Source organism: Glycomyces sp. NPDC048151, assembly GCF_043202775.1.
Classification (GTDB): domain Bacteria; phylum Actinomycetota; class Actinomycetes; order Mycobacteriales; family Micromonosporaceae; genus Glycomyces.
The window spans coordinates 171,724-229,394 of the sequence record NZ_JBIDBB010000005.1 but is presented as its reverse complement, the minus strand read 5'-3'; the positions used below and the strand labels follow the sequence as shown (position 1 = coordinate 229,394).

Here is a 57,671-nt window from a genome sequence, read left to right as displayed (position 1 = left end):
CCGTGGCTCAACCTAACAGAAATGTTTTCGAAAACATAGACCCTTGTCCACTCCTCGATCGAAAGCGCGATTGACGGCAGGGGCGACCCGGTTGCATACTCGATATGGCCTACTGCGTATGCTTCGCGGCAGCACCTCCGTCCACCCTCCGAGAGAACCGGTGATGTCCCAATGTCTGTGCTGCACTTGAAAGGCGTGAGCCGCACCCACGGCTCGGGCGAGAACCTCGTCCACGCCCTCGTCGACGCCGAGCTCACCATCGACGCCGGTGAACTCGTCGCCATCATGGGCCCCTCCGGGTCCGGCAAGTCGACCCTCCTCAACCTCGCCGGAGGCCTCGACGCCCCCACCACAGGCGAAGTCCTCGTCGAAGGCACCGTCCTCGCATCGTTGAACAAGAAGCAACTCGCCGGACTCCGCAGGCGCAGCGTCGGCTACGTCTTCCAGGACTACAACCTCGTCCCGTCCCTGACCGCCGCCGAGAACGCCGCCCTGCCTTTGGAACTCGACGGGCTCTCCGCAGGCAAGGCCCGCAAGCTCGCCCTCGCCGCCCTCGAAGAAGTCGGCCTCGACACCAAACAGGCCGACCGCTTCCCCGACGAGATCTCCGGCGGCCAAGCCCAACGCGTCGCCATCGCCCGCGCCCTCATCGGCGAACGACGCCTCGTCCTCGCCGACGAACCCACCGGCGCCCTCGACTCCCACACCGGCGAAGAAGTCCTCAAACTCCTGCGCCGCCGCTGCGACGCCGGAGCCGCCGGACTCCTCGTCACCCACGACGCAAGACACGCAGGATGGGCCGACCGGGTCGTCTACCTCCAAGACGGACGCATCGTCGACACCGCCGTCAAGGCCGGGGCCGAAACGCTTCTCGAAGGGGCGCAGTGATGCTCGCAAGCCATCGACTCGCCTTCAGGATCGCGCGCCGCGAAGCCCTGCGCTACAAGGGACGGTCGGCCCTGTCGATCACCCTCCTGGGCCTCCCGCTCCTCGGCGTCGCCATCGGCGCCACCGCGTACGACACGTCCGTGCTGGACGAGGAGGAGACCGCGGAGCAGTACCTCGGCTCGAACGACGCGTACATCGAGGTCGTGCTCCCCGGCATCCCGATCGAGCAGATGAACTGGGACTCCCAGTGGATCTCGTACGACGTGCCCGGCGACCAGGGCTTCGACGAGATCCCCGAGACGCCCGTGGGCGAAGCCGACATCCTCGCCGCGCTCCCGGCCGGATCGAGCCTCGCGCCCTACAGCCACCAGTCCAATGTCGGCGCGTCGCTCCAGGCCGAGAGCGCCGACGGGCTCGCGCAGCTGCGGGGCTACGGCTACGACCTGGGCAACGGCCTGTACACGGCGGCGGGACTCGAATACCTCGAAGGCGATGCGCCGCAGGAAGGCGAGACCGTCGTCAACGAAGCCGCGGCCGACCTGCTCGGCATCGGCGTCGGCGACGACCTGGTGCTGGACGGCGGCGAGACCATGCCGGTCAGCGGCGTCGTCGAGATCCCCTGGAACCTCAACGAGCCCCTCGCGATCGCGACGTCGTTCGAGTCCGAGACCTACGGCTGGCTCCTGGACACCCCCGACACGCTCACCATCGACCAGGCGCTCGCGCTCAACGAGATGGGCGTGACCGTCTGGGCCGGATCGCTGCTCGACCAGCCGGGCTCATCCGGGTACGTCGAGTCCTCGATGGCGGCCGACAGCGCCGAGCTCATGATCTACGGGCTCATCGTGGTCGCCGTCGTCATGGAGGTCGTGCTCCTGGCGGGACCGGCGTTCGCGATCAGCGCCCGCCGCCGCACCCGCGAGTTCGCGCTCATGAGCGCCAACGGCGCGACGCCCGCCCAGGTCCGCAGGGTCGTGCTCGCGGGCGGCGTCCTCTTCGGCCTCATCGCCGCGTTCGTCGCCATCGCGATCGGCGTCGGCCTCGTCGCCGCCGCGATGCCGTGGCTGGAGCAGCTCATCGGCCACCGCAGCGCCGGGCTGCGCGTCATGCCCGCCATGCAGGCCTCGCTCGTCGGCGTCGCGATCGCCACCGGCCTGCTCTCGGCGCTCGCCGCCGCGATCAGCGCCTCCCGCGTCAACGTCATCGCGGCACTCATGGGGCGCACGCCGATGCACGGCAACTCGAAGCGGTGGATGATCACCGGCCTCGCCATGGTCGCGGCGGGCATCGCCGCGGGCATCGGCGGCGTCGCCTTGTGGAGCCTGCCGCTCATGGCGACCGCGATCGTCCTGGCCCAGCTCGGCCTGGTCACCTGCACCCCGGCGCTCCTCGCGCTCACCGCGAAGCTCGGCCGCTGGCTGCCGCTCGCACCCCGCCTGGCGCTGCGCGAAGCGGGCCGCAACCGCGGCTCGGCCGCCCCCGCCATCGCCGCCGTCCTCGGCGTCGTCGCGGGCGGCATGGCGTTCTCGATGATCGTCACCGCCGAATCCGTCCGGTACTCGCAGGAGCTGGACCGGGAACTCCCCCAAGGGACCATGACGCTCTCGATCGTCAACAACGGCGGCAGCGACGCCGCCGCCGACCTCGACTGGGACGCGGCCCTCGCCGAGGTCGAGCCGCAGCTCGACTCGCGGCTGAACGACCTCGAACTGACCTACGTCCCCGAGTACTCGGGCTGGGGCGGGTGCGGCGACGTCACGCCGCAGGAGGGCCAGGACGTCGACTGCACCTGGGCCGCCGTCCGCCCCGAGGAGAACCAGTGCTCCTACTGGAGCGCCGACACCTCGACCGACGAGGCGACGGAGGCCGCCATCGAGGCCGCGCGGAAGGACCCGCGCTGCGACGAGGCCGTGGACCCGCAGTGGGCCTACACCGGCGACCTCGCTGGGAGCACCGACCCCGAGGTCGTCGCCGCCTACACCGATCTCGAAGGCGCCGAACTCGACAAGGCGGTCGCCGTGCTCGAGCAGGGCGGCGTCATCGTCGCCGACCCGTGGGCCGTCACCGACGCCGGCACGGTCTCCCTCGAACAGCAGATCACGATCTGGGACGAGGAAGGCGGCTCGTCCGAAACGCAGGACACGCTCCTCGAACTACCCGCCGTGGCCGTCGAGAAGGGCCAGCTCGGCGTCAACGGGATGCTCATCGGCCCCGGCGCGGCCGAGGCGATGGGCCTGGAGCACTCCCCCTGGCACCGGCTGTACCTGGTGTCGAGCTCGACCGAGCCCGAAGCCGCCGACGTGGAGGCGCTGAGCGCCGCCCTCAACCGCGAGATCGCCGACGGCGACGCGTTCGCGACCTTCGAGGTCGTCGACTACACCGACCCGTTCATGACCTACTTCGTCATCGGCGTGACCGGGCTCTGCGCACTGATCGCACTGGGGGCCACCGCGGTGTCGACGGGCCTGATCGTGGCCGAGCAGCGGCGCGACATGTCCACGCTCGGCGCGATCGGCGCGGCACCCAGCCTGCGCAAGCGGTTCGCGATGTGGCAGACGGTGGTGATCGCGGTGTTCGGCACCGGGCTCGGCACCCTCGCCGGATTCATCGGCTACGCGCTCATCCGCGAGACGCTGAACCGCCCCTTGCAGCTCCAGTACCCGTTCCCGTCGCTGTACGGATGGGAGCTGCCGTGGGCGAGCTTCGCGATCATGCTCCTCGCGGTACCGCTCACCGCCGCGATCGGCGCGGTCCTCTTCACCAAGGCGACGCTCCCGAGCGAACGCCGGATCGCTTAGGGATCAAGAAGACAGGGGCCCGGCCGCGTTCGCGGCCGGGCCCTCCTGCGCGTCTCCCGCCCCGCGGCGGGAGGCTCCAGTACGATCCCCGCATTTACCCCATAGTGGATGGTAGTGGTCATGATCGGCGCATTGATTCCCGCGACCCAGCGGCGCGAGCTCTCCGAGCTGCACGACCGCATCGACCTCGGCGACGGCGACCGCGCCGCCAAGCGCTCCGGGTACTGGGCGATGCTGGTCCTCGCCGGGGTCATCGCCACCGCCGGAGTCATCGGCGACTCGACCGCCACCGTCATCGGCGCGATGATCGTCGCCCCGCTCTCCACGCCGATCCTGGCCGTGGGCCTCGGCATCGTCACCGGCAGCGCCGCGCTCGTCGGGCGCTCGCTGGCCTACGTGCTCGCGAGCGTGGCCGCGGTGGTGGCCATCGGCATCCTGGTCGCGCTGATCATGCCCAACCCGACGAGCGTGCTCACGAACTCGCAGGTCGTCGGCCGCGTCTCGCCGACCCTCACCGACCTCGTCGCGGCAGTCGCCACCGGGTTCGCCGGATCGATCGCGCTCACCCGCAGGGACGTCGGCGACGTCCTGCCCGGCGTCGCCATCGCCATCTCCCTCGTGCCGCCGCTCGGCGTCGTCGGGGTGTGCCTCGGCTCCCGCGAACCGGAACTCGCGCTCGGCGCGCTGGTCCTGTTCGCCTCCAACATGGTCGTGCTCATCATCGCGGCGGTCGTGGTGCTCATGGCCGCCGGGTACGCGCGCGAGTCCTCCGAGTCGGCGGGCGCGCGCTGGCGGGGCCGCGCCTACGCCGCGCTCGCGGTCGTGCTGGTCGCGGTCGGCGTCCCGATGACGCTCAACACCATGACCTCCCTGTGGGCCGACCAGGTCCAAGCCCTCGCCGCCGCGTGGGTCAGCGACATCCCCGAAGCCGAGGTCAGCGAGGTGACCTGGAGCGGGCACGGTTTGATCGTCGAGGTCCGCAGCCCGGAGGACCTCCCCGACGTGGCCGTCTTGCAGGACGCGGTGGACCAGGCGCTGCCCACCGACCCTGACGTGACGGTGGTGCACACGGTCGGCGAACGCCTCAGCGAGTGACGGCGGCGGTCTCGGACTCGACGGCGGTGCGGGCGACGACCTCGACGACGAGCGCGAGCACGGCGACGACGATCGCGACCGTGATGACGCCGGAGACGCCCGGGTACCGCCACAGGACGATCCACAGCAGACCCGCGAACACCAGGGCGAATTCGATCCCGCGCCGGTAGCGCTGGACGAAGCCGCCGACCGCGCCGAAGGTGAGGCCCGCGCCCGCGAGGCCCCGGGCGGCGGCGTCGCGACCCCGGACGCCGAGCCTGCGGACAGCGCGCGCGGCCGTGCCGGGGCCGAGGATCCAGCAGGCCAGGGCGACGATGAGCGCGAGCACGGTGATGGTCTGCGCGCCGCTCTTGAGGAAGCGGGTGACGGTGTCGTAGACGTTCCCGGCGGCGGCTGTCGAGTGCACCGCGTCGCCGAGACCGGCGAGGTAGGCGCCGCGGCCGACGACGAGCGCGGCGGACAGGAGCAGCATCCCGCCCGCGAGGCAGAGCGCGCCGATGAGCAGGCCGCGCCGGCGGTTCGGGGCGATCGCGATCCCGGCGGCGAGGAGCGCGAGGCCCGCGATCGGCAGGATCCACGCGGCCGCGTCGAGGAGCGTGGCTGCGGTCTGGAGCTTCGGGAACGCCTCCGATTTGGCGATCGTGAAGGACACGGACATCGCCGGGATGCGTTCGGCGAGACCGAAGCCGCCGTCCACGAGGCGTTCCTTGACCCGTTCGAGGACGGGCGCGAGGTCGAGGACGAGGTCTTCGCCTTGGATCTGGAGCGTGGTGCCGGTGCCTTCGAGGAGGGCGACAAGCGCGGTGTGCGCGCCGCGCGTCGCGTCGCGCCACAGCTCGGTGAACTGGTCGGAGTAGACGACCGTGTGGACCTGCTTGTCGATGAACGAGTCGATGCCGGAGGCGAGGGGCCCGGAGAGGCGGCTGAGCGCGTCAGGCGCGCCCCTGGTCTCCAGGGTGTCGAGGGCCTCGGCGACCAGGGCCTTCGTGTCGACGGCCTCGTCGATGGCGGCGCCCACGCGGTACTCGACTGCCGCGCGCACCTCCTCGTCGGTGTACAGGGGCTGCATGGTCTCGACGAAGCGGTCGGTGTTGAGCACCTCGTTGCGCGCGAAGACGGTGACGGACGCGAGGACCAGGACGACAGCGGCGAGCACGAGCAGCGTCACCGCGCCGGCCCAGCGGGCGGCGCGGCCGCCCCGGCCGGTCCTGACGACCTGTGCGCGAAGGCGCTCGAGTTCGGCGCGCTCGGACTCGTTCAAGGCTGCGTCGGACATGGTCGACCCTCCTCAGTGCACTGTTGCTCCCAGAGCCTAAGTCGTCAGCGGCGGCGCTTCGGCGTGTTCGCGTCGATAAGGGCGCCGACCCAGACCGTGCGGGGGTCGGCGTCGATGAGCGTGTACTTCACCAGGAGCGTGAGCGGGATGGCGAGGATCGCGCCGATGCCGCCGAGGAGCCAGGCCCAGGCGATCACCGACACGAACGCCACTGTGGCCGAGAGGTCGACGCTGTCGCCGACCACCTTGGGCTGTATCAGGACTTGGAGCACCACGTTGACGGCGCAGTAGATGACGACGACCCACAGGAAGGTCGCGAGGCCGCCGTCGAGGAGGGCGAGGAGCGCGGGCGGGACGAGCCCGATGACGAAGCCGATGTTCGGGATGTAGTTCGTGATGAACGCGAGCAGCGCCCACAGGAGCGGGAGCGGGACGCCGAGCAGCCACAGCGCGACGCCGTCGAGCACCGCGACCGCGAAGCCGAAGACCGTGGCGACCAGGAGGTAGCGGCGGGTGCCGGAGGCGAACGTCCGCAGGCCGCGCGCGAGTCCGGGGCGGGTGCGGGCGACGGCGTCGAGGCGGGAGCCGAAGCCGCCCGCGTCCAGGGCCATGAACAGCAGCACGCCGAGGATGAGGAACAGGGCGGCCGCGACGGAGGTGACGGAGCCCAGGAGCGCGGTCACGGCGTTCACGAGGGTGCCGAAGTCGAGTTTGGAGGCCAGCGCGGCGCCTTCGCCGCCGCCGACGCCCGCCGCAGCGAGGCGTTCCTCCAGGTTGTCGCGGAGGGCGGCGGCCTCGTCGCCGTAGTCGAGGGCGAGCGCCGAGAGCTGGGCGACGGCGATGGTGAGGACGAGGGCGAACGCGAGGACGATGGCGACGAGCACGGCCTGCGCGGCGAGGGTCCCGGCCCAGCGGGGCCAGCCGCGTGCGATGAGGAAGCGCCGGGCGGGACTGGCGACGACGACCAGGACGAGGGCGAGCATGAGCGGCGCGATGATCCAGGCGGCGAGCTTGACGCCTGCGGCTACGACGACGATCGCCGCGAGGGCGAGCATCGCCCTGCCGGAGCCGCCCGCGCGCTCCTCCCCCATGTCGCCTCCTGTGGGCCGGTGGGAACGATTATGGGTTCGGCGGGGGCCGCAGCGCAGCTACACGCCGGTCTTGCCGAGTTCGGGGACGGGCGCGAAGTCGTGGAGTCCGGCTCGGGCGGTCTCGCGGCAGCGCAGGACGACGGGGATGACGAGGACGCCGATGGCGACGGCGAGGAACGCCGGGGAGGCCTTGAGGCCGGTGGCCTCCAAGAGCAGTTGGGCGATGAGGGGCGCGAGGCCGCCGACGAGCGCGGCGGCGAGGTTGTAGCCGAGGGCGAGGCCGGTCATGCGGCCCATGGCGGCGAACTGCTCGGGGATCATCGCGGCGGCGACGGCGCTGACGCCTGCGGCGAGGACGGCGAGCGCGATCGATCCGGCGACCGCCGCGGGTTCGGAGCCGCTGCCGGAGAACAGGAACAGCGGGATCGAGCCGAGCGCGGTGGCGGCGGCGAGGGCGGTCATGACGGGGCGGCGTCCGAGCAGGTCGGAGAGCCAGCCGAAGAGGGGCGAGACGATCACGATGCCGAGGGCCGCGACGGTGGCGATGTCGAGGAGCCGCGCTTCGCCGATGTCGGTGACGCCGTCCAGGTAGGTCGGGAGGTAGGTGACGCCGACGTAGTAGGTGACCGAGCCGAGGGCGGAGATCGCGAAGGTGCGCCACACGGCGGAGCCCTGGCCGACGACGACGCGGGTGGCGGGGCTGGTCTTCACGGTGTCCTTGATGCGGTGGTAGGCCTCGGTCTCGGGCAGGAAGAAGCGGAGGACGAACAGGACGATGCCGAGGACGGCTCCGGTGAGGACGGGGATGCGCCAGGCCCAGTCCTGCATGGCGGGGGTGCCGAAGGCGTGGGTGCAGGCGGCGGTGACTCCGGCGGCGGCGAGCGCGCCGAGGCCGCTGGCTCCGGCGGTGACGGAGGCGGCGAGGCCGCGGTGGCCGTCGGAGACGCTTTCGACGACGTAGGTGAGCGAGCCGGTGTACTCGCCGCCGACGGAGAGGGAGGTGAAGCAGCGGACGGTGATGAGGAGGCCTCCGGCGAGGGCTCCGGCGGTGGCGGCGGTGGGCAGGAGCGCGGTGGCGAACATGACGAGGGTCATGAGGGTGACGGAGACGAGGAGGGCGAAGCGGCGGCCGTAGCGGTCGCCGATCCAGCCGAAGACGAGCGCGCCGACCGGGCGCAGGAGGTAGGCGGCGGCGAAGGTGCCGAGGGCCCACAGGACGGACTGCTCGGCGTCGCCGAAGAACACGACGCTGAGGATCGGCGTCATGTACAGGTACAGGTTGAAGTCGTACCACTCCAGGACGGTGCCGAACGCCGCGACCGCCACGGGCCGGTTGAGCTTCGCCATCGCTCGAAGGTAAGGGCTCGGGGGGTCGCGGCGGACGGCTTCGGGCGAACCGGCTTCAGTCTTGGAGCGGGGCGAACATGTTCCGGAACTGCTCGTCGGTGTACTCGGAGGCCATGGACATGGCGGTGTCGGAGATGAAGAACGAGATGGTGTTGAACGTGCCGTCGAGCGTGTTCGGGCACGGGTTCCCGATCTCGCGGGCGTAGTCCTCGACGAGTTCGCCGGTCTGGAGCGCGTAGGCCTTGATGGTGAAGCGGTGGGCGAAGAACGTGGCCCAGTAGGTGCTGCCGTCGGGCCGCTGGTACTGGCAGGACTCCTGGAACTCGCCGACTTCGGCGTCGACGCAGACGACGAGCGCGGTCTCGGCGGCGGTGGTCGCGAGCCAGGAGTCGGGGAAGCCGCGACCCTCGGATCCCCAGGTGCCGGCGAGCTGCATGGGGTGGGGGCCGGGCCCGCCGGGGTCGGGGGCTGCGGGGTAGGCGGCGGGGTTCGCGCAGTAGGTGCCGGAGGCGAGGACGCCGTCGGCGGCTTCGCCCGCGCGCTCGTGGTCGGGGTAGCGGGTGAGGAACTCGCGGAAGAGGACGCCGCCGCTGTCGGCGTCGGCTTCGGCGTACTCCTCGGCGCAGGCGAGCAGGCGGAGCGGCACTTCGGCGGCGGCGGCCGCGATCGGCGCGGCGATCTCCTCCGCGTCCCAGGTCTGGGCGGCGATCCAGTCGTCGACGAGGTAGCCGGTGCAAGGCGGGGCTTCGGCGAGGCCGGTCATGAAGCCTTCGACCGTGGTCCGGACGGCGCCGGACTGGCCGGGGTGGTCGGCGAGGGTGGTCGTGAACTGCGTGAACGCGTCTTCGACGGCGGTAAGGTCGGGGTTGGCGTCAAGGAGGGCGGCTTCGAGGAGGAACTCGGCGCGTTTGGGGCCTGCGCCGTCCCAGCGCGCGCCGGGGTGGTCGAGGTAGGTCGCCATGGTCTCGGCGGCTTCGGTGGGCGGGGCGTCGAGGGCGGCGAGGAGGAGGTCGCAGGCGTCGTGCGCTTCCTCGCCGCGGAGGACGGCGGGGCCGTTGGCGACCCGGTGGACGGCGTCGAGCTGGTCGAGCGCGGCGGTGGCGTCCTCGCAGTCGCCCGCGGCGTGGGCGGTCTCGGCGTCGTGGGCGATCCACCACGCGTCGAGGCGGAACCAGGCGACGGTGAGCAGGACGAGGGCGGCGGCGGTGACGGCGAAGACGCGGGGGCGGCGGGCCGGGTCGGGCTCGACCAGGTCGACGAACGGGACGATGCGGGTGCGGCGGGTGAGCCACCAGGCGTGGACGACCATGGCCAGGCCCCAGGCGGGGAGCAGGTACCGCCACAGCGGGTTCTCGGTCTGGACGGCGGCCGACCACACCAGGAACCCGGTGCCGCACAAGGCGAGCGCCGCGAGGATCGGGCGGCGCATCGCGAGGTAGCCGAGGCCGAGCATGGTGGCGTTCCCGGCGATGGCGACGACCGGGTCGGCCGCCGGGCGGGGTCTCGCGGGGCGCGCGGGCGGGGCGGGCGGCGCGGTCGTCGGCTGGGGTTCCATGGCGGCACTCCTCGGGGCGTCGGGACCGTCCCAGTGGAGCACCGGTCCCTCGGGACCGGTCCCGGCCCGTGGGCCGGATCGCCCGTTTCAGACCCCTTGCGGCGCCTGCCGTGGCACGATCCGACCTGGACAGGAAACCGGACATTCCCGTACGGGATCCGGACCACCGAAGAGGAACGGGAGATCCATGAAGGCGAAATCCAGAGCACTGGCAGTCGGAGCCGCGGCTACGGCGGTCGCCGCGGGGGCGGCCGTGGTCATCGCGGCCAGGTCCAGGCGGACCGCGGTCATCGGCAGGGTCCGCTTGACCAAATTCGACCGCTGGTTCGACACGCTCGACACCGAGGGGAACGACTACATCACCGAGGCGAACCTGAACGACGCGGCCGCCCGCGTCCTGGGCGCGCGCGGCGTCCCGGTCGAGAGCCCGATGGGCCTGGAGCTGCGCGAGGCCACGCAGCGGCTGTGGACCGAGTTCATCCTGCCGAAGGCCGACCCCGAGGAAGGGCGCGTCAACCGCAGGCAGCTGCGGGCCGCCCTCGCCGAGCACATGCTGGCCGACCAGATCGTGGCGGCGGCGAAGCTCGCCTCGATCGCGGACGCGTACTTCGCGATCGCCGACGCGGACGGCGACGGACTCATCAGCTCCGGCGAGTTCGTGCAGCTCCTGCGCAACTGGAACGGCGTGGACTACCAGGAGAGCCACCGCGTGTTCGAGTACCTCGACGCCGACCACGACAACCGGATCTCGCCGGACGAGTGGCGCAGCGCGATCTTCGCGTTCTTCCTCGGCAGCGACCGCAACCACCCGGCGAACGACCTCATGGGGAAGGTCGGCAGCCCGATACTGTCCCCGGCGGACTTCTGACGGGAACACCTCCTGAAGGCCCCGGGGCGCTGCCCCGGGGCCTCATCTGTCCGCGTAGAGCGCCTCGAGTTCGCCGCGCAGGAGCGGGTCCGGTTCGGCCTCGACGAGCTTGAGGAGCCGGTCGGCCTCGGCGAGGGTCATGGCGTGCTCCCAGCGCCGCCGGAACAGGTACGCGTCGAGGGCGCGGTGCCTGCGGCAGAAGTGGTCGAGGTTCTTCATCAGCTGGGCGCGCATGATCCGCTGCGCCACAACGGGGTTGGGGTCGGCGAGCGGGTGGATCTGATGGTAGTTGACGGCTGCGGTGTCGATGGTGAAGCGGACGCCGAGGCGGTGGAGGCGGTAGCTGAGGTCGGTGTCCTCCAGGCCCCAGCCGGTGAAGGTCTCGTCGAAGCCCCCGGCCTTCGCGACGGCCTCGCGGGAGACGGCGAGGTTCGCGGTGGTGGCGAGGGCCCAGCCGAAGCGGAAGCCGTCGAGGCCGGTGCCGTACTGCTCGACGATCGCGTGGTAGTTGTCGGGTTCGTCGCCGAGTTCGACCCGTTTGAGCGCAGCCTCGGGGTCGGCGGCGAGCGCGTCGGGTTCGAGGAAGCGGATCGGTTCGCGCAGGGCCGCTGAGGATCCGGCGCGCATGGTGAGCCGGATGAGGTCGTCTTCGCCGATGGGGAGGACGCCGGGCCGCCACCAGGTGAGGGCGCGGCGCTTCCAGCCGATGACCCCGTGGGAGTCGTCCGGTGCGGCGGCGACGTGGGCGGCGACGAAGCCGGGGGCGGCCATGCGGTCGTCGTCTATGAAGACGACCAGGTCGCCTTGGGCACGTTCGAGGGCGGCGTTGCGGGCGGCCGCGCGGCCGCGGTTCTCCTGGGTGACGAGGGTGATCGCGAGCCGGTCGCGGAGCGGGTCGACGAGGTCGGCGACGCCGCCTCGCGTGCCGTCGTCGCAGACGACGACTTCGAAGCGCCGGTAGGTCTGCGCGAGCAGGGAGGCGAGCGTGAGCGCGAGGTATTCGCGCTTGTCGCAGGTCGCCATGACCAGGCTGACGTCGGGTTCCGTTACCATCCGAGCCTCCATCGGGTCTCGCCGTCGAGGTCCACCATCTCGTGCAGGTCGCCGGCGACCGCGGTGGGGGGCGGGGCCGGGTCGGTGCGGGGGCGCGCGACCACCGGCACGGGTCCTTTGGGGGCCATCATGAGTCCGACCTGCCTGGACACGGTCGTGCCGGGGACCGGGTCGATGCGGTACCGGCCGAGGACGGCGGCGAGGACGGCCTTCATCTCGGTGTCGGCGAACGCGGCGCCGATGCACGCGTGCGGTCCGGCCCCGTACGGCAGGTACTCGTACAGGCTGGGGCGCAGGGTCTCCCAGCGGGCGGGCCGGAACCGGAGGGGTTCGGGGAAGACCGCCGGGTCGCGGTGGGTGGCGTACTTGCTGGTGACGACCTGGCACCAGGCGGGGATCTCGTGGCCGCCGATCGCGGTGGGCTCCACGGCGATCCGCGCGGTGTTGGGGCCGGGCGGCAGGAGCCGCAGGACCTCTTTGAGGGTGTGGTCGAGGCTCTGGGGGAAGTCGGGTCCGGCCGGGGTGCCGGGGTTCCGTTCGGGGATCTGCGCGAGGAGCTTGTCGAGTTCGGCCGGGTGCTGGGAGAGCAGCAGGAGCGTCCACGCGAGGGTGTTGGAGGAGGTCTCGTGCCCGGCGACGAGGAGGGTGGTGAGCTGGCCGACGAGCTGGTCGTCGTCGAAGCGCTCGCCGTCCTCGCCCCGGGCGTCCATGAGGGACTGGAGGAGGTCGGGGGCGCCGGTTCCGGCGCGGCGGGTGTCGATGATGTCGGCGAGCGCGTCGTCGAGCCTGCGGATGACGGTGAGCAGCCGCCGGTACGGGGTGCCGGGGAGGTCGAACGGGAAGTACCGGATCGAGGAGGCGAAGTAGCGCAGGGCGAGCATGTCCTGGACCATGCGTCCGATGTGGTCGGCGCGCTCGGCGATGTCGACGCCGAAGAAGCACAGGCACGCGATTCGCAGGGTGAGGCGGCGCATCCGGTCGGTCAGGTCGAAGGGCTCGCCGGGCGTCCACGAGTCGACCTCCTCTGCAGCGAGGCGGGCGATGAGTTCGCCGTGCGCGAGGGCGGCCTGGGGTTTGAAGGACGGGGTGGCGACGCGGCGGGCCCGGCGGTGCTCGGGGCCGTTCATGTTGAGCAGGCCGATGCCGCGCCGGGCCTCGCGGATGCCTTGGGGGATGGCGTATTCGAGCACGGTGTGGAACGTGTCGCCTCGGGTGAGGACGGTGCGGTTGTGCTCGGGCCCGAACGCGAAGACCTGGCGCCGGTCGCCGTGGACGAGCCCGGCGACCGGGCCGTACCCGTGGTAGAGGCGCGCGGTGTAGCCGACAGGGTCGACGGCGTACTCGTGGGCGTTGCGCCGCCGCCCGAGCCAGCGGTGCGGGGCGGGACCCGGGACGCTCACTCGGTGCACCAATCCGGGTACGGGCGTTCGATGTCGGCGGCCGCGCCGCGTTCGAACGCGGCGGCGGCGAGGCGGCCCGCGCTGCCGCGCAGGGCGTCCACAGTGCTCATCGGCAGGTAGCGGCGGAACAGTCCGGGGAACGCGGTGGCGAACGCGGCCTCGGCGTACGGCCCGGGTGCGCCGACGGGCTCGGGCTGGACGAGGCCGAGAGCGAAGTGGACGGTCCAGTACTCGAAGAGCGTCAGCTCGCTGACCTGGTGCTGGAGCGACGCGCCGACCTCGGCGAGGTCGGCGCGGAAGCGATCGGCGAGGTCGGCCTTCCGGAAGCCTTCGGGGAGGCGGGTGTCGCCGAACTCGCCGAGCCAGGTGTAGGCGTCGTGGGACTCGCCGCAGTAGAACCACTCGGCGTGGACCCGCATCCAGGACGCGTACGGCAGGCGGGTGAGGCCGGTTCCGGCTGCAGGCGTGTCGAAGTCCGGTTCGGCACCGGAGGGCGCGACGCACGGCGAGAGGCGCGGGCCCTGGAAGCCGTTGGCGGTCAAGCTGAGCCGGTCGTCGTGCTCCAGGAGGTTCGGCACGGTGACGAGGTTGTCGATGCCGCTGCCGCGCAGGAATGCGACGAGCGCGAGGTCGTCCGCGCCGCCGGTGTCCTCAAGGGACGCGAACGCGAGTGCGGCCTCGCGCGGCAGGACCAGGCCCTGCGAGGGCGTGTACATGTCGACCGCGCGCGCCCAGCCCCAGCCGCGCCGGGCCGCGACCCGCACGAGGGTCGCGCTGCGCGAACCCCACTCGCAGAACAGGCTGATCGCGGTCTCCGGGCGGGCGCGGACCGCCTTGCGCACCAGGGCCGCGAACTCGTCGCACGGCACCACGTCGTCCTGCAGCACCAGGTGGTGCGTGGCGTCCTCCCCCACTGCGGCCCAGGCGCGCAGGGCGTTGCCGAGGTTCCCGGTGCCGGGCCCGGAGCCGTCCACGACGACCGACGGGTTGAGCTCGGGCAGCGACTCGGCGAGCTTGCGCGCCCGGTCCTCGCGGGCCGGGTGCGTCATGATCGCCGTCGACAGGATCACCTCAGGCATCGGAACCTCCCACACGGTGCAGCGCGACCGAGCGTTCGACGAGTTCGAGCATCGCACCCGCGCCGTCGGCCGAGCGCAGGACCGAGGCGAACGCGGCGTGCGCGTCCCGGTCGGCCCCGAGCGCGGCCTTGATCGCCTGCGTGACGGTCTCGCTCGGATCATCTTCGGCCACAACGGCCCCGAGGCCGAGACCGGCGACCCGGGCGGCGTTCCCGCGCTGCTCGGCGGACTGCGGCGTGAACACCAGCGGGGTCGCGCACAGCAGCCCCTCGATCATCGACGAGTGCCCGCCGTGGACGACGGCGGCGGCGCTGCGGGACATCAGGTCGACCGCGTCGTGCCGGAACGCCGCGACCTCGACCTCCGCGTCACCGGCTGCGGCGCGGACCTTGTCGGCGAGCACTTCGCTCTCGGGCCCTTCGACACCGAGGGTCACCGCGAGCCGCACGCCGAGGCCGCTCGCGGCCGCGACGACGCGCAGCAGGTCCTCATCCCCCGCGCCCGAGCCGCCGAGCGTGATGTTCAGGACCGGCTCGCGCTCGGCGCGGACCGGCTGCGCGAGCAGCTCGCGCGGCACGAGCGGCCCGATGTGGCGGATCTCGGAGGTCAGGCTCGTCATGAGCCCGGCGGTCTCCGCAGGGACGTCCGAGAGCGGGTCGAGCAGCGGCAGGTCCGGCACGAGCACCGCGTCGCCCAGGGGCCTGCGGTGCTCGGGCGCGACGCCGACCGCCTCCAGGGTCGCCAGGATCTCCGGCAGCACCGCGTGCATCGGGTGCTTGAACAGGCGCAGGTTGTGGCAGGTGAAGCTCGGCAGTCCGCGCATAGAAGCCGCCACCGAGGCGGTGTTCCGCATGTCGCTGACCACCGCGTCCGGCGCGAACTCGTCGATCGCCCGCAGCTCGTCGCGCAGGGACGTGCGCACGTAGATGGGGCTGGCCAGCCGCGTGCGGGCGAACGCGCGCAGGCTCGCCACGTCGTTCATGCCGCGCCAGGCCGGGGCGGGCCCGATCTCGTCGATGCCGATCCACTGCAGCCCGGCGTGGTCCACGAGATGCCGGACCTCCTCGTGGACGGCGACGGCGACGGTGTGCCCGGCGTCGGCGAAGCGCCGCGCCGCCGTGCGCATCCGCGTCACGTGGCCGAGGCTGGAACGGCTGAAGGCGACGAACAGCACCCTCAGCGGGCGGGATTGGGTCATGCGTCTACTTTCTCCAGAGCGAGCGCGCTGGGGGCGCGCAGTGCGACAGTGAGACTCGCGAGGGCGAACGCGCCCAGGGCCGCCAGCGCCCAACGTGGACCGACGATCTCGGTGAGGGCGCCGCACAGCAGCGTACCGAGCGGCACCGAGCCCCAGACGATCATGCGGCCCACCGCGTTCACGCGGCCCTGGAGGCGCTGCGGCGTCACCGTCTGGCGCACCGAGATGCCCACGACCAGGAAGCACGTGTGGACGGTGTTCCAGCACAGGAGCGCCGCGGCGGCGAGCGGCCACGACGGCGCGGCGGCGTACGCGAGCAGCAGGGCCAGGTCGAGGCCGGTCATCCAGCGGGCGGCCGGGATCGGCGGGACGCCCTTGAAGCGGCGGGCCGCGATCGCTCCGAGCAGCGCGCCGACGCCGGAGGCGGCGACGATCCACGCGACCCGGTAGTCGTCGCCGGGCAGGCCGAGCGCGCGCGAGGCGAACACGACGAGCATCCCGTAGACGGCCCCGGCGCTCACGCCGACGCCGACGTTCACCGCCGTGTAGGTGCGCAGGAGCGGATGGGCCGCAAGGTATTTGAGGCCCGCCCAGACCGCGCCCGGCTCGGGCCTGGAGCTGGTCTCCTGCGGGCCGGTCCGGATGGCGGCGATGAGGACCGCCGAGACGAGGTAGCAGGCGGCGAGGAGCCCGAACGTGGGGCCGAGCCGGAGCGAGTCGAGCAGGAAGTACCCGACCGGCGCGGCGACGGCGGTGAGCACCGTGGTGGTCATCCACAGGTAGGAGTTGGCGCGGAAGACCCCGTCGGTCCCGGCCAGGGCCGGGACGAGGGCGGCGCTGGCGACGTCGAACCACACGTACGCGGTCGCGGAGGCGAAGCCGATGGCGCACAGCACGAGCGGGTCCGCGCCGCCTCGGGCGGCCAGGATCGGGACGGACAGGAGGACGGCGGCGTTGGCGACCTCCGTCCAGGCCATGACGCGCACCGGGGAGGAGCGGTCGACGGCCGCACCCGCGACGAGTCCGAAGAGGAGGAACGGGAGCACGTTGGCGGCCGAGGCGAGCGCGGTGAGGAGGGCCGACCCGCTCTCCTGGTAGACGTAGAGCGGCAGCAGGACCCAGGAGGTCGCGTACGCCACTGTGGAGGCGAACTTGCTGCCGATGAGGAGGCCCAGGCCGCCGGTCCTGGCCTGCGGGGCCTGCGTCGCGGTCACTCGGTCAGCTCGTCCTTCCGACCCGTCGCTCCACTTGCGCCGGTCGCGGCAGGCGCGTCCCGGACTCGGCGAGGGCGGTCCCGATGTCGATGATGCGGTCGACGGTGCGGTGCAGGGCCTCCATGCCCTCGGTGTCGGAGAGGACGCCCTGCTCGCCTCCGGAGTGGAGGGTCACGGGGAAGCCGCTGCCGACGATGATGAAGCGGTTCAACAGGAGGTTGTGCAGGAGCTGGGCGTGCACGTCGAGGTGGCCGTAGCGGCGGCCGACGACGACGGCCGCGCCGATGGTGTTGGTGAGCGGCCGCTCGAAGCGCAGGTGGCCGACTCCGGCGCGCTCGACGAAGGTCTGCATGAGCGAGGAGAGCCCGAAGCCGTGGACGGGCGCGGCGAGGAAGACCGCGTCGGCGGCGATCATGTCGCCGACGATCCCGGCCACGTCGTCGTCCACGGGGCACGGGTCGGGCCGGGAGTTGCAGCGCCCGCAGTCGCAGCGGACGACGCGCTTCTCGGCGAGGTCGACTTCGTGGGTCTCGCAGCCCCTCGCGCGGGCGCGTTCGGTGATGGCCTGGACGGCGAGCCAGGTGGAGCCGCGCGAGCGTTCGGAGCCGTTGATCGTCAGGACCCTCATGCGCGCGCCTCCGCGCGCTGATCGCTCACTGCGGCGGCGAATCCGGCGAAGAGGCCGATGCCGGACTCGGTGAGGATCGACTCGGGGTGGAACTGGACGCCTTCGACGAGGTGGCGGCGGTGGCGCAGGCCCATGATGTAGCCGTCGTCGGCGGCGCGGGCGGTGACCTCGAGGTCTTCGGGAAGGGAGTTCTCGACGACGATGAGCGAGTGGTACCTGGTGGCGCTGAAGGGCTCCGGCGCTCCGGCGAAGACGCCGCGTCCGTCGTGGACGATCGGGCTGGTCTTGCCGTGCATGAGGTGGCGGGCGGGGCGGACCTTCGCGCCGAAGGCGACGCCGATGGCCTGGTGGCCGAGGCAGACGCCGAGGACGGGCTTGACGCCCGCGAGGGCGCGGACCATCTCGACGTGCCCGGAGTCCTCGGGCGTGCCGGGTCCGGGGCCGAGGAGGACGAAGTCGCCGTCGTGGGCGAGGGCCCCGGCGGGGTCGATGTCGCCGGAGCGGATCACGTCGGTGTCGATCTCGAGGACCCGCAGATACTGGTAGATGATGTGCGCGAAGCTGTCGTACGCGTCGATGAGCAAGGCCTTCAACGTGTTTCGCCCTTCGGTGCGGAGTCGGTGGCCGCGTCGTGGCCGACGACGGCGTGGATCGAGGAGCCGAGCTTCGCGAGGGTCTCGCGCCACTCGCCTTCGGGCGAGGAGTCGGCGACGACCCCGGCGGAGGCCCGGGCCGTGTAGGCGTCGCCGGTGGCGACGATGGTGCGGATGCTCAGGGCGAGGTTGGTGAACCCGCCGAAGCCGACGACGCCGAACGCGCCCGCGTACATGCCCCGGCGGCTCGTCTCGGTGGCCTCGATGATCTCCATGGCGCGCAGTTTCGGCGCGCCGGTCATGGTCCCGGCCGGGAAGGTCGCGCGGATGACGTCGTAGGCGTCGAAGCCCTCGGCGAGGTCGGCGGTGACGGTCGAGACCAGGTGCAGCACATGGGAGTACGTCTCGACGTTCATGAGGTCGTCGACCTCGACGGAGCCGGGTTCGGCGACGCGGCCGAGGTCGTTGCGGCACAGGTCGACGAGCATGATGTGCTCGGCGATCTCCTTCTCGTCGCCGCGCAGCCGCGCGGCGCGGGCCTCGTCCTCGGCGAGGCTCCCTCCGCGCCGGGCCGTCCCGGCGATGGGGCGCATGGTCAGCCGTGACGCCTCGATGCGGACGTGGAGCTCGGGGCTGGCACTCAGGAGCGTGAGGTCGTCGAAGGGCACGAACCCCATGTACGGCGACGGGTTGTTGGCGCGCATGCGCAGGTAGACGTCGAGGTCGGACCGCTTGCCGCGCATGCGGACCTCGTGGCCGATCTGCACCTGGTAGATGTCCCCGGCGCGGATGCGGCCCAGGGAGCGCTCGACGCGCTCGCCGTAGGACTCGGGGGTGATCGTCAGTTCGGGCTCGACGTCGCCGAGGGGCGGTTCGGGGACCGCGGCCGGAGCCTCCGGCCCGGCGGCGAGGGCGGCCGCGATACGGCGGTGCACGGCGGCCGGGTCGGCGTCGTTCCACTCAGGGCAGTCGGCGACGGTGAGCTGCGCGGCGCCGCGCACGAGGTCGATCTCGATGACGGACCGGTAGATCCGGAACACCGCGTCGGGGACGCGGTCGTGCGCCTCGATGAGGCGCGGAAGGGTCTCGATGTAGGTCACGGCGTCGTAGCTGAGGAGGGCGACGAACCCGAAGCCGAAACGCTCCGCGTCGAGCCCGGCGACGTCGAGGCCGCTTTCCAAGTGCCGCAGCGCCTCCCAGAGGCCGGTGCGGTCGTGGAGGCGGAAGTACCGCTCGCCCTCGGGCCGGGCGCCGGGGAAGCCGCTCATGCGTTCGAGCGCCCACGCGAGCCACGGCCCGCGGCCGTCGAGTTCGAGGACGCCGTCGCGCACGACGACGTCGAGCAGCGGGGTCGCGCCGATCATGGCGCGGGTCTTGTCGGCGGCGGGCCCGGCGAGGGACTCGAAGAGGAAGACGTTCTGTTCGCCTTCGGCCGCCCGCAGCCGGATGAACGACGCGAAGGGGTCGGCCGCCTCGCATTCGAAGTGCCGCAATTCGATCTTGGGACGGTCAGCCGCTGCGCTCATCTGAGGGGCCCTTTCATGGGGGTGGCGCACAGGTTAGCACCGGAATGCGCAATGCAGGGGGTAGCGCTCCCATGCCATTGTGTCGATTGGGTTCCGATGTATGCAATGTGGTCGCTGATGCGAATGCCGGTCCGTCTCCGGAAGTGCCGCACGGTCCAGATCTCCGTGCTCAGCGGCATGATCATCCACTGTCGCCCATCGAAATGTGACAGTGACCATAGTCCCATTCAGCGGGACAACCGAGCGCGGAGCGCACATCACGCCAGACGACTTGTGAGTCGATTCCGATCACAATGGATTCATCGAGTCACGGTATTCGCAGGTCGTGCACTCGAGCCACTGTGGAATCGCTTTCCGGGGCGTGCTTGACAGGGACCCTCGCGTCTCATACGATCGTCACCGGTCCGACACGACGTGTCACCTCCCGGCATCCGATACCCCCATAGCCGACCCGCGCGGAAGCGGGCCGGACCTCCTCCCCCTGCGTTCTTCTCGCTATCACAGTAGGGATACGACTGTGCCTGAAAAGAAGGTGCTCTTCGTCTATTCGCGCGGCGGTGCACCACTCGAGTACGCCTTTCCGAAAATCGCGGCCAAAGGCGAACTGCACGTACTCGCGCTCAAGCCGCCACCGCAGCACACCGAGCCACTGTGGATTCCCCACTGCGCATCGGTCACGCCGCACTGGGAGGACGAGCGCACCGGCGACGACCTCGTCGACCTCATCGTGGACGAGGCCGAGCGGATCGGCGCGGACGCGATCCTGACCCTCTCGGAGTACGCGGTCATCGCCGTCGCCGAGGCCGCCGAGCGGCTCGGCTTGCGCGGCGCCGGACCGGGCGCCGTCAACTCCCGCGACAAGCGCCGGATGCGGCAGGTCTGGGAGGACGCCGGGGTCCCCGTCCCGCGGTTCCGCCCGGTCGACTCGGCCGAGGACCTGCGCAGGGCCTTCCGCGAGCTGACCGCCCCGATGCTGCTCAAGCACGCGTGGGGCGCCGGGGCCATCGGACAGCTCGTCCTGGAGACCGAGGCCGACGTCGAACCGGCGTGGGCCAAGGCGAACGAGGCCATGATCCAGGCCCGCGAGCGCGGCTACACCGAGATGCAGGTGGCGAACGCCGACGCGCACTTCCTCGTCGAGGAGGTCATCGAGTCGAGCACCGAGTCCTGGTGGGACGCCGGGAGCGGCTACGGCGACTACCTGAGCGTCGAGGGCATCGTCGCGGGCGGCGTGTACCACCCGGTGTGCATCACCTCGCGCATCCCGACGATCCCGCCGTTCACGGAGCTGAGCAACCTCGCGCCGTGCGCGCTTCCCGAAGCGGCGCAACGGGAAATCGAGCGCGTGGCGCGCGAGGCGGTGGACGCGCTGGGGCTCGACTACTGCGGCACGCACACCGAGCTGAAGCTCTGCGCTGATGGAAGGCTCTCCGTCCTGGAGTCGGCCGCGCGGCTCGGCGGGGTCATGGTCGCCGCCGAGATCGAGCACTGCTTCGGCGTCGACATCGTCGGGATGCTCACCGACGCGCTGCTGGGCGAGCCGATCGACCCGCCCGAGCGGATGCTCACCGAGCTGGACGCCACGGGCGCGGCGGGGTCGCTGTCGCTCATCGCGACCGACTCGGCCGGGCGGCCGTGGGACGACCACCCCGTCTGGGACGAGTCCCTAGTGGACTGGACTGGCATCGTCGACCCGGGCACCACGGTCACCGCCGTCCCGGGTCTGTGCATCCCGGCCGGGACCCCCATGCCCGCCTACGACCTCACGAGCGGCGCGCTCGGCTACGGCGGCATCTTCATGCTCCGGGCCGCCTCCGCCGACGCCCTCGTGGCGGACTCCTACCACGTGCTCGACAACCTCGAATCCCTGCTCGCCAAGGGCCACGAATCGCGAAGGACCGACTCATGATCGTCTGCGGCCTGAAACTCACGCACGACGGCGCGGTCGCGCTCGTCGACGGCGACCGGCTCGTCTTCAGCGTCGAGATGGAGAAGATCGGCAACGGCCCCAGGCACGGCCAGGTCGCCGACCTCGCCGTCGTCGCCGAGCTGCTCGCCGACTTCGGCTACACCCCCGACATGGTCGACCGCTGGGTCGTGGACGGCTGGGACGGCGCGAAGTACGGGCAGGTGAGCCTCGAAGCCGACGGCGAGCCCGTCCTCCTCCACCTCGCGCCCTACCGCGAGACCGAGGCCGTGCCGGACCTGTTCGAGCCCGGCTTCGACGGGACCCTCCCGATCGCGGGCAAGGCGCGGCCGTACACCAGCCACGTCCACGTCGCCGGGCACGTCGCCAGCGCGTACGGCCTGAGCCCGTTCGGGCAGCGCCGGGAGCCGGCGCTGGTGCTGGTGTGGGACGGCGGGAGCTTCCCGCGGCTGTACCACGTCGAACCCGACGGGACCGTTGCGAACGGCGGCGCGCTGTTCCCGCTCACGGGGCACACGTACGCGGTCGCGGCGCACCACTTCGGGCCGTTCCACTGGGACGAGAAGCCCGCGTCGGTGAACGAGGACCTGTCGGTGGCGGGCAAGCTCATGGCGTACATCGCGCTCGGCACGCCGAAAGAGGACGTGATCGCGGTGCTGCGGGAGAAGTACGAGGAGAACTTCACCGGGGATTCGGCGGTGGCCGTGGGGTACCGGCACGCGATCGGCGGGTTCGGGTCCACTTCGGAGCCGGTGCTGGACTACCTGCACCACTACTTCCGGGAAGTGAAGCGGATCGTGCGGGGCGCCTCGGATGCGGACGTGCTGGCGAGCGTGCACGTGTTCCTGGAGCGGCTGCTCACGGAGCACTTGCGGGCGAAGGTGCGCGAGTGGAGGGGCGCGGGCCCGTGGCCGCTGTGCTTCGTGGGCGGGTGCGCGCTGAACATCAAGTGGAACTCGCGGCTGCGGGCGCTCGAGGAGTTCTCGGACGTGTGGGTGCCGCCGTTTCCCAACGACTCCGGTTCGGCGATCGGCGCCGCCGCCCTGGGCCGGAGCAATCCGGCCGCGCCGGTCGCATGGGACGTCCGGCTCGGGCCCGCGCTCAAGCCGACGCCCGAGGTTCCGGCCGGGTGGAGCGGTGCCGCGGTGGACGCCGCCGAGCTCGGCCGGATCCTCCACCGCACGGGCGAGCCGTGCGTGGTCCTGGACGGCCGGGCGGAGCTGGGGCCGCGGGCGCTCGGCGGCCGGTCGATCATCGCCCCGGCGACCTCGCCGAAGATGAAGGACCGCCTGAACGACGTGAAGGACCGCGAGCCGTACCGGCCGGTCGCCCCGATCTGCCTGGAGGAGCACGCTCCTGGCGTGTTCTCTCCGGGGAACCCGGACCCGTACATGCTGTTCGACCACGCGGTCCGTCCTGAGTGGAAGGCCCGGATCCCGGCGATCGTGCACCTCGACGGGACCGCGCGGCTGCAGACCGTGGGCGAGGGGGACGGCGCGGTGCGCCGGATCCTCGAGTCGTACTACGAGGTGAGCGGCATCCCGGTGCTGTGCAACACGAGCGCGAACCTCAAGGGCAGCGGGTTCTTCCCCGACGTCGCCTCCGCCGCGGCCTGGGGCCGCGTCGACCTCGTCTGGAGCGACGGCACCCTCTACCGCCGCAACAGCGCCTGACCCACCACCCCGAACTGGAGCGAGCATGACCTACATCCTCGGCGTCAACCTCAGCCACGACCGCTCGGCCGCCATCGTCAAGGACGGCGTCGTCCTCGCCGCGGTCGAGGAGGAGCGGCTCGACCGCATCAAGCACTCGGAGGGGTTCCTGATCCAGGGCCACTTCGAGCGGCTGACGAAGCTCATCCCCATCAAGTCGATCGCGTACTGCCTGGACGCGGCCGGGATCGGCGTCGACGAGGTCGACCTCATCGTCGGCAACCGGCCGCTCGGCGACCGCACGGTGCCGCGCATCCTGCGGGACCTGCCGTTGAAGGACAAGAGCAAGGTGCGGGCGTTCCCGTTCCCGTCGCACCACCTGGCGCACGCGGCGACGGCGTTCTATACCTCGCCGTTCGAGAGCGCGGCGGTGCTCATCGTCGACCAGGCGGGCAGCCGCTCGGCGGAGGGCATGGTGGAGAAGCACACCCTGTTCACCGGTGACGGCGTCGAGATCACCCGGGTGGCGTCCACTGAGTACCCGGTGGACTACTCCGACATGAGCCTCGGGCTGTTCTACGACTTCTTCACCGCGAAGCTCGGGTTCACGACGCGGTACGGGACGCCGGACTTCGGGGTGTTCGAGTGCGGCGGCTACCCGGAGGCGGGGAAGACGATGGGGCTCGCGCCGTACGGCGAGCCCAGGCCCGACTGGGGGCGGTGGCTCACCTTCGACGGGTTCGACATCACCGTCTCCCAGGAAGGGCTGGAGCAGATCTGGAAGAACATCCTCGCCGACGAAGGCGCGGAGTTCGAGTCGCTGACCGAGCGACGATGGGACTGCCGGTTCGCGAAGGACGTGGCCCGCAAGGTCCAGGACGAGCTGGAGGAGGCGATGCTGCACCTGGCCGGTGAGGCGCACCGGCGCACCGGGGCGACGCGGCTGTGCCTCGGCGGCGGCGTCATGCTCAACTCGGTGGCCAACCACCGGGTGCTCGCCGAGGGCCCGTTCGAGGAGGTCTTCATCCCGGCCCCCGCCGGGGACTCGGGCGTGGCGATCGGCGCGGCGCTGTACGGCTGGCACCAGATCCTGGAGGGCGGCAAGGAAAGACGCGGCGAGATGACCACGGCCGCCTACGGACGGCGGTACTCCGAGGAGCGGGTCCTCGAAGCGCTGCAGGAGTACGAGGGCGTCCTGGAGTGGCGGAAGGCGCCGATCGCCGACGTCGCCGGACTCTTGGCGGAGCACCGGATCGTCGCGTGGGTCGACGGCGGCTCCGAGATGGGCCCGCGCGCGCTCGGCCACCGGTCGATCCTCGCCGACCCGCGCCACCCGCAGGTGCGCGACTACCTCAACAACACGGTGAAGCACCGCGAGCCGTTCCGGCCCTACGCGCCCTCGGTGCTCGCCGAGGCCGTCGAGGACTGGTTCGACTTCCGGGGCGAGAGCCCGTTCATGCTGCTCGTGCCTTCGGTCCGGGAGGACCGCCGGAAGGACCTGCCCGCGATCACCCATGTGGACGGCACGGCCCGCGTCCAGACTGTCGCCGCCGGGCGCGACCCGAGGTACCACGAGCTCATCTCCCGGTTCGGCGAGCTCACGGGCGTGCCGATCGTCCTCAACACGTCGTTCAACGACAACGGGGAGCCGATCGTCGAGACGCCGGAGGACGCGCTGAGGACGTTCGCGCGCACCGAGATCGACCACCTCTACATCGAGGGGTACCTCGTGGGCAAGCCCGGACGCGAACTGCCCGCCGACCACCCCGCGCGGGCGTAGCCGTGTTCGCCGACGCGCCGATGCCCCGCATCGAGGCGTTCCGCAACTGGTACGAGCGCGCGGGGGTCAGGTCCGAGCACCGCAAGATGATCGACACGGAAGACGACATCCACAAGGCGTTCTTCCCCGAGCACCTGGTGCCGCACCTCGACCACCCGCTGGTCGACCAGGGCGACCCCGTGCTGCGCCGCTACCTGACGGCGCAGCACGCCTACCAGTGGCTGCGGTTCACCATGCACTTCGAGGTCGCGGTGGTCGTGCGCGCCTCGCAGAAGATCGCGGACGGCTCCAGCGGCCTGCACCTGCACGAGACCACCCGCATGGACGCGTACAAGATCGTCGTCGACGAGGGCTACCACTCGCTGTACAGCCTCGACGTGCAGCACCAGCTGGTGAACCGCTCCGGGATCCCGGCGCTGGACTACGACTTCGGTCCGTTCATCGCAGGGCTCGACGCGGTCGGCGAGGAGTTCCCGCAGCACCGCAGGCTGGTCGAACTGCTCCAGGTGGTCGTGTTCGAGACGCTCGTGACCTCGATCCTCTCCGACATCCCTCCAGACGAGAGCGTCGTCCAGATCATGCGCGAGACGGTGCGGGAGCACGCGATCGACGAGGGCCGCCACCACGCGTTCTTCTCGGCGTTCTTCAAGCACCTGTGGAGCCAGCTCGAACCGCCGCTGCGGCAGCGGGTCGCGCACTACCTGCCGCCGCTGGTGCTGCGGTCCCTGCGCCCGGCCACCGACCCGGCCCGGGACGCGCTCCTGTCGACCGGGCTGAGCGAGACGCAGGTGAAGGACGTCCTCGCCGACTCCTTCTCCAGCGACCGGGTACTGGCCGGCATCCGCCACTCGGCCGCGAAGACCCTGCGGCTGTTCGACGAAGTGGGCGTCCTCGACCAGCCCGGCGCTCGGGACGCGTTCACCGAGCAAGGACTCATCCTGCCCTGACCAGAATGGAGCGACGATGGACCTGCTGCTGATCATGGGGACCGGGCACGAGCTGTTCCGCGAGTACCTGCTGGCCTCCGCGGCCGAGGACGGGCCGCCGCTGTGGGCGCTCGACCCGGCCGAGCCGACCTGGCAGGCGAAGTACCTTGCGGGGCATACGGTGTGCGACGTGTTCGACCCTGCAGCGGCGCTCGCTGCCGTGCGCGAGGTCGCCGCCGAACACCGCGTACTCGGCGTGTTCTGCTGGCACGAGGCCGCCATCCAGGCCGCCTCCGAGGCCGCCGCCGAACTCGGCCTCCCCGGGCCCGACCCGGCGGCGGTCCGGGCCGTGCGCGACAAGTCCGCCACCCGCGACGCCCTCACCGAAGCCGGGATCCCGCAGCCCCGCTTCCGGGTCCTGCGACCCGGAGAAGACGGCACCGGGGCCGCCGCCGAGATCGGCTTCCCCCTCGTGGTCAAGCCGATCGCGCTCGGCGCGAGCCAAGGCGTGATCAAAGTGGACAAACCCGGGGACCTGGACACGGCCGTCGCCGCCGCGTGCCGCACCCAGCAGGCCGGCATGCGCAACGACGGCACGCTCCTCCTCGAGCAGTACCTCACCGGCCCCGAGATCAGCGTCGACGCCGCCGTCATCGACGGCGAGTACCTGCCGTATGCCTTGGCGCGCAAGCAGATCGGCCCCGAACCGTACTTCGAGGAGATGGGCCACACCGTCGACCCGCACGACCCGCTCCTGGACGACCCCGAGCTGACCGCCATGCTCGCCGCCGCCCACGACGCCGTCGGCTGGCGGCACGGCAGCACCCACACCGAAGTCAAACTCACCCCCGAAGGCCCCGTCCTCATCGAGATCAACGGCCGCCTCGGCGGCGACCTCATCCCCTACCTCGGCCAGCTGGCCAACGGCATCGACTCCGGCCGCGTGGGCACCCGGCTCGCCCTCGGCGAACGGCCGGACCTCGCCCACGGGCAGGACCGCCACGCCGCCATCCGCTTCCTCGTCCCGCCCGTCAGCGCCACCGTCGACAAGATCGCCCTCCCGCCCTCGCGCCCCGGCGAACTCGAGACCATCACCCTGGGCCGACCCGGCGACGAACTCCTCATGCCCCCTGACGGCTACATCGCCCGCTACGGCTGCCTCATCGCCATGGGCGCCAACGCGAACGAATGCCAGGCCGTCCTCGACCGCGCCGAAGCCGACACCGTCTTCGAGTGCACGCCCCGGCAGGTCGCATGAGCAGCGACACCGAGACCGAGACGGACGGCGTCTGGTCCACCCTCCGCCGCCTCCCGCCCTCCGTCATCACCCTCCTCGTCGGCATCGCCCTCAGCCGCACCGGCACCTTCATCGCCGTCTTCCTCACCCTCTACCTCACCGACATCGGCCACTCCCCCGCCAGCGCGGGCCTCGCCCTCACCGTGTTCGGCATCGGCTCGATCGTCGGCAGCTTCGCCTCCGGCACAGTCACCGCCTGGTGGGGCGCGAAGCGGGTCATCGTCGGGTCGATGCTCCTGTCAGGACTCGCGGTCTTCGGCGTCGCGTTCGCCGACGACTACCGGGTCCTCGTCGCGCTCGCGTTCGCGGCCGGGCTGTTCGGGCAGATGTACCGGCCAGCCGCCGCCGCGATGATGGCCGCGCTGACCCCGGCGCGGCGGCTCGTGATGGTCTCGGCAGCTGCGCGCCTGGGCCTCAACGTCGGCGCGGCGCTCGGACCGATGCTCGGCGTGTGGCTGCTGACCCACTCGTTCGCGCTCATGTTCGTCGTGAACGCCTTGACACACATCGCTTTCGGGCTCATCGCCCTGTTCCTGCTGCCAGACGTGCGCGACAGCGAGAAGGAGTCCGAGGCCGAGCCGGTTGGCTACCGGGACGTCTTCAAGGACGCGAAGTACACGCTGGTGATCGTCGCGATGTTCCTGACGGGGTTCATCGAGTCGCAGTACCAGGCGGTGCTGCCGCTGCAGATCCTCAGCGAGGGGCATCCGGCGTGGCTGTACGGGACGATCGTGACGTTGAACGGGGCCATCGTGATCGCGTTCGAGCTGCCGGTGACGCGCTATACGCAGCGGCTGCCGATGCGCACGACGATCGCGTTCGGCAGCCTGTTCATCGGCGCGGGCCTGGCGCTGTTCGGCGTCCCGGCTGGCATCTGGGTGTTCTTCGCCGGGGTGCTGGTGTGGACGTTCGGTGAGATCGTCTCGGCCCCTTCGGTGGTGGCGTACCCGGCGCTGGCCGCGCCCACGGACCGGCACCGCAGCCGCTACATCGGGGCGATCACGACGGCGCAGATCGGCGGGTACGCGCTCGGGCCGACCGTGGGAACGTACCTGTTCCAGGTGGAGCACGCGTACGTGTGGATCATGTGCGCCGCACTGGGTCTGGTCGCGTTCCTGCTGATGTGGCGCGGCGTGCGCGAGCCTTCGCCGGTCTAGAGCTTGGCGGCCTGTTTGACGAGCTTCTTCGCGTGGGCGACGTCTTCGGCCTGGGTCGGGGTCTCGACGACGAGCGGGACGCCCGCGAGCGCGGGGCTCGCGGCGACGGCGCGGAGGCCCTTGTCGCCGAGGATGCCCTTGCCGAGCATCTCGTGGCGGTCGCGGCGGGAGTCCCTGGGGTCCTTGCTGTCGTTGTAGTGGATGAGGCCGATCCGGCCGGACCCGATGCGGGCGTTCAGGGCTTCGAGGGAGGCTTCGAGGCCGTCCCGGTCGGCGAGGTCCTCCCCGGCGGCGTGGAGGTGGCAGGTGTCGAAGCACAGGCCGACTTCGGCGATGCCGACGGCGTCGATGTACTCGCCTGTCGTCTCGAAGGTCCAGGCCATGGCGTTCGCGCCTCCGGCGGTGGGCTCGACCAGGAGCCGGACGGACTTCGGCGCGCCTTTGAGCGCTTCTTTGAACACCTTCTTGAGGCGCTTGAGCGCGGCGGGGCGGTCGCCGTCCCTCGACGACCCGGCGTGCACGACGACGCCCTGCGCGCCGATCTGCCCGGCGGCGGCCAGGGAGAGGCGCAGGTGCTCGACGGACTTCTGCACCGCGTCCTTGTCCGGGGAGGCGAGGTTGAGCAGGTAGGAGGCGTGCACGAAGACGGGCCAGTCCCGTTCGGCGCACTCGTCGCGGAAGCGCCTGGCGTCGACGGGGTTGACGCTGGGCGGGGCCCAGCCGCGCGGGGAGCCGAGGAACACCTGCAGGGTCTCGACCTTGTACTCCTCGGCGTTGACGAGGCCCTTCTTGACGAGCCCGCCGCCCACGGGGACGTGCGCGCCGACTTTGTGCCCTGTCGCACCTTTGACCGACCCCACCTGGTCCCCCTCCGTCGGTGACTGCCAAGTCACGGGCGTTTCGCGGCTTCTGCCCTACCGTACGCGCCCGCAGGCGCCTACATTAGCGAAGGACCGAAGGGGGAGACGACATGGCGAACGCCGCGAACGGCACCGCGATCCGCGTGTACGGGGCCGAGTGGTGCGGGGACTGCCGCCGCACGAAGCGCCAGCTCGAAGGGCTCGCGATCGGTTTCGACTACGTCGACCTCGAGGCCGACCCGGCCGCCGCCGGGGAGGCGCAGCTCATCTCGGGCCGCCAGAACATTCCGGTCGTGGTCTACCCGGACGGGACGCACCACGTCGAGCCGAGCAACGCCGAGGTCGAGGCGAAACTCCGCGAGCTCGCGATCCTGGCGTAAGCATCGGGGCCCGGGTTCGACCCGGGCCCCTTCCACTCACTTCTTGGGCGCGAGCAGCGCGGCGTTGCATTCGCGCTGCAGGTCCTCGTCGGCCCACATCGGGTGCTGCGGGGCCGCGTTCGAGCAGACGATGGAGCCCCACGCGCCGACGCGCACCGAGTGGGCGATCGCGTCGCGGCAGATCTGCGCGCCGACCGGTCCCTCCTCGAAGCGGCCGTCGCGGGGCGTGTAGCCGACCCAGCCTTCGCCGAAGAACACCGGGACGCCGAGGCGGTCCGCGTGGTCGGCGGCCACGTCGATCCAGTCGCGCAGGCGGTTCGCCATCGCGATCCGGTGCGCGCCGTAGCGGTCGTAGAGCCAGCGGTCGAACTTCTCGGGGTCGCACCAGTCGTGGACGTAGATCTCGACGGGCTGCATGATCGAGGCCTTGAGCTTCCACGCGTGCGCCTCGGGCAGCCGCCACTCGGTGAGCGGCGGCGCTCCGGCGCGCAGCAGCTCGGCGTCGGCGTGCACCTGGTCGAACAGCGCCGGGTCGCGGCGGAGCCCGAACTCCTCGACGAGGTCGTCGAGGACGCCGTAGACGTAGGGGTGGAAGGCGAGCGCGGTCGCGTTGCGCGGGAGGCCGCGCATGGAGCCGATCGGGACGCCGCCGTAGTTCGGGGCGCACAGGACCTCGGGGTGGCGGGCCTGGAACGCGGCGATACCGGCTTCGAGGCGGCCCTGGAGCTCCACGACGGCGTCCTCGACGCCCGGGAGCCCGGCCGTGAGGTGTCCGATCTGGACTTCGTTGTGCGGCTCGACGCACGCGATGACATGCGCGAGACTGTGTTCGGCGAGGAAGTCGACCAGGTCGGCCTGCGCTTCGGCGAGGATGGTGAGCCGGTCCTCGGGGTCGACGGCGTGCAGCGCCTCGTACCAGGCCGGGTCGTCGGCGAAGGCCGGGCTCTGCTGGTACTCCCACGAGGAGGAGATGACCTTGACGCCGTGGCGGTCGGCGGCGCGGCAGAGTTCGAGCAGGTGGGCCTTCGCGTCGATCACGGTGGGTTCGCGCACGTCGTACCAGCGGACGCGCGAGCCGTACTCGTTGGAGGTGCCGCCGAGGGGTTCGAGGCGCAGCGCGGTCGTGTCGACGCCGGACCTGAAGAGCAGGAACGGCATCGCGCAGATCCGTACGGCGTTGTAGCCGAGGTCGACGGCCTTCGCCACGGCGGCGTCGAGGTCCTCGAAGGGCTCGCCGGGGCCGGTGCGCACGTACCAGGAGAAGTCCCAGAGGGTGATCGCCAGGCGTTCGGGCAGGTGGTCGGGTATCACTGGTTCGGGCTCCTTGTAGTCGGACGTGGGTTGCAGTCGGGCTCGGCCGACCTTGATCAGGGCGGCTGAGGAAATGTGGACGCCGTCTTCGGCGCCGCGCACGGACGGGTCGACCCAGATGCCAGTGGCGCGCCGCCAGGGCAGGAGTTCGAGCCGCACGCCGTGCTCGGCGACGGCGTCGCGGTGCGGGGTGAGGTCGATGTCCCAGGCGCGGCCGTGCCAGAAGTGGTCGGACACGAAGCGGTCGCCGATGTAGGCGCGGCCGACATCGCCGGTCCACTGGAGACGAAGCAGGGTCCGGTCGGCTTCGGAGTCGGGAAGATCGACGCGGACGACGGCCGCGTTCGCGTAGTCGCTGGGAGCGGACAGGCGGCGCATCGGGCCGCCGCGCGCGGGAGCGGGCGCGGGGCCGTGCAGGGGGTCGGCCTCGACCGGCACCGGGACGGTCCCGGCGTCGTGCATGTGCAATGTCCATGTCCGCCAAAGCCCTTGGCCCTGAGGCGAATCGATATCCGCGCCGGTAGCGGTGAACCCGCCCGGGGCGGGCCAGACACTGACTGTCGCCTCGGGGGCCTCGGTCTGGACCACGAGGTCCCCCGCTTCGGCGTAGACGGGCGCGTCGGCGAGGACGAGGCGTTCGCGACCGGCTATCGGGAGCCGGTAGAGGCGGTTCGCGCTCGCCTCGTCGAGCACTAGGAGCCGCACGCCTTCCAGCTCGACGACGCATTCCGGGCCGGGCGGCGAAGGAAGCTCCACGATGGACCCGTCGCCGAGGACGATCTCGACGGGGATGCCGTCGGCGGCGGCGAGCACGACGAGGTCGTCCAGGTGGGTGAGCAGTTGCGCTGTGGCGCTTCGGAGTTCGAGATCCGGAGTGAGGGCGTAGCGAAGCGGCCAGACCAGGGAGTGCCCGGCAGGAATGTCGACCGGGACGGTCGGCACGGTCACGGTCTCGTCCTCGAAGCGGACCGTGAACTGGACGCCGGACTGGGCGGCGATGGGCCGCTTCGGGGGCTGGTAGGTGGTCAGGAACAGGTAGCCGCTGGTCCCGTCCGAGCGGACGGCCCAGCGCAGCTCGTCAGGATCTTCGTTGCCGCCGCCGACGTGGGCGTCCATGGCGGCGATCCGGTACCCCTCATCGCGGAGCCACAGGTGCTGGCGGCGCAGCAGGTGGTGGTGCGGGCGGATCTGGCCGTGCTCGCCGATCGGGGCGTGGAAGTCGTAGCTCAGCTGCGGAACGTCGTTCGGGTAGCCGGTGGCCTGCGATTCCTGTTCGGTCCCTTGGGGACCGGTGCGCTGGGTGCCGCCCGCGTACATGTAGTAGCCCTGCCAGGCCGACCCAGAGCCGATCTTGGCAAGGGCCAGGTTGGCGACGTCCTCGGGCGAGACGAGGGGCCTGCGGTGGTAGGCCACATGCATGCCGCCGCCGAGCTCGCAGGTCGCGAAGGGCCGCAGCTCGTCGTGCGCCGCTTCGGCGGCGGTGACGCCGTCGAGGGCTTCTCGCAGGTCGGCGCCGACGGTCAGGTCGTCGCGGACCTCGGAGTAGCGGAAGTGGAAGGGCGCGAAGGCGGGCCACTCGGTGGTCTCGTCCTCCCAGAAGCCCTCGGAGTAGGCGCTGTAGAGCGGCAGCAGGGTGTCGGGGACCTGGGCGCCGCCCCAGCCGGTCGCGGTCCAAATGGGGACCCGCAGCCCGGCGGCCTCGGCGATCTCACGCAGTGTGCGCAGGTGCTCGGGCTGGTCGTACAGCTCGTTGTCGGCCTGCGCGCCGATGACCGGACCGCTCTCGGCGTGGGTCAGCCCCTGGAGCTGCGCGGCGATCTGGGCGTAGAGGGGCCGCACGAGTTCAAGGTAGGCCGGGTCGTTGGTGCGGGGCTTGAGGTCGCGGGCGAGCAGCCAGTCGGGGAAGCCGCCGTTGCGGTACTCGCCGTGGCCCCAAGGGCCGAGGCGGGCGATGACGTCGAGTCCGTGCGTGGCGGCGAGCTCGACGAAGGCCCGCAGGTCGAGGTTCCCGGTCCAGTCGAAGCGGCCGGGCTCGGGTTCGTGTGCGGCCCAGAAGATGTAGGTCGCGACGGAGTCGAGGCCGCCCGCGCGCGCGTGGCCCAGGACCTCGCTCCAGCGCTCGCGCGGGAGTCGGGAGTAGTGGATCTCGCCGGTGATCGGCATCCACGGGCGGCCGTCGCGTTCGAGGAACCGGCTGGTCACCGCGATCCGGTCAGGCGCACCTGCGGGCTCGCCGTACGGCAGGTGACCGCGAACGGTCGGCGCGGGCTTGCGGACCTCCAGGTAGTTCATGTCATTCCTTCCCAGCTTCGGCGGCTACGGCCCGGGCGGCCGGGTTGAGGGGGTCGCGCGCGAGGACTTCGCGGGCGAGGACCGCTGCGCGCTCGGGGACGCCGTCGAGGAGCGCGAGCTGCGCCCGCAGGACGAGGACCCGGTTGTCGTGCGCGGCTTGGAGATCGGCGGTAAAGAGCAGCATCGCCGGGAGCGAGGTCGCGAAGTACTCGATCGAGGCGAGGGTGTCGGCCTGCTCGTCGATGTAGCGGGCGAGGTCGTCGCGGAGCGCTTGGGCCGCTTGGCTGTTGCCGAGACGGCGGAGTGCGGTGACCGAGGCGGCGGTGTGCTCGGAGTGGGCTTGGACGCGCATGGTCTGGAAGTCGCCCTGCTGTGCGGCGGCCTCCTCCCAGGCGACACGGGCACCGGCCTGGTCGCCGCTGGCGGTGAGGGCGTCACCGAGAAGCAGGTGAAGGTCGGCCGTGTTGGCGAGCGCATGGCGCGCCTCGCCAAGGCTAGGAACAGGAGCAAGCGCGGCTCGTGCATGGGCGACCGCACCCTCCGCCGCTTCCGCCGCACTTGCGAGTGCTTGTCGGGCGAGGTCTGCGTGGGCCACCTCCCAGGCGGCGAGGACACGCCCTTCTCCACCCTCCCAAGGCTGGAACGCGCGACCGGTCAGCAAGTCGATCGCCTCGGCGGCACGCCCCTCCGCAGTGAGGAGTTCGGCGAACTGCACCGCGAGGTCATCACGCGAGTCCACGAGATCACGCCGATCCTCCAGGGCGGCAAGCCGCTTGGCGGGGTCGACACCTCTACGCGCGTCAAGCTGGTCGGCCTCGTACAGCAGCCTCGCATCATCAGGCGCGGCGGCACGGGCGCGCTCGTACCAGAACGCGGCGCGCTCGGGATCGCCCTCGACATTGTGGGCGGCGACGCCGAGATTGCGCAGCACCACGGGATCGCCCGTCGAAGCGGCGATCTCCCAGGCCTCAATCGCTTCGCGCTGGCGTCCTGCCGCGTAGAGCCGGTGCCCGGCGAGTCCCGCGATGACCGGGTCGTCGAGTCGACGCCCGCGCAACCGAGCGAGGACATCGTCTTCGGCCTGCGTCGGGAAGCACCAGGTGAGGTCGAGTTCGCGGACCGCTTGCAGCGCAGCCTCAGCGGCGGCCTCGTCGCCGCGCTCGAAGGCGAGGTCGGCGCGGTGGAGCCACGCGAGCGGCGCGACATTGACCTGCCCGTGGGCCGGGGCGAGCGAGGCGGCCTTCGCGAAGCAGTCGATCGCCGCCGCGTCCTCGCCGATCGCACGGTATTCGAGGGCGACGTCGAGCGCGATGGTCGGGTCGGCGGTCGGCTCCGCACCGAGGCTGAGCCGCGCGGCGAGGTCGCGGGCCCACGCGTCGAGCGGGTTGTCGCGCAAGGTGCCTCGCACGATCGCCGCCGCCCGCTCGCGCGCTTCGCGGGCGATGCCGCGCGATGCGGTTCCGCCTTCGCTGTCGTTCCGCATCACCGCGACGGCCAGCAGATTCCGGGCCTGCGTATGGCGGGGGCTGCGGGCGACAACCTCGCGAAGCCCCGGCTCAGCGTCACGACCGGCGGCCAGGTCGAGCCTGGCGGTCGCGACGGCGGCCGCGTCAGTCCAGGCGCGGTCCCAACCGGCCTTCCCGAAGGCCGCGATCGCTTCGGCCTCACGGCCCTGCCGGGCGAGGACGACGCCGAGTCGGTAGTGGGCCTCGCCGTCGCGCGGGTTCGGATTCCGGCGGGTCAGGCGCTCGACTGCCGCGCGCAGGTGCGCTTCGGCTTCAGCGAGCCGCCCGGCCTTGGCGAGGCGGGCCGCCAGCGCGGTGTTGCAGCGGGCGTCGCCAGGGTCGCGGCGCAGGGCCTCGTGCCAGTAGGGCTCGGGCGAGCGGGTCGCGTGGCGGTACTGGTCGAGGTGGAGGCCGGTCAAGTACAGCTCGTCGGTCGACATGATCGCCTCAGGCGCAGGCGGTTCCGTCGCGGGTTCGACCTCCGTGCCCGGTTCCGTCGGCACGGCCCTGGGCCGCCACGCCACCAGTACCTCGCCGTCGTGTTCGACCGCCAGCTCCAGGTCTGTCTCCTCGCACCGCTCCGGTAGCGCGGCTTCCTCCACATAAGGCGATCCGGGCGCGAGATCAACAGCGATCTCGTGCAGCACTCGCCCCGAGGCCCGCAGCACGACTCGCACACCCGGGCGTGGAGCGGTGACCGCCGCAGCCATCCGGACCCGCGCGCCCTCGACCTCAAGGCTGACAGCCGCGTCCAAAGTGGCCTGATGCACCGGCCCGGTGTCCTGGATCGGGTACCAGTACTGGGAGAACGTCTTCGTCTCTCCCGGAGCGAGGAACGCGAAGTCGGGCTGGTTGTCGGTGAAGACCCCGGCCATGAGCTCCACGTACGGGCCGTTGTCGTCCGTCAGATGCGCGTCCCAGGCCCAACCGAACGGGGCGTTGCCCCAGGTCCACTGCTTCTTGCCCGGCGCGACCCGGTGGTCGGCCCAGTGCACGAACCCCGCACCCGCAGCATGGTCGTAGCCGCCGAAGAAGTCGTCCTCGGTGCCCAGGCACATGTACGAAGTCGGGACCGGGATGTTGCGGTACCAGTCGAGCCGGTCCGCGCCGGGACGTTCCGCGCCCCGCCCCGGATAGTCGACGCCGTAGTAGCGGCCTTGTGCCGCAGGGAAAGTCGTGGTCGCGCGCTTCGCGTGGTCGGCGACGACGCGCACATCCGTGGGAAAGAACGACTGGTAGTCGTCCCCGGCTTTCGCGGCGACGTTGGCCCACCACAGGAACGTCTGGACCTCGTCGGTGCGGTTCACCAGGTGCCCGCGCAGTTCGACCAGCGCCGAGTCCGGGCGCAGCCGGATGCCGTGCATGCCCTGCATGCGGGCGAACGGGTCGTGGTCGGAACACCACACCGTGACCGATCCGTCCTCTTCGGACTCGATAAGCGTCTCGACGGGCAGGTGCGTGGCGGGCCGGTGGTGCTGGGGCCAGTTGAACTCGACGCCGCCGGAGACCCAGGGCCCGGCGAGGCCGACGAGGGCGGGTTTGATGACGTCGTTGCGGTAGAAGAAGTCGTAGCCTCGGGTCTTGTCGATGCCGATGTGGATGCGTCCGCCGAGTTCGGGGAGGACCATCAGCCGCACGTACTCGTTCTCGAGGTGGATCGCGTCCCAGTCGCGCGGGGCCTTCTCGCGGGCGATCGCGTCGATGAACGGCAGCGGGTAGACCGCGCCGCTCGAGCCCTGGTAGACGCGCTGGTCCAGGTACGCGGGGTACCGGTCGGGCGCAGCGGGCGCATAGGTGTCGATCGCGACGGGCTCGCGCCAGGCCTTCACCGGCAGGTCCGCGAGGTCCGCTGGGGCTGCGGGGAGGACGATCCTCGACTCTTCACTGGGCATGTGTCAGACCTTATGCGGGCTTGACATGGGTGCCTATGGTCATTTCAATGGTGGATATGGACGAATCGCCGATCAGCGAGCGCATCCCGGAGGGTTTCGCGGGGCAGCGGATGCTCGTGGTCCCCCGTGCGGCGGTAGACCGGGCGCTGCGCCATCCGGTGACGGGGAAGCTCCTGGTCACCGACGCCGGGTACTTCCCGCACGCCGCCCGGCACGGCCGGTCGCGTCCTGAAGGCGCGGCGGAGCACCTGCTGCTGGTCTGCACGGGCGGCGCGGGCTGGTGCGAGATCGGGGGTGCGCGGCTCCCGGTGTCGCGCGGCGGCGTGGTGCTCCTGCCCGCGGGCCGGGCGCACGCGTACGGCGCGGCCGAGGACGATCCGTGGACCCTGTGGTGGCTGCATTTCACGGGCGCCGACGCGACGGGCCTGGTGCGGGCCGCGCACGAGGCGGCGGGCGGGCCGGTGACGCACCTGCGGGATCCGGCGCCGGTGGCGAGCCTGGTCTCGCAGGTCATCGACGCGCTCGACGCGGGGATGACGAGCGCGGCGCTCATCCGCGGCTCGGGGGCGGCCTGGCATGCGCTCGCGCACGTGGTCGCGACGGGCCGCCGCAACCCCGGTTCGCAGTTGAGCCCGTTGGAGCGGGCGGTCGAGCACCTGCGGGCGGCCGCGCCGAAGCGCACGTCGGTCGCGGCGCTCGCGTCGATGGTGGGGTTGAGCGGGTCGCAGCTGAGCGCGCTGTTTCGCGAGCATCTGGGCGTCTCGCCGCTCCAGTACCAGGTGCAGTTGCGGATGGCGCGGGCCCGGGAGCTGCTCGACGGTACGGATTTGCCGGTGGCGGCGATCGCGCGGGAGACGGGGTTCGACGACCCGATGTACTTCTCGCGCCAGTTCAATCAGCACCACGGCCTGACGCCGAGCGCGTACCGCCAACGCCCGCAAGGGACCTGACTAGTACTTGTGGGCCTGCATGACGAGGTGGGCGCGGTAGGAGCGCAGCAGTTCGCGGTAGTGCTCGACGTCGAGGACCTCGCCGGGCCTGGTGAGGGTCAGCTGCGAGACGTAGGAGACGAGCACGTCGCCGGGGTAGCTGAAGCCGTCGGTGACGCTGTCGTGCAGCCAGTCCAGGTGCGGGTTGAGGGCGGTGCGGACCGCGGCGGTGACGCGTTCGGCGTGGGCCTTCACCGTGAGGTCGGCGGGCCATGACATGAGGGCATCGCCGATGGCGTCGGCGACCGTCATCGTCAGGTCCCGCTTGAAGTTGGTGTCGACCTTCCAGTCCGGCAAGGGGTACCGGTCTGCGGCGGCGCTGTCGCGAGGGGATCCGAGGGTGCTCACGGCTCACGCGCTCTTCCGCTTGCGGGCGGCGGCCTTCGCGGTCTTCTTCGCCGTGGTCTTGCGCGCGGTGGACTTCTTGGCGGCCTTCTTGGCCGTCTTCTTCGCGGGCCTGCGGCCGGTCTCCTTGGCCTCGACGCTCTTCTGGAGGGCGTCCATGAGGCTGATGACCTTGGCCTTCGGCGTCTCGGCCTTGGATTTGGCGGGGCGTTTGCCGCCGCGGGCCTTGGCGTCGATGAGGGCCCGCAGGGCCTCCTGGTAGTCGTCGCTGTAGTCCTCGGGGTCGAAGTCGCCGGTCATGGCGTCGATGAGGGTCGCGGCCATCTCGAGTTCCTGCTTGCGGGCCTCGCTCTTCTCGATGCCGCCGACCTCGGGCGCGCGGATCTCGTCGGGCCAGAGCATGGTGTGGAGGACGAGCGCGTCGTCGCGGGGCCGCAGGGCGGCGAGGCTTTCGCGGCGGCGGAGGGCGACCTTGACGATCGCGATCTTGCCCGACTCCTCGAGGGCTTCGCGCAGGAGCACGTACGGCTTCCCGGCGGCCTTGCCGGGGTCGGCGTAGTAGGACCGCTCGTAGTGGATGGGGTCGATCTGGTCGCTGCTGACGAACTGGACGACCTCGATGGTCTTGGAGGAGCTGACGGGCAGGTCCTCGAGTTCGTCCTCCTCGAGGAGGACCACTTCGCCGCTCTCGTGGTCCACGCCCTTGACGATGTCGCCGGGCGGCACGACCTCGTCGTCCAGTTCGCAGACCTTCTGGTAGCGGATCCGGCCGCCGTCGGCCGCGTGGTACTGGTGCATGGAGACGTCGTGGTTCGTCGTGGCGGATCGCAGGCTGACGGGGATGCTCACCAGCCCGAACGCGATCACGCCGGTCCAGATCGCAGGCATGGTCACAGCATGACACCGAGAGTCATCGCGAGAGCACAATACGTGATATTTGCTCGTGAGTCGGGTACGGTCGAGGCATGCCGAGCGGCTTCAGGGAGCCCATGCTCGCGACGCTCACCGAGCGCCGCTTCTCCAAGTCGGGCTGGCTGTTCGAACGCAAACTCGACGGCATGCGCGCGATCGCAGTCAGGGACGGCGGCCGCACGGCGCTCTGGTCGCGCAACGGGAACCGGCTCGACGAGCGCTTTCCCGAACTCGTCGACGCGCTCGACGAGCGCGGCGGCCCCGCGTTCGCCGCCGACGGCGAGATCGTCGCCTTCGACGGCACGACGACGAGCTTCGCCCGCCTCCAGCCCCGCATCCACCTCACCGGCGCCGAGCGCATCGCCGCCACGGGCGTCAAGGTCTACTACTACCTGTTCGACCTGCTGTCCTACGGCGGGGAGGACCTCACGGGGCTGACGCTGCGCGACCGCAAGCAGCTCCTGCGGCGCGCCTTCGCGTTCGGCGACCCGCTGCGGTTCTCGGTGCACCGCAACACGGACGGCGAGACGTACTTCGAGCAGGCCTGCGAGAAGGGCTGGGAGGGCGTGATCGCCAAGCGGGCCGAATCGCGGTACCGCTCGGGCAGGTCGAAGGACTGGCTCAAGTTCAAATGCGTGCGGGACCAGGAGTTCGTGGTCGGCGGCTTCACCGACCCGCAGGGCTCGCGGGCCGGGTTCGGGGCGCTGCTGGTGGGCTACCACGATTCGGATGGGACACTGCGGTACGCGGGCAAGGTCGGCACCGGATACGACGAGCGGACCCTGCGGGACCTGCGCGAACGCATGGACGCCTTGGCGCAGGAGGAGAAGCCGTTCGCCGATCCCGTGCGGGAGAAGGGCGCCCACTGGATCCGCCCCGAGCCGGTCGTCCAGGTCGGCTTTAGCGAGTGGACCCCCGACGGGATGCTCCGCCACCCGCGCTACCGGGGCGAGCGCATCGACAAGCCGGCCCGCGACGTGGTGAGGGAGACGAGCTGATGGCACCCGTGCTGCACGTCGCCGACCACGACATCAACATCACGAGCATCGACAAGGAGCTGTTCCCCGAGGACCACGTCAGCAAGGGCGACATGCTCCTCCACTACGCCGCCGTGGCCGACACGATGGTCCCCCACCTGGCCGGGCGCCCGCTCACCCTGCTGCGCTTCCCGCACGGGATCGGGCGGGACGGGTTCTTCCAGAAGCACCCGCAGGGGCGCGTGCCCGAGTGGGTGCACACCGTCGAGGTGCCGCTGCGCCGCTCCGAGGGGAACGTCCACTATGTAGTGTGCGACGACGCCGCGACACTGCTGTACCTGGCGAACCTGCTCGCCATCGAGTTCCACATCTGGACCGCCACGACCGCCGACATCGAGCGCCCCGACCGGCTCGTGGTCGACATCGACCCGCCCGGCGAGGTCCCCGTCGCCGAGCTCCGCTCGATCGCGCGGCGGGCCCGCGACCTCTACCGCGAAGTCGGTCTGACGCCGTACCTCCAGGCCACGGGCGGGCGCGGCTTCCACGTCGTCGCCCCGCTCGACCGCTCCGCCGACTTCGCGTTCGTGCGGAGCCTCGCGGGCGACCTCGCCGACCGCCTCGCCGCGGCCGACCCTGACCGGCTCACCACCGCGCAGCGCAAGAACAAGCGCGGCGACCGCGTCTTCCTCGACGTCAACCGCAACGGCCACGGCCAGACGTTCATCGCGCCCTACTCGATGCGCGCCCGCCCCGGCGCGGCCGTCGCCACACCGCTCGAATGGTCGGAGCTCGGCCGCGCCGTCCCGGACGGCTTCACCGCCGCCGCGATCGCCAGGCGCCTCGCCCGCAAGGCCGACCCGTGGGCGGACATGGACGCCCACGCCGCCGCCCCGGCCGCCGCGCGGGAACGCCTGGACGCCTTGGAAAACGGACATTGAGGCGGTTCCGCGTGGTCCGTGCATCACACTCGTCGACATTTAGTTGACGTATCATCTACTCGCTCCTACGATCGGGGTATGAACGACATCGAGTTCGGCATCGACAGCTTCGGCGACCTGCCCCGCGACGACGACGGCGAGATCACCACCTTCGCCCAGGCCATCCGCGCCACCGTCGACGAGGCGGTCCTGGCCGACCAGATCGGCATCGACGTGGTCGCCCTCGGCGAGCACCACCGCCCCGAGTTCGCGATCTCCTCGCCTGAGACCGTCCTCGCCGGGATCGCCACGCGGACCTCCCGCATCAGGCTCTCCTCGGGCGTGACCGTGCTCAGCTCCGACGACCCCGTCCGGGTCTTCCAGCGGTTCGCCACGGTCGACGCGCTGTCCGAGGGGCGCGCGGAGATCATCCTCGGCCGCGGCTCGTTCACCGAGTCCTTCCCGCTGTTCGGGTACGACCTGGCCGACTACGACGCGCTCTTCGAGGAGAAGATCGACCTCTTCCACAAGCTCCTCGACGAGGAGCCCGTGACCTGGAAGGGCACCCAGCGCGCTCCGCTCGTCGACCAGGACGTGTTCCCCAAGACCGAGTCCGGCCGCCTGCGCACCTGGGTCGGCGTCGGCGGGTCGCCGCAGTCGGTCGTCCGCACCGCGCAGTACGGGTTCCGGCTCATGCTCGCCGTCATCGGCGGCGCGCCCGACCGCTTCGCGCCTTACGTCGACCTCTACCGGCGCGCGACCGCGCAGCTGGGCACCACCGCCTACCCGGTCGGGCTCCACTCCCCCGGCTTCGTCGCCGACACCGACGAGGAGGCCAAGGAGCTGTTCTGGCCCGGCTACAAGGAGGTCCGCGACCGCATCGGCAAGCTGCGCGGCTGGCAGCCGGTGCGCCGCGAGGAGTACGAACGCGAGATCGAGCACGGGTCGCTCTACATCGGTTCCCCTGAGACAGTGGCCCGCAAGGTGGCCAAGGCGATCCGCGCGCTCGACGTCGGCCGCTTCGACCTCATCTACTCCGCGGGCGGCTCGGTCAAGGCCAGCGACCGTTTGAAGGCCGTGGAGCTGTACGGCACCAAGACGATCCCGCTCGTCCGCGAACTCCTCGCCGAGGAGTCCTGATGGGCGCCAAGACGATCGGCATCCTCGGCGCGGGCAAGGTCGGCACCGTCCTGGCCCGGCTCGCGCTCAAGGCCGGGCACCGGGTGCTCGTCGCCGGCTCGGGCGATCCGGCGAAGATCGCCCTCACCGTCGAGGTCCTCACGCCCGGCGCTGAGGCGGTCTGGGCCGCCGAGGCCGCCGAGCGCGCGGACATCGTGGTCCTCGCGCTCCCGCTCGGCAAGTACCGCACGATCCCAGCCGAACACTTGGGCGGCAAGCTCGTCGTCGACGCCATGAACCACTGGTGGGAGGTCGACGGCCCGCGTGAGCGCGTCCTCGACCCCGGCGTCACCTCCAGCGAGTTCGTGCGCAAGCACCTCGCCGCCGACCGGTTCGTCAAGGCGTTCAACCACATGGGCTACCACGACCTCGAAGACGGCGCGAGCCCCGCAGGGACGCCCGGCCGCAAGGCCATCGCGATCGCCGGAGACGACGACGCCGACCTCGCCGCCGTCGCGGACCTCGTCGACGCCCTCGGCTTCGACCCCGTCATCGCGGGCCCCCTCGCCGAAGGAGCCCGGATGGAACCGGGAACCCCCGTCTTCGGCGCGAACGTCGAAGCGGCGCAGCTGCGAGCCCTCCTGAGCGCCTGACGCCCGCGCGGGGTCGTTCCCGTTGCGTACCATCGCGATCGACCGGCGCGCGGCAGGAGCGCGCCGACGCCGCCGAAGGAGTCCGCGTGACCACCCTCTATACCGTTTCAGTCGATGCCGTCGAAGACCGGACCTTGCGGGGCAGGGTGCACCTGGTGAACTCCGACGCGCCGCTGGTGCCGCGCGCGGCCGTGTTCCCGCTCGCGCTCCTGGCCGACCTGTGGTGGAACCTCGACCGGGGCTACCTGCACGACGAGGCCGAAGAGGACGAGTACGGCGGCGACCGCTGCCCCTTCGACCGCGAGCGCGGCCAGGCGATCGCGTCGGCGATGCGGCTGGGCGCGGAGTACGCGCGGATCTTCGACCTGATCCTCGGGAAGACGGTGCGGGTCACCGAGGACGGCTACCTGCTCGCCGACGACGGCCGGACGGTCCTCGAGCCGAAGCGCCGGGCGGCCGACGTCTACGAGCTGAGCAGCGGGAGGGGCCGCGACGGCGTGTCCCACTTCGTGATGACGCCCGGAGACGAGGCGGGCTTCGCCCGTGCCGCGGCGGCGATCGTGACCGGATACGAGATCGGTCCCTACAGGAACGTGCCGCTGCTCAGCGAGGTCGCGGCGCTGGACGGGCAGCCCTTCGACGGCGTCGACGGCCCCGCCGACCTCGACGACTACGAGGTCTGGCGCGCGATGGACGACCGGTCCTTCGCGGACCAGCCCTACGCCGAGATCAGCGTGACCGTCGCCGACGCGGGCTACCTCGAACACGTCGCTGCGGGCATGCGATGGTCGACCACGATGACCGGCCACGTGTGCTGAACCCTAGGTCGTCGCGAGACCGGTGAGGCGGGCCAGGAGTTCCGCTGCGGTGACCGGGTCGAGGTCGCGGGCGGGGAGCGGCTTCGCGTGGTCGGGGTGGCGGTTGCGGTTCGCCTGGAGGCGGACATTCGTGACGGTGTGGACGAGGTCGTAGTCGGGGCTGTAGGACTCAGGGGAGGGGTCGACGTCGGCGATGAGGTGACCGCCGCGGAGCTGGCGCTGCAGGTGCCAGCCCCAGCCGTCGCCGCCTTCGGGCGAGTCGTTGAGCTCCGTCCAGCCGAAGCGGGCACCGAGGGTGTGGAAGTCGCCCTGGAAGCCCTCGAAACGGGTGAGGCGGCCGGTCGCGAGCTCGTCGGCGGTGAACGCGGGCGCGGGCCGGGAGAGCTGGTCGAACGGCTGGATGAGCATGTAGTCGGCGAAGATCCGGATCCACGCGGCGGTGTCGTCGCCCAGGAGCGCCGGATGGGCGAGGCGGATCACGTCGCCCGGGTCGCATTCGCGGTCGTCGACGTCGGCGAAGCCACCGTCCTCGGCGATGCGGAAGCCCGCGCCGTTCGCGAACCAGAGCAGGCGGCGCGTGAAGGCCCCGGTGATCGGGTGCGCGTCGAGGACGCGGAGGTCCTCGCGGGTGAAGACGCGGCCCGAGATCATCTGCGCCTCAAGGAGCCGCACCCGTTCCTCGGCGGTGTCCTCGACGTTCTTGACGAGCTGCTTCCAGCGCAGGAACGCGGGCTTGGCGACCGATTCGTCGTCGCGGAGGCCGGGCTTGGGCAGGCGCGGGCGGAGCTTGCCCGCGTCGTCGCGGAGCTGCGGGGTGAGGAGCGAGTCGAAGCGCAGGCTGAACCGCCGCTTGCCGTAGTCGAAGACGAGGTTCGCGGGGTCGGTCATGCCGTGGTCGGGCGCGAGCCGGTCGGCGAGCTGCTCGAAGTCGAGGCCGCGCGCGGCGGCGAGGCGGTCGGCCAGGACCTTGGCGCGGGCGGTGACCGAGGGGAACTTGTCGAGCAGGTGGAGGGCGCGCAGCTCGCTGAACGCGGCGTCGGTGCCGATGTGGGCGATCACCTCGAGCCCGAGAAGCGCGCGCTCGGTCTGGCTCTGGCCGGGCCACGTCCGGATGCGCGGGGCCAGCGCCGCGACGGCGTCGTCGCCGCCGAACGCGCCGAGCTGGTCGACGACCCAGGAGTCCTTGCTCGGCGAGTTCGAGCGGATCCACAGGTCGAACAGGGCGATCGAGAACCGTTGGAGCGACACGGGCTCGCAGGCCTCGGCGAAGTCGTCGACGCCGGGGAACGGCAGCCGCGGCGTCCACAGTGCGAGGGCAGAGACGAAGTGCCGGACAGTCTCGACAGGGAGGGCCTGTTCGTTGCCGCACAGCATGATCGGCGGCAGCAGCAGCGGGTCGGCCCACTCGCCGGTCCTGGGCGCGGCGGCGAAGGGGACGCGGATGTCGGTGGCGAGCAGGTCGCGCAGGCGCGCGAGCGCTTCGGGGCCGTGGGGCGCGGCGGCCTCGAGGACGGCGTCGCCGCCGAGGCGCCGGGCGAGGTAGCGCAGCGCGGCCTCGCCGCCGTCGCGCTGGCGCTTGTCCGCGCCGAACGCGCTGGGGACCAGGAGCGGGACGGCGTGCTCGCGGTGGCGGTCGAGCCAGTCCGTGGCGTGGGCGCGCGCCGATTTGAGGCGGGCGAACCAGTCGGCGGCGAGCGCGGCGGCCTCGCGGCTGCGGATCGGGACGAGGGCGCTGGCGTACTTGGGGGCGGTGGCGAGTTTGGCGAGGACGGCCGGGACTTCGGCTTCGCCTCTGCGGGCGAGGCGACCACGCAGGTGCTCGGCGAGGCCGAAGCCGTGGTCGCTGTCGGAGGCCCAGAACGCGGTGTCGTCCCAGGTCGCGAAGCCGGGTTCCTTCGCGAGGAGGGCTTCGCGTTCGCCTGGGGCCCAGACGAGTGCGGTGCCTTCGGGGGTTTCGAGGCCGTCGACGGGGGCGGGGGCGCGGCGGCGCTTGCGCTCGGCCCAGGCGGGCGAGCGGAGCGCGGCGGGCAGGTCCGCGACGGTCGCGGCGGGCGGCGCCGCCTCGGCCAGGATGCCTTCGACGACGCCGCGTTCGAGGTCGTCGAGTCCTTTCAGGATCTCGGGGAGGTCGTGGCCGGAGTGGCGGAGCAGGCCCGCGATGCGGACGCGGACCGACGGGTCGGCGTCGGCTCCTTCGGCGGCGATGCCGCGCGCGAAGCGGTGAGGGTGGAGTTCGGCCGCGCGTTTGAGCCCGGTGAGGACTTCGGGTCGGTCGGCGTGGCGGATCAGGTAGGAGGCGGCGGCGTCGGTAGGCAGGAGCGCGACCGCCTCATACAGCAGCGACCGGAGCTCGGCGTCCCGCGTGCCGTTCTCGAGCGCGTCCGTGAACAGGTCGAAAGCGCCGGTCCCGAGGTTGGCGACGATCGTGGCGACCGTCCCGCGGTTGACGTACCGGGGGCTGAGGCTGTAGATCCACAGGCCCAGGTGCTCGGCGGTGCTGACGAGGGACCAGATCGCGAGTTCGATCCGGGGGTTCGAGTAGAAGTCGCGGCGGGCGCGGCACGCGTCCGCGACCCACTCGTGCTCGTCGGGGAGGAGGATCGCGGCGGCGGCGCGCTGGAGCGGCGTGTCCCGGTGGGCCGCGACGCGGGCGACGACGCGGCGGTACTCGTCGTCGGAGGCTTCGGCGAGGAGGCCGCGGGCGAGGAGCAGCGGGCCTTCGGGGTCGGTCCAGAGGTTCCACGTGAAGGCGTCGACACTGCTCTCGGCGATCGCCGGGAAGCCGTGCGATGTGGACCGCCGCGCCGGCTCCCAGTCGATCTCAGTGCACATGTCCTCGACGGCGGCGGCGACCGCGAAGGGGAGGCCGTGCTCGGCGACCCAGGCGGCGAACAGCTCCCGGCCCTTGAGCGCGGGTTCCTTCCCGTACGAGAACACGACGTTGTACCGCTCGGTGTAGCGCAGGAGGACGGCCACGGCCGCCGCGCCGACGGGGTTCGGCTCGCCGCCGAGGTGCGCGAGCCCGGCGGCGGAGCGGAGCGGGTCGCCGCCTTCGAAGCGAAGGGCTGCTTCGAGATCGGCCCGCGAGGCCTCGGTCTGCGCGGCCATGTGCGCCGCCGCCTCAGGCGGGAGTTCGACGGGGCGGCGGACGGTGTTGCCGCGTCGAGGAAGGACCCTGGCGGCCCACTCGTCAGGCAGGATCAGCTGGTCTTCTTGCACTGCAGCAGATTCGGTCATCGGGGTCCTTCACGGGGCGAGGGTTCCCGAAGATCATAGGGCCAGGGTGTGACAGCTGCGGCGGCTAGCGGTCCAGGATCCCTTCGAACACGTCGAGCGCCGCGGGGTCGGCGAGCGCGCCCTTGGAGACCACTTCGTGCACGGGCGCGCCGTTGAGCAGGCGCTTGACGGGGACTTCGAGCTTCTTGCCGGTGAGGGTGCGCGGGATCTTCGGGACGGCGATGACGTCGTCGGGGACGTGGCGCGGCGAGAGTTCGGAGCGGATGCGGGCGTTGATCTGGCGCCGCAGGTCGTCGTCCAGTCCGGACTCGGGTTCGACGAAGACGATGAGGCGGTCCTGCTCGTCCAGGTGCACCACGAGGGAGTCGGCCACGCCCGCTACGGATTCGACGACCGCGTAGAACTCGGCGGTGCCCATGCGGACGCCGCCCCGGTTCAGGGTCGCGTCGCTGCGGCCGGAGATGACGGCCGACCCGTGGTCGGTGATCGTGATCCAGTCGCCGTGGCACCACACGCCCGGGAACGCGTCGAAGTAGGCCTCCCGGTAGCGCTTCCCGTCCTCGTCCCCCCACAGTCCCACCGGCATCGACGGCATGGGTGCGGTGATGACGAGTTCGCCTTCGCGGCCGATCGCGTGCTTCCCGTTGGCGTCGTAGGACTCGACTTTCGCGCCCAGGCACAGGCACGACAGCTCACCGCGCCGGACCGGGACGGTGGGCGCGCCGCCGACGAAGCCGGTGCACAGATCCGTTCCGCCCGAGAGGGACTGGAGCTGCGCGGTCGCGGAGACCGACTCGTAGACGTAGTCGAAGCCGGAAGCGGGCAGGGGCGCGCCGGTCGAGCCGATGCCGTGCAGGCGCGTCAGGTCGGCGATCGCCTTCGGGACGACGCCCCGGTCGCGGCAGGCCGTGAGGAACGGCGCGGAGGTCCCGAAGTAGGTCGCGCCGGAGTCCTCGACGAGCTTCCAGAGCCCCTCGGGGTCGGGCGCGCCGTCGAAGGTGACGATCGAGGCGCCGACGATCGGCGCGGACGCCAGGTAGTTCCACATCATCCAGCCGGTGGTGGAGTACCAGAAGAACCGGTCGCCGGGCCCGAGGTCGTGGTGGAGGCCGTGCATCTTCGCGTGCTCCAGGGCGATGCCGCCGTGGGAGTGCACGATCGCCTTCGGCAGGCCCGTCGTGCCCGAGGAGTAGAGCAGGAAAAGCGGGTGGTCGAACGGGACGGGCGCGAACGCGAGTTCGCCTGGGGCCGAGGCGAACGTGTCCCAGCGCTCCCCCGCGACGGTGCCGTCGTCGAGGTAGGGGAAGGTCACGACGCGTTCGGCGCTGAGCGCGGCGACGACCTGCGCGATGTCCTCGGCGCGGCTGACCTCCTTGCGGCCGTAGCGGTATCCGTCGGTGACGAACAGGATCGCCGGTTCGACCTGGCGGAGCCGGTCGATGACGGCCCGCGCCCCGAACTCGGGCGCGCACGAGGTGAACACCGCGCCGATCGCGGCGGCGGCGAGCGCGAGCGCGTAGGTCTCGGGCACGTTCGGCATCCAGGCGGCGACGCGGTCGCCGCGCGTCACGCCGGCGTCGAGGAGGCCGGTGTGGAGGCGGGCGACTTCGGCGCGCAGGCGGGCCAGGGACCACTCGAAGGTCTCGCGGGTGTCCGAGTAGGCCTTCACGACGGTGTCGGTGTCGGCCATGCCGGGCGCGGCGAGCACGGCTTCGGCCCAGTTCAGACGCTCGTCGGGGAACCAGGTCGCGCCGGGCATCGCGGCCTCGGGCAAGACGCGGTCCTCGGGGACGGCCCCGCCGAGTCCGCAGTGCTCCCAGACCGCGCCCCAGAACGCGGCCGGGCGCTCGGTCGAGAACCGCCACAGGTCCTGGTAGTCGGCGAAGCGCTCCCCGGTGCGAGCGGTCAGCCAGTCGGCGAACCGGTCGATGTTGGCGGCGCGGTCGCCGCTCGGAACCCAGAGGACATCGCTGGCCACCGGTCACCTCCCTCTGGTTCGGGCCGCACGGCGGCCCGGGGATCGTAGCGTCGCAGGCCATCCTGCCCGAAGCGTGCGGCCCGCGCAGTGGTTGACGGGCACACAACGGCACGGGGAACTATGGGGCTCAGCCACATGGCGGTTCCGGCCCGGGCTTCCTACTATGCGGGAATGGGAACCGTGAACCGCTCCGAGACCACCGTCGTCCTCGCCGCCGCCCGGACTCCGATCGGCCGGTTCAACGGCGCGCTGGCCGAGGTGAGCGCGCCCGCGTTGGGCGGCATCGCGATCGGCGCCGCGCTCCAGCGCGCGGGGGTCGCGCCGGAGCGGGTCGGTCAGGTCGTCATGGGGCACGTGCTCCCGGCGGGGACGGGCCAGAACCCGGCGCGTCAGGCGGCGGTCGCGGGCGGGGTGCCGATGCACGTGCCGAGCTTCGCGGTGAACAAGGTGTGCCTGTCGGGGATGACGGCGATCGCGATCGCGGACCGGTTCCTGCGCGCGGGCGACTGCGACTTCATCGTCGCGGGCGGCATGGAGTCGATGACCCTCGCGCCGCACCTGCTGCCGCAGTCGCGGCGGGGCTTCAAGTACGGCGAGGTCACCATGCTCGACCATGCGGCGTTCGACGGGCTCACCGACGCGTACGAGGGGATCGCGATGGGCGCGGCGACCGAGCGGGACGCGCGCGAGGCGGGTCTGACGCGGGTCGCGCAGGACGAGTTCGCGCTGGGTTCTCAGGAGAAGGCGGCGAAGGACGCGGCGGCGCGGGCGGCGGAGATCGCGCCGGTCGCGACCCGCAAGGGCGTGGTGGACGCCGACGAGGGTCCGCGAGAGTCCTCTTTGGAGGCATTGGCGGGGCTGCGTCCGTCGTTCGCGGCGGGCGGGATGCTCACGCCGGGGAACTCGTCGCCGCTGAACGACGGCGCGGTGGCGCTCGTGCTCACCACGCGGTCGAAGGCCGAGGAGCTGGGCCTGGAGTGGGAGTCGGAGATCCTGTCGTACGCGACGGTCGCGGGGCCGGGCACGTCGCTGCTGACGCAGCCGTCGAACGCGATCGCGAAGGCGGCCGGTCTCGCGGGGGTCGCCTTGGGCGACTTGGAGGTCGTCGAGATCAACGAGGCGTTCGCGGCCGTCGCGCTCGCGTCGGCCGACGCACTCGGCGTGGACCCTGAGCGGGTCAACCCGGGCGGCGGCGCTATCGCGCTCGGGCATCCGCTGGGGGCCAGCGGGGCGCGGCTGGTGCAGACGCTGTCGCGGAGGCTGACCAGCGGCGCGGTCGGCGCGGCGGGCCTGTGCGGCGGCGGGGGCCAGGGCGACGCGATGGTGCTGCGCGCCAAGTAGACCCGTCAGCTCGCGAGCCGGTGGAGGCGCAGCGCGAGCTGGATCTCAAGGGAGCGTTCGGGTCCGGCCCAGTCCTCGCCGAGGACCGCGCCGATGCGCTCGAGCCGTTGGGAGACGGTGTTGACGTGCACGCGCAGCGCCGTCCGGGTCTTGGCCAGGTTGCGGCCGCATCCGAAGTACGCCTCGAGGGTGCCGACCAGGTCGGTGCCACGCTTGGCGTCGTAGTCGAGGACCGGGCCGAGGGTGCGGCGCACGAACGCCGCGACGCCGTCCGCCTCGCCCAGCAGGAGACCCACGAACCCGAGCTGCTCCATGCTGCCGCCCTGGCCCTTCCTGCCGAGCGTGAGCATCGCTTCGAGGCAGCGCGCGGCCTCGTCGTATGCGGCGGGCAGGCGGTCGGGTCCCGACGCGGCGGCCGAGGCGGCCACGGTGACGCGCGAGCCGGCCGCGCGTGCGAACCAGGCCGCGAGGCGGCCCGCCAGCGCGCCCGGGTCGTCGGTGGGGAGCACGAGGACGGGCCTGCCGTCGCGGCTGCCTGCGAGCCCGTGTTCGGTGCGCGCCAGGCGTTTCGCCTCGGAGGCGAGGCGGGGACGGACGGCGGCGTCGCAGTCGAGGGTGAGGACGGCGTGCGTGCGGCGCAGGTCGACGCCGAGCTTCCCGGCGCGCATGGCGAGGCTGGAGCCGCTGCGGCGGGCGGACTCGGCGAGGAGGTCGTCGAGGAGTTCGCCGCGGACGCGGTCTTCGGCGTCGGCGACGGAGCGGCGCAGGAGGAGCAGGAGGGCGGTGACGAGCGCGGTGCGTTCGAACAGGCGCTTGTCCTCGTCGCTGAGGTCGGGGCGGCCGCCGAGGACGATGCCGCCGAGGCGTTCGGATCCGGCCATGGCCGCGCACACCCACATGCCGTCGGTGAGGACGGCGCCGCGGCCGGTCTGGGAGTCGTCGACTCCGGTGGCGGCGAAGCGGACCGGGCCGTCGCCGGAGCGGGCGAGCTCGGCTCCGGCGGCGTCGTAGATGCCGATGGGGCCGCCGAAGAGCCCGGCGGCCTCGGCGGCGAGGTCGGCGACGTCGCCGCCGCGCAGGACGAGCCCGGTCAGCCGGTCGTGGGCGGCTTCGGCGCGGCGGAGCATCCGGTTGAGCCGGGCGGAGGTCTCGGCGGCTTCGCGCAGGTCGCGGAGGGTCTCGCGGGTCTCCTCGAGCTGGCGGACGCTCTCGATGGCGACGGCGGCGTGGTTGGCGAGGGAGACGAGCATGGCGACGTCGTCGGGGGTAAAGTCGCGCGGGGTGCGGTCGGCGGCGAAGAGCACGCCGATGACGGTCTCGCCGACGCGGAGCGGGACGCCGACGATGCCGCGCACGCCTTCCTCGGTGACGGCCTCGTCGATGGGGCCGGTGTGGTGGAAGACGGTGTCGTGCCGGTAGTCGGGGCAGGCATACGGGAGCGCGGTCTCGGCGACGAGGCCGCCGAGGCCTTCGCCGAGCCCGAGGCGCAGGCGCTGGAACTTCGCGGAGACGGAGCCGTCGGTGACGCGCATGTAGGTGTCGCCCGCGGCGGGGTCCTGGAGGCTCAGGTAGGAGACGTCGACGTTGAGGAGAGTCTTGGCGCGGCGGACGATGGCGCGCAGGACCGAGTCGAGGTTGCGGAGGGCGGCGAGGTCGCCCGCGGTGTCGAACAGGGCCGCGAGTTCGGCTTCGCGGCGGCGGCGCTGCACGAGGGTGCGGCGGATCGTGCGGGCTACGGCGGTGGCCTCGGCGACGGCGGCGCGGTCGGCGGCGGAGGCCCCTTCGAGGTCGCGGGCGGGTTCGTCGAGCTGGTCTTCGGGGGCGTCGGCGGCGAGGAGCGCGAACAGCCGTCCCAGGGCCGCGGTGGCGGGGCTCGGCTGGTCGGCGGGCACGGGTCGACTCCTTCGTCAGATGCGGCTCGGCCCTGCGGCGGTCGCTCGCAGGGCCGAGTCTAGGTTCGCGGAGGGCGCTGCGGCCAGCGCCGCCGGTTACGAGTCGACCGTCAGGTCCCGTCCGCGGGTCTCGCGGATGACGGCCGCGGTGATCGCGGTGACCACGGCCGCCGCGCACAGGTAGAGGGCGACCGGGGTGGCCGAGCCGTAGCGGCCGAGGAGCGCGACCGCGATGAGCGGGGCGACGCCGCCCGCGATGATCGACGCGAGCTGCGAGCCGATCGCGGCCCCAGTGTAGCGGACGCGGGTGTCGAACAGCTCGGAGACGAACGCGGCCTGCGGCCCGTACATCGCCCCGTGGAAGAGCAGGCCGGTCGTCACGGTGAGGCAGATGATCCAGAACTCCCCCGAATCGACGAGCGTGAACAGCGCGAACGCCCAGGCGGCCATGCCGGTCGCGCCGATGAGCGTGACGGGCCTGCGGCCGATCCTGTCCGAGAGCGCGCCCCACAGCGGGATCGTGGCGAAGTGGACGGCCGAGGCGACGAGCACGGCGTTCAGCGCGAGGCCGCGTTCGAGCCCGAGGTGGGTGGTGACGTAGACCAGGACGAACGTGGTGAGGATGTAGTAGGAGATGTTCTCGCCGAAGCGCAGGCCGATCGCGCCGAGGACTTCGCGCCAGGACCGCTGGAAGACCTGCACGATCGGGAGCTTCTGCGGCGCGCCGGAGGCGGCGGCCTGGGCCTGCGCCTGGAGGAACACCGGGGACTCCGACACGGAGATGCGGATCCACAGGCCGATGACGACCAGGACGCCCGAGAGCAGGAACGGGACGCGCCAGCCCCACGCGAGGAACGTCTCGTCGCTCTGCACGAGCGCCAGGATCGCGAGGACGCCGGTCGCGAGCAGGTTGCCGCCGGGCGCGCCGGCCTGCGGCCAGGAGGCCCAGAAGCCGCGGTGGCGTTCGCCGCCGTGCTCGGAGACGATGAGGACCGCGCCGCCCCACTCGCCGCCGAGGGCGAAGCCTTGGACGAGCCGCAGCAAGGTCAGCAGGATCGGGGCGGCCACGCCGATGGCCGCGTACGTGGGCAGGAGGCCCATCGCGAACGTCGCCGCGCCCATGAGCAGGAGGCTGAGGACGAGGAGTCGCTTGCGTCCCAGGCGGTCGCCGAAGTGGCCGAAGACGAGGCCGCCGAGCGGGCGGGCAAGGAACCCGACCGCGTAGGAGGCGAAGGCGATGAGGGTGCCAACGAGCGGGTCGTGGGTGGGGAAGAAGAGGGTGTTGAACACGAGGGCGGCGGCGGAGCCGTAGAGGAAGAAGTCGTACCACTCGACGGTGGTGCCGATGAGGCTGGCGGTGACGATGCGGGCGACGCCGGTGCGGCGTTGCACGGGTGCGGTCGCGGTCGGGCTTGACATGGGGGTACCTGGGTTTCTGTCGCAGGGCGAGGTTACGTGGCGGTCCAGCCGCCGTCGAGGGTCATGGAGGAGCCCGTCACCGAGCGCGCCTCCGGGCGGCACGTCCAGAGCACGGCGGCGGCGACCTCTTCGGGTTCGACGAGCCGTTTGACGGGGGTCCGGCCCAGCAGCGCGGACGCGTCCGCGCCGAGGTCGGCGAGCTGTCGGTCGACGAGCGGGGTGCGCACGTAGCCGGGGTTGACGCAGTTGCTGGTGACGCCGTGCGGGGCGCCTTCGATCGCGGCGACCTTGCTCAGGCCTTCGAGCGCGTGCTTGGCCGCGACGTAGCCGGACTTGGCGGCGCTGGCGCGCAGCCCGTGGACGCTGGAGATGTTGACGATCCGGCCCCAGCTCTGTCCTTGCATGTGCGGCAGGCAGTGCCGCATGAGCAGGAACGGCGCGGTCACCATGACCCGCTGCATGAGCGCGAACTGCTCGGGCGGGAACTCGGTGATGGGCGCGACGAACTGGAAGCCCGCGTTGTTGACGAGCACGTCGACCGCGTCGGGGAGCGCCGCGATCGCCTCGGCGTCGGCGAGGTCGGCGACATGCGCCTTCCCGCCGATCACTTGGGCCGCTTGGTGAACGGACGCGGCGTCGCGGTCGACGAGGTGCACTTCGGCGCCCGCCGCGGCGAGCGCTGCGGCGCAGGCGCGCCCGATCCCCGAACCGGCCCCGGTCACCAGCGCGGTCCGTCCAGAAAGGAACCTGTCCGAAGGAACCGCGGCCCGGTCACCAGGCGTTACATCATCCATGCCGGTAAACGCTACGGAAACGACCCTGACATGACCATGTGGTGCGGACCCATACTTCCCGCCCGTCCCATGGGTGCGGGCCCCACCGCCGGGCCGCGCCGCCCGGGAAACGGTGACCGTTCGATCACGTTGCGCATCACAGGGATCGCACCTTAGGTAAGGCTTGCCTAAATATGCGATCGCCGCTATGGTCTTCCTGGGCGCCCGAACAGTCCCCTGCGGACGGTAGGCGCCCGGAGCCGAACGGAGGCCTGGCAGTCGCCGGTTCGAAGCGCCGGGGCGAGCACTTTCCACAGACCTCGCCCCGGCCGCCTCGCGGCTCCGCCACCGGACGGCGCCGCCGTCCGGCCCATCAGATGAGGACGAGGCCGCAAGGCCGACTCCACTGTATAGAAGAGAGTGGAGCGCATGGCATTCCGTCATGACACCCGTAACCCCCGCTACCGCCGCGCCGTCGGCTGGGCCCTCGGCGCGGCCGCCGCGACCGCGCTGGTCCTCGGCGCCGCGACCCCCGCGAACGCCGCCACCGTCATCACCGCCCCCGGCTCCCCGCTCGCGGTGGTCGACGACCAGAACGTCACCCTCACCGGCACCGGCACGCCCGGCAACTTCGTCGCCGTCGCGCAGTGCGACTTCACCTCGGGCGGCTTCAACGCGTCCGACTGCAACGCCGCGGGCAGCCAGTACCCGATCCAGATCGACGCCAGCGGGACCTGGTCGGCCACGGTGAAGGTCGACGACACCTACACGAACTCCAGCTTCTCCGGCCTCCCGCCGACCCAGGCGACCTCCGACTGCTACGCCGACCTGTGCCAGATCCAGGTCTCCGAGTACACCTCCTGGCCGCCCGCGGGCGCGCCCGTCGGCTTCGACAGCGTCGACCTGCAGTTCTAGGACAAGTCCCCCGCCGCCCGGCCCGCGCGCACTCCCGCGGGCCGGGCCCCGCCCGTCTCCTCTGAACGGCACCAAGATGAAAGCGACCACCCGTCTCCGCCGCGCCGCCGCAGTACCGGCGCTCATCGCGGCCCTCGCCGCCCCGCTGCTCCTGGCGACCGCCCCCGCCGAGGCCGAACCGGCGTCGCTCGACACCGGCTCCCTCATCTGGGGGCTGCGCCAGTCCTGGCGTACCTACGTCGGCCCCGAGAACATGACCACGACCGGCGGCGCGACCGCCGACGCCGCCGGGATCGTCACGTTCCCGCTGGCCGACGGCACGTTCGACGAGACGACCGGCACCACGATGCTCTACTTCGGAGGGACCGTGCGGTACGTCGGCCACTGCGGCCACTACCCGAACGGCACCCCCGAGGACTGCGCCCTCGACCTCACCCTCAGCGACCTGCGCCTCGTCATCGACAAGGAGCGGCAGACGCTCTCCGCGCACGTCCGCCAGCGCCCGCTCGGCACCGGCGACGACGTCCCGCCGATCGCCGACCTCGGCGTGGTCGACCTCGTCGACCTCGACCTGCGCGGCGTCACTCCCGACACCGGCGGCGGGACCACGACCTGGGACGCCGTGCCCGCCTTCCTCGACGCCGCCGCCGTGTCCGTCTTCGGCTCGTACCAGGCGGGGGCCGTCATGGACCCGGTGACCGTGGCCTACGAAGGCCCCGGCGGGCTGCCGGACTTCGACGAGGAGTGGACCGAACCGGGCACCGTCCTCATGGAGCAGACGGCCGCCTACACCGACACCGGGTCCTGGGCGAAGGCGAACTACCTGTTCCCCGACGAATCCAACGGGATCGTGCACGCCGTCAATGAGATCCCGCCGACCTGGACGGCCTTCGCCGAAGCACTCGACGCCGACACGCTCGAGCCGGTCGGCGACAGCGGGGCCTTCGGGACCGGCCTCACCGCCGGGACCTCGCTCGCCGCGTTCGACCCCGCGAGCGCGACGCTGTACGCGGCGGCGACCGGGACGACCCCGGAGCTGTGGGCGCTGGCCTGGCAGCCGGACGCGAAGACCTATGCGCCCCAACGGGTCGATACGCTCCCGGCGGACGCCGTCCTCGGCGGCGCGCTCGTGTGGGACCCCTCGGTCTCGCGGCTGTACCTGCGGGTGCGGACCGGCGGCGCGCAGTACCTGTACGCGTGGCAGCGCACCGAGACCGGCTGGGCGCGAACCGAGTACGCGCTGCCGCAGGTCGCGGGCTGGAACTACAACGCGTACTACGGCGAGGCGGGCGCGAGCGCGTTCGTCCCGCTCGGCGACGGCTCGCTCCTGCTGGCCAGGAAGCTCGCCCGCAACGCCGCGAACCAGGCGCTCTACGACCCGACGATGCTGCGGCTGCGGTTCGCGGACGGGCAGGTCGCGGTCGAGGAGGTCGCGGGCAGCGGCACGAACCGGCCCGCGGCCGAGGTCGGGAACCTGTCGCCCGTGGCGCTCGCCGTCGCAGGCGACCGGCTCGCGGTCGTCCGGAGCGACCCGGGCAAGTCGTCCTCGGTGCAGTACGGGTCCGTCGCGGAAGGCGTGCTCGAACTCGAGCCGGAACGACACGACCTGGGCGTCGCCTCGGCCACGCTGAGCGCCGCGTTCGACCGGGAACTCCTGTGGGTCAAGAACTACGGCGCGGGTTCGCACGCGGCCGTCGACGGGACGGGCCAGGTGCGGTCGCGGTTCACGCTCAACGGCGGCGGGTTCACGGCGCCGATCGCGGTGACCGCCGACCGCGCGGTGGTCACCTCGTGGCGCGACACCGGCAGCGTCCCCGGCACGGCCCGGTTCGACCGGGCCGCCGTCTCGCCCGGCGTGGCGGCGCACCCGGCCGACGCGGCCGTTTCGGTCGAGGGCCCGGACGGGACCGCCGAGGCGGTGTTCGCGGCGGCCGCCGACGAGGAGTCGACGGTGCGGTGGCAGACGAAGTCTCCTGACGCCCTGGTGTACACCGACATCGAGGGCGCGGACGAGACGGAGCTGCGTACCGAGGTCGGGGCCGTGCATCACGGCTGGCTGTTCCGGGCCGTGTTCACGAACGCGGCCGGGTCGATCGCGACCGAGCCTGCCGAGCTGCGGGTGACCGTGACGGAGGTGCCTTCCTCGGAGGAGCCTTCGAGCCCGGCTTCGGAAAGCCCCTCGGAGCCGACGACGGCAGAGCCGTCTTCTGAGGAGCCGACCACCGACGGGCCGAAGCCGTCCGTCCCGATGCCCGAACCGACCCAGGCTGGCACGAGCGCCGCGGGAACGGCGCCGAACAATCCCAGCGGTCCCCGGCTCCCGAGCCTGCCGGTCACGGGCGCGAGCCTCACGGCGCTGCTCGCCGCCGCGGCCGGGACGGTCGGCACCGGGGTGATCCTCGCGGTCGCGGCCAGGAAGCGCCGCGCCGCCGGAAGCTGACGACCGGGAATCCGCGCGAGACGCACCGCCGCCGTAAACGGCGGCGGTGCGTCTCGCGCGTCCCGACCATCCTGCCGTTGTCGGACCGGCGGCCTCGTGAGCGTTGCCTTCCGGCCTTCGCGACCGCTGGCGGGGTACGCCGCTCCCCCGCCTTACCTCCCCGGGAGTAGGGCGATTGCCATCTCCCGGACGATGCCGGAAGGCCGAGGCGGCGGCCAGACTCCAGGTCATGCGGCGCCCGGCCGCTGTCGGCGGTGAGGAGTGCGCGCGTGAAGTCGGTCTTCCTAGGGTGGACGAGGTTCGTCGTCGTCCTCCTCGTCCTGCAGGTCGGCTTCGCCGGATGGGGAGCGGTATCCGG

At 71.8% G+C, this 57,671-nt stretch carries 43 protein-coding genes (1 of these 43 running past the window's edge); 21 read left to right on the top strand and 22 right to left on the bottom strand.

What is annotated here, in order from left to right; translation table 11 throughout:
- The first annotated feature begins 171 nt into the window (after positions 1–171).
- From ACGGCP_RS13670 to ACGGCP_RS13660, 3 genes are all read left to right on the top strand, one after another.
- Entirely contained in the window at positions 172–888 is a 717-nt protein-coding gene (locus ACGGCP_RS13670; RefSeq protein WP_392965587.1) for an ABC transporter ATP-binding protein, read from the top strand.
- On the top strand, positions 888–3,686 hold the full coding sequence (locus ACGGCP_RS13665) for an FtsX-like permease family protein (protein ID WP_392965584.1): 2,799 nt from the start codon (positions 888–890) through the stop codon (positions 3,684–3,686). The genes ACGGCP_RS13670 and ACGGCP_RS13665 overlap by 1 nt, the downstream gene beginning before the upstream one ends.
- A gap of 108 nt (positions 3,687–3,794) precedes the next feature.
- Positions 3,795–4,781 (top strand): TIGR00341 family protein, encoded by a 987-nt coding sequence (locus ACGGCP_RS13660; protein WP_392965581.1) that lies wholly within the window; start codon positions 3,795–3,797, stop codon positions 4,779–4,781.
- On the opposite strand, the gene ACGGCP_RS13655 is transcribed toward ACGGCP_RS13660, so the two are convergent.
- From ACGGCP_RS13655 to ACGGCP_RS13640, 4 genes are read right to left on the bottom strand one after another with little or no spacing between them, the layout of a single operon-like run.
- Positions 4,771–6,057: a hypothetical protein gene (locus ACGGCP_RS13655; RefSeq protein WP_392965579.1), complete on the bottom strand. Its 1,287-nt coding sequence runs from the start codon at positions 6,055–6,057 to the stop codon at positions 4,771–4,773. The two genes, ACGGCP_RS13660 and ACGGCP_RS13655, sit on opposite strands and share 11 nt — an antisense overlap.
- Before the next feature lie 44 nt (positions 6,058–6,101).
- Complete coding sequence (locus ACGGCP_RS13650; protein ID WP_392965576.1) at positions 6,102–7,148, bottom strand: AI-2E family transporter; 1,047 nt, start codon at positions 7,146–7,148, stop codon at positions 6,102–6,104.
- A gap of 57 nt (positions 7,149–7,205) precedes the next feature.
- Positions 7,206–8,495: an MFS transporter gene (locus tag ACGGCP_RS13645; protein ID WP_392965574.1), complete on the bottom strand. Its 1,290-nt coding sequence runs from the start codon at positions 8,493–8,495 to the stop codon at positions 7,206–7,208.
- A 55-nt stretch (positions 8,496–8,550) separates the two neighbouring features.
- Entirely contained in the window at positions 8,551–10,050 is a 1,500-nt protein-coding gene (locus ACGGCP_RS13640; RefSeq protein WP_392965572.1) for a hypothetical protein, read from the bottom strand.
- A gap of 304 nt (positions 10,051–10,354) precedes the next feature.
- Between ACGGCP_RS13640 and ACGGCP_RS13635 the strand changes: the two genes are divergently transcribed.
- Positions 10,355–10,918, top strand: a complete 564-nt coding sequence (locus ACGGCP_RS13635; protein ID WP_392965569.1) for an EF-hand domain-containing protein — start codon at positions 10,355–10,357, stop codon at positions 10,916–10,918.
- A gap of 42 nt (positions 10,919–10,960) precedes the next feature.
- Here the strand turns inward: ACGGCP_RS13635 and ACGGCP_RS13630 are convergent, their stop codons facing one another.
- The 8 genes from ACGGCP_RS13630 to ACGGCP_RS13595 are packed head-to-tail and all read right to left on the bottom strand — an operon-like array spanning position 10,961 to position 19,609.
- The gene (locus ACGGCP_RS13630; protein ID WP_392965566.1) at positions 10,961–11,971 is read right to left on the bottom strand and encodes a glycosyltransferase; all 1,011 of its coding nucleotides are present in this window, start codon (positions 11,969–11,971) and stop codon (positions 10,961–10,963) included.
- Complete coding sequence (locus ACGGCP_RS13625) at positions 11,965–13,371, bottom strand: cytochrome P450 (protein ID WP_392965563.1); 1,407 nt, start codon at positions 13,369–13,371, stop codon at positions 11,965–11,967. Before ACGGCP_RS13625 ends, ACGGCP_RS13630 begins: the two co-directional genes overlap by 7 nt.
- Positions 13,368–14,450 carry a hypothetical protein gene (locus ACGGCP_RS13620; protein WP_392965560.1) on the bottom strand — a complete coding sequence of 361 codons (1,083 nt, stop codon included), beginning with the start codon at positions 14,448–14,450 and terminating at the stop codon, positions 13,368–13,370. Before ACGGCP_RS13620 ends, ACGGCP_RS13625 begins: the two co-directional genes overlap by 4 nt.
- Entirely contained in the window at positions 14,443–15,648 is a 1,206-nt protein-coding gene (locus ACGGCP_RS13615; protein WP_392965558.1) for a glycosyltransferase, read from the bottom strand. Before ACGGCP_RS13615 ends, ACGGCP_RS13620 begins: the two co-directional genes overlap by 8 nt.
- Positions 15,645–16,862, bottom strand: coding sequence for an MFS transporter (locus ACGGCP_RS13610; RefSeq protein ID WP_392965555.1), 1,218 nt, complete (start codon positions 16,860–16,862; stop codon positions 15,645–15,647). The genes ACGGCP_RS13615 and ACGGCP_RS13610 overlap by 4 nt, the downstream gene beginning before the upstream one ends.
- 4 nt (positions 16,863–16,866) lie before the next feature.
- Positions 16,867–17,490, bottom strand: coding sequence for a flavodoxin family protein (locus tag ACGGCP_RS13605; RefSeq protein ID WP_392965552.1), 624 nt, complete (start codon positions 17,488–17,490; stop codon positions 16,867–16,869).
- Entirely contained in the window at positions 17,487–18,083 is a 597-nt protein-coding gene (locus ACGGCP_RS13600; RefSeq protein WP_392965549.1) for an anthranilate synthase component II, read from the bottom strand. Before ACGGCP_RS13600 ends, ACGGCP_RS13605 begins: the two co-directional genes overlap by 4 nt.
- The gene (locus ACGGCP_RS13595) at positions 18,080–19,609 is read right to left on the bottom strand and encodes an anthranilate synthase component I family protein (RefSeq protein ID WP_392965547.1); all 1,530 of its coding nucleotides are present in this window, start codon (positions 19,607–19,609) and stop codon (positions 18,080–18,082) included. The genes ACGGCP_RS13600 and ACGGCP_RS13595 overlap by 4 nt, the downstream gene beginning before the upstream one ends.
- A gap of 517 nt (positions 19,610–20,126) precedes the next feature.
- Here ACGGCP_RS13595 and ACGGCP_RS13590 point away from each other — a divergent pair.
- From ACGGCP_RS13590 to ACGGCP_RS13565, 6 genes are read left to right on the top strand one after another with little or no spacing between them, the layout of a single operon-like run.
- Positions 20,127–21,518, top strand: a complete 1,392-nt coding sequence (locus ACGGCP_RS13590) for an acetyl-CoA carboxylase biotin carboxylase subunit family protein (RefSeq protein WP_392965544.1) — start codon at positions 20,127–20,129, stop codon at positions 21,516–21,518.
- Positions 21,515–23,209 carry a carbamoyltransferase N-terminal domain-containing protein gene (locus tag ACGGCP_RS13585; RefSeq protein ID WP_392965541.1) on the top strand — a complete coding sequence of 565 codons (1,695 nt, stop codon included), beginning with the start codon at positions 21,515–21,517 and terminating at the stop codon, positions 23,207–23,209. The genes ACGGCP_RS13590 and ACGGCP_RS13585 overlap by 4 nt, the downstream gene beginning before the upstream one ends.
- 25 nt (positions 23,210–23,234) lie before the next feature.
- Positions 23,235–24,968 (top strand): carbamoyltransferase, encoded by a 1,734-nt coding sequence (locus ACGGCP_RS13580; protein ID WP_392965539.1) that lies wholly within the window; start codon positions 23,235–23,237, stop codon positions 24,966–24,968.
- A 2-nt stretch (positions 24,969–24,970) separates the two neighbouring features.
- Positions 24,971–25,915, top strand: coding sequence for a diiron oxygenase (locus ACGGCP_RS13575; protein ID WP_392965536.1), 945 nt, complete (start codon positions 24,971–24,973; stop codon positions 25,913–25,915).
- A gap of 16 nt (positions 25,916–25,931) precedes the next feature.
- Positions 25,932–27,152, top strand: a complete 1,221-nt coding sequence (locus ACGGCP_RS13570) for an ATP-grasp domain-containing protein (RefSeq protein WP_392965534.1) — start codon at positions 25,932–25,934, stop codon at positions 27,150–27,152.
- Positions 27,149–28,348 (top strand): MFS transporter, encoded by a 1,200-nt coding sequence (locus ACGGCP_RS13565; protein ID WP_392965532.1) that lies wholly within the window; start codon positions 27,149–27,151, stop codon positions 28,346–28,348. The genes ACGGCP_RS13570 and ACGGCP_RS13565 overlap by 4 nt, the downstream gene beginning before the upstream one ends.
- Here ACGGCP_RS13565 and ACGGCP_RS13560 read toward each other — a convergent pair.
- Positions 28,345–29,208, bottom strand: a complete 864-nt coding sequence (locus ACGGCP_RS13560) for a deoxyribonuclease IV (protein ID WP_392965529.1) — start codon at positions 29,206–29,208, stop codon at positions 28,345–28,347. The genes ACGGCP_RS13565 and ACGGCP_RS13560 overlap by 4 nt on opposite strands.
- A 110-nt stretch (positions 29,209–29,318) precedes the next feature.
- Between ACGGCP_RS13560 and ACGGCP_RS13555 the strand changes: the two genes are divergently transcribed.
- The gene (locus ACGGCP_RS13555; RefSeq protein ID WP_392965526.1) at positions 29,319–29,588 is read left to right on the top strand and encodes a glutaredoxin family protein; all 270 of its coding nucleotides are present in this window, start codon (positions 29,319–29,321) and stop codon (positions 29,586–29,588) included.
- A 36-nt stretch (positions 29,589–29,624) separates the two neighbouring features.
- Here the strand turns inward: ACGGCP_RS13555 and ACGGCP_RS13550 are convergent, their stop codons facing one another.
- Positions 29,625–33,191, bottom strand: coding sequence for a beta-galactosidase (locus ACGGCP_RS13550; RefSeq protein ID WP_392965523.1), 3,567 nt, complete (start codon positions 33,189–33,191; stop codon positions 29,625–29,627).
- A gap of 1 nt (position 33,192) precedes the next feature.
- Complete coding sequence (locus ACGGCP_RS13545) at positions 33,193–36,588, bottom strand: DUF5107 domain-containing protein (protein ID WP_392965521.1); 3,396 nt, start codon at positions 36,586–36,588, stop codon at positions 33,193–33,195.
- A gap of 47 nt (positions 36,589–36,635) precedes the next feature.
- Between ACGGCP_RS13545 and ACGGCP_RS13540 the strand changes: the two genes are divergently transcribed.
- Positions 36,636–37,538: a helix-turn-helix domain-containing protein gene (locus ACGGCP_RS13540; RefSeq protein WP_392965518.1), complete on the top strand. Its 903-nt coding sequence runs from the start codon at positions 36,636–36,638 to the stop codon at positions 37,536–37,538.
- Here ACGGCP_RS13540 and ACGGCP_RS13535 read toward each other — a convergent pair whose 3' ends face one another.
- Entirely contained in the window at positions 37,539–37,925 is a 387-nt protein-coding gene (locus ACGGCP_RS13535; RefSeq protein WP_392965515.1) for a hypothetical protein, read from the bottom strand. It abuts the gene before it with no gap.
- Positions 37,926–37,928: 3 nt separating this feature from the next.
- Positions 37,929–38,810 carry a Ku protein gene (locus ACGGCP_RS13530; RefSeq protein WP_392965512.1) on the bottom strand — a complete coding sequence of 294 codons (882 nt, stop codon included), beginning with the start codon at positions 38,808–38,810 and terminating at the stop codon, positions 37,929–37,931.
- Between the two features lie 77 nt (positions 38,811–38,887).
- Here ACGGCP_RS13530 and ligD (ACGGCP_RS13525) point away from each other — a divergent pair, with 77 nt between their 5' ends.
- The 5 genes from ligD (ACGGCP_RS13525) to ACGGCP_RS13505 all read left to right on the top strand — a co-directional run bounded on the left by ligD (ACGGCP_RS13525) (position 38,888) and on the right by ACGGCP_RS13505 (position 43,318).
- On the top strand, positions 38,888–39,832 hold the full coding sequence (gene ligD, locus ACGGCP_RS13525) for a non-homologous end-joining DNA ligase (protein ID WP_392965510.1): 945 nt from the start codon (positions 38,888–38,890) through the stop codon (positions 39,830–39,832).
- A complete protein-coding gene (gene ligD, locus ACGGCP_RS13520) occupies positions 39,832–40,749 on the top strand; it encodes a non-homologous end-joining DNA ligase (protein ID WP_392965508.1) in 918 nt (305 codons plus the stop codon). The genes ligD (ACGGCP_RS13525) and ligD (ACGGCP_RS13520) overlap by 1 nt, the downstream gene beginning before the upstream one ends.
- Positions 40,750–40,827: 78 nt before the next feature.
- Positions 40,828–41,868, top strand: a complete 1,041-nt coding sequence (locus tag ACGGCP_RS13515) for an LLM class flavin-dependent oxidoreductase (RefSeq protein ID WP_392965505.1) — start codon at positions 40,828–40,830, stop codon at positions 41,866–41,868.
- The gene (locus tag ACGGCP_RS13510) at positions 41,868–42,500 is read left to right on the top strand and encodes an NADPH-dependent F420 reductase (protein WP_392965502.1); all 633 of its coding nucleotides are present in this window, start codon (positions 41,868–41,870) and stop codon (positions 42,498–42,500) included. The genes ACGGCP_RS13515 and ACGGCP_RS13510 overlap by 1 nt, the downstream gene beginning before the upstream one ends.
- A gap of 86 nt (positions 42,501–42,586) precedes the next feature.
- On the top strand, positions 42,587–43,318 hold the full coding sequence (locus ACGGCP_RS13505; RefSeq protein WP_392965499.1) for a hypothetical protein: 732 nt from the start codon (positions 42,587–42,589) through the stop codon (positions 43,316–43,318).
- A gap of 3 nt (positions 43,319–43,321) precedes the next feature.
- On the opposite strand, the gene ACGGCP_RS13500 is transcribed toward ACGGCP_RS13505, so the two are convergent.
- On the bottom strand, positions 43,322–46,555 hold the full coding sequence (locus ACGGCP_RS13500) for a DUF4132 domain-containing protein (RefSeq protein WP_392965497.1): 3,234 nt from the start codon (positions 46,553–46,555) through the stop codon (positions 43,322–43,324).
- 64 nt (positions 46,556–46,619) lie between these two features.
- The gene (locus ACGGCP_RS13495) at positions 46,620–48,533 is read right to left on the bottom strand and encodes an acetoacetate--CoA ligase (protein ID WP_392965494.1); all 1,914 of its coding nucleotides are present in this window, start codon (positions 48,531–48,533) and stop codon (positions 46,620–46,622) included.
- Between the two features lie 171 nt (positions 48,534–48,704).
- On the opposite strand from ACGGCP_RS13495, the gene ACGGCP_RS13490 reads away from it, so the two are divergent.
- A complete protein-coding gene (locus ACGGCP_RS13490; RefSeq protein WP_392965491.1) occupies positions 48,705–49,874 on the top strand; it encodes an acetyl-CoA C-acyltransferase in 1,170 nt (389 codons plus the stop codon).
- 5 nt (positions 49,875–49,879) lie between these two features.
- On the opposite strand, the gene ACGGCP_RS13485 is transcribed toward ACGGCP_RS13490, so the two are convergent.
- The 3 genes from ACGGCP_RS13485 to ACGGCP_RS13475 all read right to left on the bottom strand — a co-directional run bounded on the left by ACGGCP_RS13485 (position 49,880) and on the right by ACGGCP_RS13475 (position 53,979).
- Complete coding sequence (locus ACGGCP_RS13485; protein WP_392965488.1) at positions 49,880–51,766, bottom strand: helix-turn-helix domain-containing protein; 1,887 nt, start codon at positions 51,764–51,766, stop codon at positions 49,880–49,882.
- 96 nt (positions 51,767–51,862) lie between these two features.
- Positions 51,863–53,185: an MFS transporter gene (locus tag ACGGCP_RS13480; RefSeq protein WP_392965485.1), complete on the bottom strand. Its 1,323-nt coding sequence runs from the start codon at positions 53,183–53,185 to the stop codon at positions 51,863–51,865.
- Between the two features lie 32 nt (positions 53,186–53,217).
- Entirely contained in the window at positions 53,218–53,979 is a 762-nt protein-coding gene (locus ACGGCP_RS13475; RefSeq protein ID WP_392965483.1) for an SDR family oxidoreductase, read from the bottom strand.
- Between the two features lie 408 nt (positions 53,980–54,387).
- On the opposite strand from ACGGCP_RS13475, the gene ACGGCP_RS13470 reads away from it, so the two are divergent.
- From ACGGCP_RS13470 to ACGGCP_RS13460, 3 genes are all read left to right on the top strand, one after another.
- Positions 54,388–54,873: a neocarzinostatin apoprotein domain-containing protein gene (locus ACGGCP_RS13470; RefSeq protein WP_392965480.1), complete on the top strand. Its 486-nt coding sequence runs from the start codon at positions 54,388–54,390 to the stop codon at positions 54,871–54,873.
- 76 nt (positions 54,874–54,949) lie between these two features.
- Entirely contained in the window at positions 54,950–57,313 is a 2,364-nt protein-coding gene (locus ACGGCP_RS13465) for an HtaA domain-containing protein (RefSeq protein ID WP_392965477.1), read from the top strand.
- 269 nt (positions 57,314–57,582) lie between these two features.
- On the top strand, positions 57,583–57,671 hold the start of the coding sequence (locus ACGGCP_RS13460; RefSeq protein WP_392965474.1) for a hypothetical protein. The gene runs 328 nt beyond the window's last position; only the first 89 of its 417 coding nucleotides appear in the window; its start codon is at positions 57,583–57,585; its stop codon lies beyond the right edge, outside the window.

Bases quoted from the DNA above. Each gene is read 5' to 3' on its own strand.
- ACGGCP_RS13670 (WP_392965587.1), top strand. From the start codon at position 172: ATGTCTGTGCTGCACTTGAAAGGCGTGAGCCGCACCCACGGCTCGGGC.
- ACGGCP_RS13665 (WP_392965584.1), top strand. From the start codon at position 888: ATGCTCGCAAGCCATCGACTCGCCTTCAGGATCGCGCGCCGCGAAGCC.
- ACGGCP_RS13660 (WP_392965581.1), top strand. From the start codon at position 3,795: ATGGTAGTGGTCATGATCGGCGCATTGATTCCCGCGACCCAGCGGCGC.
- ACGGCP_RS13655 (WP_392965579.1), bottom strand. From the start codon at position 6,057: ATGTCCGACGCAGCCTTGAACGAGTCCGAGCGCGCCGAACTCGAGCGC.
- ACGGCP_RS13650 (WP_392965576.1), bottom strand. From the start codon at position 7,148: ATGGGGGAGGAGCGCGCGGGCGGCTCCGGCAGGGCGATGCTCGCCCTC.
- ACGGCP_RS13645 (WP_392965574.1), bottom strand. From the start codon at position 8,495: ATGGCGAAGCTCAACCGGCCCGTGGCGGTCGCGGCGTTCGGCACCGTC.
- ACGGCP_RS13640 (WP_392965572.1), bottom strand. From the start codon at position 10,050: ATGGAACCCCAGCCGACGACCGCGCCGCCCGCCCCGCCCGCGCGCCCC.
- ACGGCP_RS13630 (WP_392965566.1), bottom strand. From the start codon at position 11,971: ATGGTAACGGAACCCGACGTCAGCCTGGTCATGGCGACCTGCGACAAG.
- ACGGCP_RS13620 (WP_392965560.1), bottom strand. From the start codon at position 14,450: ATGCCTGAGGTGATCCTGTCGACGGCGATCATGACGCACCCGGCCCGC.
- ACGGCP_RS13615 (WP_392965558.1), bottom strand. From the start codon at position 15,648: ATGACCCAATCCCGCCCGCTGAGGGTGCTGTTCGTCGCCTTCAGCCGT.
- ACGGCP_RS13605 (WP_392965552.1), bottom strand. From the start codon at position 17,490: ATGAGGGTCCTGACGATCAACGGCTCCGAACGCTCGCGCGGCTCCACC.
- ACGGCP_RS13595 (WP_392965547.1), bottom strand. From the start codon at position 19,609: ATGAGCGCAGCGGCTGACCGTCCCAAGATCGAATTGCGGCACTTCGAA.
- ACGGCP_RS13585 (WP_392965541.1), top strand. From the start codon at position 21,515: ATGATCGTCTGCGGCCTGAAACTCACGCACGACGGCGCGGTCGCGCTC.
- ACGGCP_RS13580 (WP_392965539.1), top strand. From the start codon at position 23,235: ATGACCTACATCCTCGGCGTCAACCTCAGCCACGACCGCTCGGCCGCC.
- ACGGCP_RS13570 (WP_392965534.1), top strand. From the start codon at position 25,932: ATGGACCTGCTGCTGATCATGGGGACCGGGCACGAGCTGTTCCGCGAG.
- ACGGCP_RS13565 (WP_392965532.1), top strand. From the start codon at position 27,149: ATGAGCAGCGACACCGAGACCGAGACGGACGGCGTCTGGTCCACCCTC.
- ACGGCP_RS13555 (WP_392965526.1), top strand. From the start codon at position 29,319: ATGGCGAACGCCGCGAACGGCACCGCGATCCGCGTGTACGGGGCCGAG.
- ACGGCP_RS13550 (WP_392965523.1), bottom strand. From the start codon at position 33,191: ATGAACTACCTGGAGGTCCGCAAGCCCGCGCCGACCGTTCGCGGTCAC.
- ACGGCP_RS13545 (WP_392965521.1), bottom strand. From the start codon at position 36,588: ATGCCCAGTGAAGAGTCGAGGATCGTCCTCCCCGCAGCCCCAGCGGAC.
- ACGGCP_RS13540 (WP_392965518.1), top strand. From the start codon at position 36,636: ATGGTGGATATGGACGAATCGCCGATCAGCGAGCGCATCCCGGAGGGT.
- ACGGCP_RS13530 (WP_392965512.1), bottom strand. From the start codon at position 38,810: ATGCCTGCGATCTGGACCGGCGTGATCGCGTTCGGGCTGGTGAGCATC.
- ligD (WP_392965510.1), top strand. From the start codon at position 38,888: ATGCCGAGCGGCTTCAGGGAGCCCATGCTCGCGACGCTCACCGAGCGC.
- ligD (WP_392965508.1), top strand. From the start codon at position 39,832: ATGGCACCCGTGCTGCACGTCGCCGACCACGACATCAACATCACGAGC.
- ACGGCP_RS13515 (WP_392965505.1), top strand. From the start codon at position 40,828: ATGAACGACATCGAGTTCGGCATCGACAGCTTCGGCGACCTGCCCCGC.
- ACGGCP_RS13510 (WP_392965502.1), top strand. From the start codon at position 41,868: ATGGGCGCCAAGACGATCGGCATCCTCGGCGCGGGCAAGGTCGGCACC.
- ACGGCP_RS13500 (WP_392965497.1), bottom strand. From the start codon at position 46,555: ATGACCGAATCTGCTGCAGTGCAAGAAGACCAGCTGATCCTGCCTGAC.
- ACGGCP_RS13490 (WP_392965491.1), top strand. From the start codon at position 48,705: ATGGGAACCGTGAACCGCTCCGAGACCACCGTCGTCCTCGCCGCCGCC.
- ACGGCP_RS13480 (WP_392965485.1), bottom strand. From the start codon at position 53,185: ATGTCAAGCCCGACCGCGACCGCACCCGTGCAACGCCGCACCGGCGTC.
- ACGGCP_RS13475 (WP_392965483.1), bottom strand. From the start codon at position 53,979: ATGGATGATGTAACGCCTGGTGACCGGGCCGCGGTTCCTTCGGACAGG.
- ACGGCP_RS13470 (WP_392965480.1), top strand. From the start codon at position 54,388: ATGGCATTCCGTCATGACACCCGTAACCCCCGCTACCGCCGCGCCGTC.
- ACGGCP_RS13465 (WP_392965477.1), top strand. From the start codon at position 54,950: ATGAAAGCGACCACCCGTCTCCGCCGCGCCGCCGCAGTACCGGCGCTC.